Annotated in this window: 49 protein-coding genes; 27 read left to right on the top strand and 22 right to left on the bottom strand. The window is 69.8% G+C overall.

Going from position 1 to position 57,385, the window contains the following annotated elements; all coding sequences use genetic code 11:
* The 4 genes from VHR41_16155 to VHR41_16140 form a co-directional block, all read left to right on the top strand.
* Window positions 1–1,066, top strand: a 1,066-nt coding sequence (locus tag VHR41_16155; protein HEX3235732.1) for a cbb3-type cytochrome c oxidase subunit I, incomplete at its 5' end; no start/stop codon positions are given.
* Between the two features lie 15 nt (window positions 1,067–1,081).
* On the top strand, window positions 1,082–1,702 hold the full coding sequence (locus VHR41_16150; protein HEX3235731.1) for a cytochrome c oxidase subunit 3: 621 nt from the start codon (window positions 1,082–1,084) through the stop codon (window positions 1,700–1,702).
* 11 nt (window positions 1,703–1,713) lie between these two features.
* Complete coding sequence (locus VHR41_16145; GenBank protein ID HEX3235730.1) at window positions 1,714–2,079, top strand: cytochrome C oxidase subunit IV family protein; 366 nt, start codon at window positions 1,714–1,716, stop codon at window positions 2,077–2,079.
* A complete protein-coding gene (locus VHR41_16140) occupies window positions 2,076–2,900 on the top strand; it encodes a cytochrome c oxidase assembly protein (protein ID HEX3235729.1) in 825 nt (274 codons plus the stop codon). Before VHR41_16145 ends, VHR41_16140 begins: the two co-directional genes overlap by 4 nt.
* Here the strand turns inward: VHR41_16140 and VHR41_16135 are convergent.
* Window positions 2,875–3,537: a YkgJ family cysteine cluster protein gene (locus tag VHR41_16135; GenBank protein HEX3235728.1), complete on the bottom strand. Its 663-nt coding sequence runs from the start codon at window positions 3,535–3,537 to the stop codon at window positions 2,875–2,877. The two genes, VHR41_16140 and VHR41_16135, sit on opposite strands and share 26 nt — an antisense overlap.
* Before the next feature lie 32 nt (window positions 3,538–3,569).
* Complete coding sequence (locus VHR41_16130) at window positions 3,570–4,577, bottom strand: alcohol dehydrogenase (GenBank protein HEX3235727.1); 1,008 nt, start codon at window positions 4,575–4,577, stop codon at window positions 3,570–3,572.
* Between the two features lie 173 nt (window positions 4,578–4,750).
* On the opposite strand from VHR41_16130, the gene VHR41_16125 reads away from it, so the two are divergent.
* Complete coding sequence (locus VHR41_16125; protein HEX3235726.1) at window positions 4,751–7,195, top strand: ABC transporter permease; 2,445 nt, start codon at window positions 4,751–4,753, stop codon at window positions 7,193–7,195.
* 116 nt (window positions 7,196–7,311) lie between these two features.
* On the top strand, window positions 7,312–9,486 hold the full coding sequence (locus VHR41_16120) for a penicillin acylase family protein (GenBank protein HEX3235725.1): 2,175 nt from the start codon (window positions 7,312–7,314) through the stop codon (window positions 9,484–9,486).
* A gap of 4 nt (window positions 9,487–9,490) precedes the next feature.
* Here VHR41_16120 and VHR41_16115 read toward each other — a convergent pair whose 3' ends face one another.
* Complete coding sequence (locus VHR41_16115; protein HEX3235724.1) at window positions 9,491–11,920, bottom strand: protein kinase; 2,430 nt, start codon at window positions 11,918–11,920, stop codon at window positions 9,491–9,493.
* Window positions 11,921–12,106: 186 nt separating this feature from the next.
* Between VHR41_16115 and VHR41_16110 the strand changes: the two genes are divergently transcribed.
* The 3 genes from VHR41_16110 to VHR41_16100 all read left to right on the top strand — a co-directional run bounded on the left by VHR41_16110 (window position 12,107) and on the right by VHR41_16100 (window position 14,679).
* Entirely contained in the window at window positions 12,107–13,063 is a 957-nt protein-coding gene (locus tag VHR41_16110; protein ID HEX3235723.1) for an AraC family transcriptional regulator, read from the top strand.
* Between the two features lie 184 nt (window positions 13,064–13,247).
* Window positions 13,248–14,111, top strand: a complete 864-nt coding sequence (locus tag VHR41_16105; protein ID HEX3235722.1) for a methyltransferase domain-containing protein — start codon at window positions 13,248–13,250, stop codon at window positions 14,109–14,111.
* Between the two features lie 61 nt (window positions 14,112–14,172).
* Window positions 14,173–14,679, top strand: a complete 507-nt coding sequence (locus tag VHR41_16100) for a DinB family protein (protein ID HEX3235721.1) — start codon at window positions 14,173–14,175, stop codon at window positions 14,677–14,679.
* Between the two features lie 143 nt (window positions 14,680–14,822).
* Here VHR41_16100 and VHR41_16095 read toward each other — a convergent pair whose 3' ends face one another.
* The 7 genes from VHR41_16095 to VHR41_16065 all read right to left on the bottom strand — a co-directional run bounded on the left by VHR41_16095 (window position 14,823) and on the right by VHR41_16065 (window position 21,722).
* On the bottom strand, window positions 14,823–15,188 hold the full coding sequence (locus tag VHR41_16095; GenBank protein ID HEX3235720.1) for a DUF423 domain-containing protein: 366 nt from the start codon (window positions 15,186–15,188) through the stop codon (window positions 14,823–14,825).
* A 4-nt stretch (window positions 15,189–15,192) separates the two neighbouring features.
* Window positions 15,193–15,888: a hypothetical protein gene (locus VHR41_16090; GenBank protein HEX3235719.1), complete on the bottom strand. Its 696-nt coding sequence runs from the start codon at window positions 15,886–15,888 to the stop codon at window positions 15,193–15,195.
* A gap of 5 nt (window positions 15,889–15,893) precedes the next feature.
* Window positions 15,894–16,712, bottom strand: coding sequence for an SDR family oxidoreductase (locus tag VHR41_16085; protein HEX3235718.1), 819 nt, complete (start codon window positions 16,710–16,712; stop codon window positions 15,894–15,896).
* Window positions 16,709–17,497 (bottom strand): enoyl-CoA hydratase/isomerase family protein, encoded by a 789-nt coding sequence (locus tag VHR41_16080; protein HEX3235717.1) that lies wholly within the window; start codon window positions 17,495–17,497, stop codon window positions 16,709–16,711. The genes VHR41_16085 and VHR41_16080 overlap by 4 nt, the downstream gene beginning before the upstream one ends.
* Before the next feature lie 3 nt (window positions 17,498–17,500).
* Window positions 17,501–18,400: an enoyl-[acyl-carrier-protein] reductase gene (locus VHR41_16075; protein ID HEX3235716.1), complete on the bottom strand. Its 900-nt coding sequence runs from the start codon at window positions 18,398–18,400 to the stop codon at window positions 17,501–17,503.
* Between the two features lie 113 nt (window positions 18,401–18,513).
* A complete protein-coding gene (locus tag VHR41_16070) occupies window positions 18,514–21,057 on the bottom strand; it encodes an FtsX-like permease family protein (protein ID HEX3235715.1) in 2,544 nt (847 codons plus the stop codon).
* The gene (locus VHR41_16065) at window positions 21,054–21,722 is read right to left on the bottom strand and encodes an ABC transporter ATP-binding protein (GenBank protein HEX3235714.1); all 669 of its coding nucleotides are present in this window, start codon (window positions 21,720–21,722) and stop codon (window positions 21,054–21,056) included. The genes VHR41_16070 and VHR41_16065 overlap by 4 nt, the downstream gene beginning before the upstream one ends.
* A gap of 7 nt (window positions 21,723–21,729) precedes the next feature.
* Between VHR41_16065 and VHR41_16060 the strand changes: the two genes are divergently transcribed.
* The gene (locus VHR41_16060; GenBank protein ID HEX3235713.1) at window positions 21,730–22,401 is read left to right on the top strand and encodes an arylesterase; all 672 of its coding nucleotides are present in this window, start codon (window positions 21,730–21,732) and stop codon (window positions 22,399–22,401) included.
* Here the strand turns inward: VHR41_16060 and VHR41_16055 are convergent.
* Window positions 22,384–23,598, bottom strand: coding sequence for an aminotransferase class V-fold PLP-dependent enzyme (locus tag VHR41_16055; protein ID HEX3235712.1), 1,215 nt, complete (start codon window positions 23,596–23,598; stop codon window positions 22,384–22,386). The two genes, VHR41_16060 and VHR41_16055, sit on opposite strands and share 18 nt — an antisense overlap.
* On the bottom strand, window positions 23,595–24,254 hold the full coding sequence (locus VHR41_16050) for a GntR family transcriptional regulator (GenBank protein ID HEX3235711.1): 660 nt from the start codon (window positions 24,252–24,254) through the stop codon (window positions 23,595–23,597). The genes VHR41_16055 and VHR41_16050 overlap by 4 nt, the downstream gene beginning before the upstream one ends.
* 52 nt (window positions 24,255–24,306) lie before the next feature.
* Between VHR41_16050 and VHR41_16045 the strand changes: the two genes are divergently transcribed.
* A complete protein-coding gene (locus VHR41_16045) occupies window positions 24,307–25,206 on the top strand; it encodes a hypothetical protein (protein HEX3235710.1) in 900 nt (299 codons plus the stop codon).
* Window positions 25,207–25,217: 11 nt separating this feature from the next.
* The gene (locus tag VHR41_16040) at window positions 25,218–25,781 is read left to right on the top strand and encodes an NAD(P)H-dependent oxidoreductase (GenBank protein HEX3235709.1); all 564 of its coding nucleotides are present in this window, start codon (window positions 25,218–25,220) and stop codon (window positions 25,779–25,781) included.
* On the opposite strand, the gene VHR41_16035 is transcribed toward VHR41_16040, so the two are convergent.
* The 9 genes from VHR41_16035 to VHR41_15995 all read right to left on the bottom strand — a co-directional run bounded on the left by VHR41_16035 (window position 25,693) and on the right by VHR41_15995 (window position 35,069).
* On the bottom strand, window positions 25,693–26,787 hold the full coding sequence (locus VHR41_16035; protein HEX3235708.1) for a metal-dependent hydrolase: 1,095 nt from the start codon (window positions 26,785–26,787) through the stop codon (window positions 25,693–25,695). The genes VHR41_16040 and VHR41_16035 overlap by 89 nt on opposite strands.
* Window positions 26,724–27,152 carry an OsmC family peroxiredoxin gene (locus VHR41_16030; protein HEX3235707.1) on the bottom strand — a complete coding sequence of 143 codons (429 nt, stop codon included), beginning with the start codon at window positions 27,150–27,152 and terminating at the stop codon, window positions 26,724–26,726. The genes VHR41_16035 and VHR41_16030 overlap by 64 nt, the downstream gene beginning before the upstream one ends.
* A gap of 21 nt (window positions 27,153–27,173) precedes the next feature.
* A complete protein-coding gene (locus VHR41_16025; GenBank protein ID HEX3235706.1) occupies window positions 27,174–27,662 on the bottom strand; it encodes a hypothetical protein in 489 nt (162 codons plus the stop codon).
* A gap of 51 nt (window positions 27,663–27,713) precedes the next feature.
* Window positions 27,714–30,431 carry a pitrilysin family protein gene (locus VHR41_16020; GenBank protein ID HEX3235705.1) on the bottom strand — a complete coding sequence of 906 codons (2,718 nt, stop codon included), beginning with the start codon at window positions 30,429–30,431 and terminating at the stop codon, window positions 27,714–27,716.
* 28 nt (window positions 30,432–30,459) lie between these two features.
* Window positions 30,460–30,915, bottom strand: a complete 456-nt coding sequence (locus VHR41_16015; GenBank protein ID HEX3235704.1) for a response regulator — start codon at window positions 30,913–30,915, stop codon at window positions 30,460–30,462.
* Window positions 30,915–33,524 (bottom strand): PAS domain S-box protein, encoded by a 2,610-nt coding sequence (locus tag VHR41_16010; GenBank protein ID HEX3235703.1) that lies wholly within the window; start codon window positions 33,522–33,524, stop codon window positions 30,915–30,917. Before VHR41_16010 ends, VHR41_16015 begins: the two co-directional genes overlap by 1 nt.
* 83 nt (window positions 33,525–33,607) lie before the next feature.
* On the bottom strand, window positions 33,608–33,739 hold the full coding sequence (locus VHR41_16005; protein HEX3235702.1) for a hypothetical protein: 132 nt from the start codon (window positions 33,737–33,739) through the stop codon (window positions 33,608–33,610).
* Entirely contained in the window at window positions 33,736–33,876 is a 141-nt protein-coding gene (locus VHR41_16000) for a hypothetical protein (GenBank protein ID HEX3235701.1), read from the bottom strand. The genes VHR41_16005 and VHR41_16000 overlap by 4 nt, the downstream gene beginning before the upstream one ends.
* Window positions 33,873–35,069, bottom strand: a complete 1,197-nt coding sequence (locus tag VHR41_15995) for a response regulator (protein ID HEX3235700.1) — start codon at window positions 35,067–35,069, stop codon at window positions 33,873–33,875. The genes VHR41_16000 and VHR41_15995 overlap by 4 nt, the downstream gene beginning before the upstream one ends.
* A 135-nt stretch (window positions 35,070–35,204) precedes the next feature.
* Between VHR41_15995 and VHR41_15990 the strand changes: the two genes are divergently transcribed.
* The 15 genes from VHR41_15990 to VHR41_15920 all read left to right on the top strand — a co-directional run bounded on the left by VHR41_15990 (window position 35,205) and on the right by VHR41_15920 (window position 56,769).
* Window positions 35,205–36,251 (top strand): AI-2E family transporter, encoded by a 1,047-nt coding sequence (locus tag VHR41_15990; protein HEX3235699.1) that lies wholly within the window; start codon window positions 35,205–35,207, stop codon window positions 36,249–36,251.
* Window positions 36,252–36,324: 73 nt separating this feature from the next.
* The gene (locus VHR41_15985) at window positions 36,325–42,111 is read left to right on the top strand and encodes an alpha-2-macroglobulin family protein (protein ID HEX3235698.1); all 5,787 of its coding nucleotides are present in this window, start codon (window positions 36,325–36,327) and stop codon (window positions 42,109–42,111) included.
* Window positions 42,108–44,372, top strand: coding sequence for a penicillin-binding protein 1C (pbpC, locus tag VHR41_15980; protein ID HEX3235697.1), 2,265 nt, complete (start codon window positions 42,108–42,110; stop codon window positions 44,370–44,372). The genes VHR41_15985 and pbpC overlap by 4 nt, the downstream gene beginning before the upstream one ends.
* A 200-nt stretch (window positions 44,373–44,572) precedes the next feature.
* Window positions 44,573–44,899, top strand: a complete 327-nt coding sequence (locus VHR41_15975; GenBank protein ID HEX3235696.1) for a hypothetical protein — start codon at window positions 44,573–44,575, stop codon at window positions 44,897–44,899.
* Between the two features lie 196 nt (window positions 44,900–45,095).
* Window positions 45,096–46,241 (top strand): right-handed parallel beta-helix repeat-containing protein, encoded by a 1,146-nt coding sequence (locus VHR41_15970; GenBank protein ID HEX3235695.1) that lies wholly within the window; start codon window positions 45,096–45,098, stop codon window positions 46,239–46,241.
* A 34-nt stretch (window positions 46,242–46,275) separates the two neighbouring features.
* Window positions 46,276–47,262: a hypothetical protein gene (locus VHR41_15965; GenBank protein ID HEX3235694.1), complete on the top strand. Its 987-nt coding sequence runs from the start codon at window positions 46,276–46,278 to the stop codon at window positions 47,260–47,262.
* A 121-nt stretch (window positions 47,263–47,383) separates the two neighbouring features.
* A complete protein-coding gene (locus VHR41_15960) occupies window positions 47,384–48,577 on the top strand; it encodes an argininosuccinate synthase domain-containing protein (GenBank protein ID HEX3235693.1) in 1,194 nt (397 codons plus the stop codon).
* 26 nt (window positions 48,578–48,603) lie between these two features.
* Window positions 48,604–49,716, top strand: coding sequence for a hypothetical protein (locus VHR41_15955; protein ID HEX3235692.1), 1,113 nt, complete (start codon window positions 48,604–48,606; stop codon window positions 49,714–49,716).
* Complete coding sequence (argC, locus tag VHR41_15950) at window positions 49,713–50,762, top strand: N-acetyl-gamma-glutamyl-phosphate reductase (protein HEX3235691.1); 1,050 nt, start codon at window positions 49,713–49,715, stop codon at window positions 50,760–50,762. Before VHR41_15955 ends, argC begins: the two co-directional genes overlap by 4 nt.
* Entirely contained in the window at window positions 50,756–51,925 is a 1,170-nt protein-coding gene (locus tag VHR41_15945; protein HEX3235690.1) for an aminotransferase class III-fold pyridoxal phosphate-dependent enzyme, read from the top strand. The genes argC and VHR41_15945 overlap by 7 nt, the downstream gene beginning before the upstream one ends.
* Window positions 51,922–52,944 carry an N-acetylornithine carbamoyltransferase gene (locus tag VHR41_15940; protein ID HEX3235689.1) on the top strand — a complete coding sequence of 341 codons (1,023 nt, stop codon included), beginning with the start codon at window positions 51,922–51,924 and terminating at the stop codon, window positions 52,942–52,944. The genes VHR41_15945 and VHR41_15940 overlap by 4 nt, the downstream gene beginning before the upstream one ends.
* The gene (gene argB / locus VHR41_15935; GenBank protein ID HEX3235688.1) at window positions 52,941–53,876 is read left to right on the top strand and encodes an acetylglutamate kinase; all 936 of its coding nucleotides are present in this window, start codon (window positions 52,941–52,943) and stop codon (window positions 53,874–53,876) included. Before VHR41_15940 ends, argB begins: the two co-directional genes overlap by 4 nt.
* Window positions 53,866–54,936 (top strand): M20/M25/M40 family metallo-hydrolase, encoded by a 1,071-nt coding sequence (locus tag VHR41_15930; protein HEX3235687.1) that lies wholly within the window; start codon window positions 53,866–53,868, stop codon window positions 54,934–54,936. Before argB ends, VHR41_15930 begins: the two co-directional genes overlap by 11 nt.
* A 4-nt stretch (window positions 54,937–54,940) precedes the next feature.
* A complete protein-coding gene (locus tag VHR41_15925; protein HEX3235686.1) occupies window positions 54,941–56,326 on the top strand; it encodes a lyase family protein in 1,386 nt (461 codons plus the stop codon).
* Window positions 56,323–56,769, top strand: coding sequence for a hypothetical protein (locus VHR41_15920; protein ID HEX3235685.1), 447 nt, complete (start codon window positions 56,323–56,325; stop codon window positions 56,767–56,769). Before VHR41_15925 ends, VHR41_15920 begins: the two co-directional genes overlap by 4 nt.
* Before the next feature lie 89 nt (window positions 56,770–56,858).
* On the opposite strand, the gene VHR41_15915 is transcribed toward VHR41_15920, so the two are convergent.
* The coding region (locus tag VHR41_15915; GenBank protein HEX3235684.1) for a hypothetical protein at window positions 56,859–57,385 on the bottom strand (527 nt) is incomplete at its 5' end.

Below are 57,385 nucleotides of genomic sequence, written 5' to 3'. Positions count from 1 at the left end.
TCCCGAGGTCTACATCCTGGTGCTCCCCGCGTTCGGGATCATCTCCGAGGTGCTGCCGGTCTTCTCCCGCAAGCCGCTCTTCGGCTACGCGGCGATGGTGTTCTCCGGGGCGTTCATCGCCTTCCTCGGCTTCGGGGTATGGAGCCATCACATGTTCACGACCGGCATGGGCCCGATCGCGGACACCTTCTTCTCCCTCGCCACCATGCTGATCGCCATCCCGACGGGGGTGAAGATATTCAACTGGCTGGGGACGATGTGGGGCGGCTCTCTGCAGTTCAGGACGCCGATGTACTTCGCGGTCGGGTTCATCGCCATGTTCATCATCGGCGGGCTCTCCGGCGTGATGCACGCGTCCCCCCCGGCCGATACCCAGCAGAACGACACCTACTTCATCGTGGCGCACTTCCACTACGTGCTGTTCGGCGGCAGCATCTTCGGCCTTACCGCGGGGGCGTACTACTGGTGGCCCAAGATGTCCGGCCGGGTGCTGGACGAGACGCTCGGGAAGCTGCACTTCTGGCTCATGCTCATCGGGTTCAACGTGACCTTCTTCCCGATGCACATCCTGGGGCTCAACGGCATGCCGCGCCGGGTCTACACCTATCCCGAGGGCCTGGGCTTCGAGCAGCTGAACCAGTTGGAGACAGTGGGCGCGTTCATCCTGGCGCTCTCCTTCGCGGTCTTCCTGGTGAACATCTTCAAGACCTCCCGCGGTCCCCGAAACGCGCCGGCCGACCCCTGGAACGGCGCCACGCTGGAATGGTCGATTCCGTCGCCCCCGCAGGAGTGGAACTTCGCCGAGGTGCCGACGGTGCGCGGGCGAGATCCGGTGTGGGAGGCCAAGCGTGAGCGCGGCGGGACCCTGCCGGAGCCGGCACGGGTGAGCGGCGCGGGGATCCACCTGCCCAATCCATCGTACTGGCCACTGATCGCGGCCGTGGGGCTGGTCGGCATGATGACCGGGGTGCTGCTGATCCAGCATCTGGGTCCCTGGGGCATCATCGCCGGGGCAGCGATCCTGTTCTTCGGGGTGTACAACTGGGCCTTCGAGCCCGCGGGCTGAACCAGGAGAACGATCTTGTCCGACGCGCACGCGCTCCACCTGGAGACCTCCACCGGGCTCGACAGCCGGAAGCTGGCGATCTGGACCTTCATCGGGTCCGAGTGCCTGTTCTTCGCGACGCTGATCTCGAATTACCTGGTGAACAAGAGCCGGAACCTGATTCCGCCGTTCCCCCACAACGTGACGCTCCCCGACGGGAAGGTCATCGAGGGTGTCATCGAGATCCCGCTGGTCACCTTCGGCACCGCGCTGCTGCTGTTCAGCTCGCTCTTCATCGTGCTGGCGCTGGCGGGTGCCCAGCGAGGCAACCGCCGGGCGCTGCTGGGCTGGCTCTCCGCCACGATCGTCTGCGGGCTCTTCTTCGTGGGCATGCAGGTGTACGAGTTCACCCATTTCGTGCACAAGGGACTCACGCTCAAGGTCAACCTGTTCGGGGCCAGCTTCTTTACCCTGACCGGATTTCACGGCACCCACGTGACGCTGGGGGTGATCTGGCTCATCACGCTCTGGATCGAGGCGTTCCGCGGCCGGATTCCGCCCGCCAAGTCGCTCAATCTGGAGATCGCCGCGCTCTACTGGCACTTCGTGGACGTGGTCTGGGTGGTGATCTTCCCCGTCGTCTACCTGATCAAGTGAGGGCCGAAGGCATGGACGCGCACGCCTCCACACCCGCTCCCGCCGAGGAGCACTCGCACCCATCGGCGGGGGTCTACCTCAAGATCGGCATCATCCTCTTCATCCTGACCGCCCTGGAAGTGGGGCTCTACGAGTTCACCTACGGCGAGCACTCGGGCACGATGGGCGCCCAGATCCAGCCGTTCTTCGTCCCACTGCTGCTCCTTCTCTCCGCGGCCAAGTTCGCGCTGGTGGCGATGTTCTACATGCACCTCAAGCAGGACAGCCGGCTCTTTGCCGGCGTGTTCGTCTTCCCGCTCATCATTGCGGCCATCATCGTGTTCGCGCTCATGGCGCTCATGGCATACCACTTCGCCTACGCGCGGTCGGGCGGTTGACGCTCCTGCCACTGGCGGCGCTGCTGGACGAACGATCGCGTCCCAGCGGCCCCTACCAATGGAGCTGGGCGCTCCACCCCAGCGTTCTCATAGGCACCGGGCTTCTCGGTGCCTTCTACTTTTACGCCATCGGGCCCCTCCGCCGGCGGCGGAACCTGGGACCCCCCGTGCCCCGCTGGCAGCTCGCCTGCTTCGTGGCGGCCCTCCTGGTGCTGCTCGGCGCGCTCAACGGGCCGATGCACGACCTGAGCGACTATTACCTGTTCAGCGTGCACATGGTGCAGCACCTGCTGCTTACCCTGGTGTTCGCGCCGCTGCTGATTGCCGGGATCCCGGGCTGGCTGTGGCAGCTCCTGGCACGTCCGCCCGCGGTCCAGCGGGTGGCGCGGGTGCTCACCCATCCGGTGGTGGCCGCGGTCATCTTCACGGTGACGATCGCCGTGTGGCACCTGGCCCCGTTCTACGACCTCATGATGCGGGACCATGACATGCACATCGTCACCCACCTGATGTTCATGGTGACGGCCACGCTGCTCTGGTGGCCGGTGATGAGCCCCATCGCCGAGCTACCGCGGCTGCCCTATGGGCTGGGGATGCTGTACCTCTTTCTGGTGGGGATACCGATGCAGCTGGTGGCTGCGCTCATCACCCTGAGCGACACCGTGCTCTATCCCTGGTACTCGGTGACGCCGGGGACGTGGGGGCTCTCACCACTGGACGACCAGCGGCTGGGCGGGCTCATCATGTGGGTGCCAGGCAATCTCTACCTCTTCCTGGCGATCGGGGTCCTCTTCTTCAAGTGGGCCAAAGAGAGCGAGTAGCGGGGAGATCGGCGATCAGCGCCGCGATGGTGGTCTCCTGCTCCCAGCGGTCCGGCGCCCCCAGGCGGCGCCCGGCGGCCTGCACCAGGCAGGCGCGCTCCACCTCCTCGAACGACTCGAGATCGAAGCGAACGGGCGGAAGCTCGGCGTAGCCGGGAAACCGGTCCTGGATCGGGCAGGCGTTTTCGATGGTGCCGCCCGCCGGCGTGCGCATGCCAAGCCCGATGAGCCGGCAGACAACGGGACGGTGGTGATAGATCCGGCATCGGCCGGCCGGGTCCAGCAGCGGGCACGGCTCGGCCGCGAGGGATTCGGCCAGCCGGTCGAAGCGGGCCTCACCCAGGTCGGCGACGGCGTGGGGGGCGCCCCAGCCAGGTTCCAGCGCCTCCATCCGCCCGACCAGCTCCTCGGCTCGACGCCTCACCTCCAGCCATTCGCCCTCGGGCAAGTCGCGAAGACCGGCTTGGATCAGCTCCGCGTCGGCCACGGAGATGTCGAACGGACCGTGACAGCAGGCGCTGCAGCCCTCGTGGCAGGGGATGACGCCGGGGTGCTCGCGGCGGGCCTGGTCGAACCAGGAGGTGAGCTGGTCCAGGAGGACGCGATAGGAGGCGAGAGTGCCCGCGCGGGCGTTCATGTGGGCTCGATGCCGGTCTTACCTGCCCACGGCTAACGGCCGACCGCCAGCACGACCCGGAAGCGCGCTTTCCCACTCATCATGCGGTCGTACGCTTCGGACGTGCGCTCGAGCGGAAATGTCTCATTCATCGACCGGACGCCGCTACGCGCACTGAAGGCGAGCGTGTCCTCGGAGTCGATCGCCGTCCCGGAATACCAGCCCTTGATCGACCGACGACCCCGCAGCAACGACAAGGGCGAGACCTGCATCGTGGGGGCCGCCCCGAGGATCAGCAGCGTGCCGTTGACGGCGAGACCGCCTTGCACGGCGGCCATCGCCTCGCCGCTGGTGACCGTCGCCAGAATGACCTTGGCGCCGCCCAGACGAAGCAGCTCCGCCGACGGGTCCTGCGCCTGGCTGTCGATGTACACCGCCGCCCCAAGCTGGCGGGCCAGCGGCTCCTTGTCCTTGCCACGCGCGATGCCGACCGTGTGAAATCCCATCTTCGCGGCATACTGGACCGCCAGGTGACCGAGCCCGCCCAAGCCGAGCACGGCAACGACGTCACCGGGGCGGGCGCCGGAGTTCCGGAGGGCGTTGAAGGTGGTGATGCCGGCACACATGAGGGGGGCGGCCTCGACCGGCGAGAGCTCGGCCGGCATTCGCGCGACCGCGCTGGCCGGCGCGATCAGGTACTCCGCGTAGCCGCCATCCGAGGTGATGCCGGTGATCTTGCCAGTCACACAGGCGAAGAGGTCGCCTCGGCGGCAGGGCTCGCAGTGTCCGCAATATCCGCCATTCCACCCTACGCCCACCCGCTGCCCCGGCTGCCAATCGGGAGTGCCGGCTCCGACCGAGTCGATCACTCCCGCGACCTCGTGGCCGGGCACCCGCGGGTAGTGAATCCCCGGATAGGCTCCTTCCTTGGTGAGCGTATCGCTGTGGCAGATGCCGCACGCCTGCACCCGAATCCGCACCGATCCAAGGTCCGGCTCGGGTATGGGCCGCTCTACGATCTCGAAGGGGCCGTTCGGGCGGGAAACCTGTACTACACGCATCGTCGGCATAAGACTCCACTGTCGTATCGCCGCGCGTCGGGTGTCGGCTGCTGCTCAAGACTAAGCAGACCGGGAACCCGATCAAACCGGTGGGACGAGCCAGCGCTGCCCGATGCAAGACTTGGCGGTATATTGGCGAGGCCTGCCCGTCACCGCGTTCCAGGAGTACTTCGATGGCGAACGACCTGAGCCACGCGTGCCGCACACTGAGCCGCGCTCCCGCCTACAGCCTCACCGTTATCCTCACCCTGGCGCTGGGCATCGGCGGCGCTACGGCGGTGTATAGCGTCCTTCGCTCAGTCATCCTCAGCCCGCTGCCCTACGCTCCGACCGACCGGGTGATGATGGTGGCCGAGCGGGACTCGGCGGACAACATTCGGCCCGCGTCCTACCCGACGTTTCAGGACTGGCGCAACAGCACCAACGCGATCGAGTCGATGGCCTTCACCCGAGGACGCCAAGCGACGCTCAAGACCGGTGACGGCGCCGAGCGACTGGTGGCTGCCTTCGTATCCGACGAGTTCTTCCGGGTGCTGCCGGAGACGGCCGCAGCCGGCCGCACGCTCGAGGCAGCCGACGCCGGGCCGGGCGCGCCACCCGCCGTGGTGCTGTCCTGGCGCCTCTGGCAGCGCCGCTTCGGCGGCGACCGGGCCATCGTGGGCCGGAGCGTCACGCTCGACGACCAGGCCTATACCGTGGTCGGGGTGATGCCCACCGAGTTCGTCTATCCTACCTGGGCCGACCTCTGGGCGCCCCTCAGCACTATCCTCGCCACCGATTCGGCGCTCGGGCAACGCGGTCTGCACGTGGACAGCCGGGTGGTCGCGCGGCTCCGGCCCGGGGTGGACTCAGCCGCTGGACGGCGGGCGCTTTCCGCGGTCGCGGCGCATCTCGCCGAGACATACCCCGCGGAGAGCGGCGGCTGGCGCAGCGTCGCCTTTCAGCCGGTGGCCAGCGAGATCCTGGGCGACTCCGGTCCCCAGCTGCGTTTGCTCACGGCAGCGGCAGTGCTGGTGCTCCTCATCGCCTGCGTGAACGTGGCGGGCCTGGCTCTCGCGCGGGCCGGCGCGCGCTCGCGCGAGCTGGCCATCCGCACCGCACTCGGCGGCGGGCGCGCCGCCTTGCTCCGGCTGCTGGCGGCCGAGTGCGTCGTGCTCGGCGCGGTGGCGGGAGCGGTGGGGCTGGTGCTGGCGTACGTCGTGGTGCGCTGGATCCGGTTTGCGGGCGGGGATCTCCTGCCGCGCACGGACGAGGTCGTGGTGCATCCGGGCGTTCTCCTGTGGGCGGTGGGGCTCGCCATCGTCATCGTCGTGGCTCTCGGCCTCCTGCCAGCCATGCGCCAGTCCGGCCCGCTCACGGCCGCGCTTCGGGAAGGGGCGGGCGCGGGCCGGGGCCCGGCGCGACGCCGGCTCCGCGCGTCGCTGGTGGTGGGCGAGATCGCGCTCGCGCTCGTGCTCCTCACCGGTGCGGGCCTGCTGCTCCGGAGCTTCGTGCGGCTGCAGCGCGTGCCCACCGGATTCGACGCCGACCGGCTGCTCGCCGTGCCGATCGGGCCGCCATCGCCCCGTTACGACGCGCCGGAGCGGGCGCTCCAGCTCTACCGGGATGTCGCGGCGGCAGTGGCGGCGGTGCCCGGCGTCCAGTCCGTCGCACTCACCAACCACGTCCCGCTGAGCGGCGCATCCATCAACACCGCCATCGAGGTGGAGGGATCGGCGTTGGGAGGTGACGATACCGACGAGGCGATGTTCCGCGAGGTGGACTCGGCCTACTTCCGGACGGCGGGGATCCCGATCCTGCGCGGGCGCGACTTCACGGCCGAGGAGGTGGCACACCCGGGCGATGCCGTGCTGGTGAACCAGGCGCTGGCCGCGCGCTATTGGCCCGGGGGCGATCCGATCGGGAAGCGGCTCACCGTCTACAAATCGGCCCAGGGCCGGCCCGACTTCGGGGAGCCGGTGCGCGCCAGAGTCATCGGCGTCGCCGGCAACGTGCGCCACTTCTCGCTCGACACTGACTTCATGCCCGAGGTCTACCTGCCGTACACCCTCACGGTCTGGCCTCGGATGGCGCTCATGGTGCGGACTGCCGGGGAGCCGGAGCGGTTTGTCGAGGCGGTGAGACGCGCCGTTCACGGGGTGGATCGCGATATCCCGCTGGAGGGCGCCCGGCTGGGGAACCGGGTGTACCAGCTGACCGCATCGCTTCGCGAGACGCTGGATTATAGGCGTTTCATCACCGGCCTCCTCGCCGCCTTTGCCGTGCCCGCTCTGCTGCTCGCGGGGCTTGGCATCTACGGCCTGGTGGCGTACCTGGTGGCGCAGCGGAGCCGCGAGATGGGCATTCGCATGGCACTCGGGGCCCAGCGGAGCAACGTGCTCGCGCTGGTGCTCGGGGAGGGAATGCGCCTGGCGGCCATCGGGGTGGCGATCGGCGCGGTGGGTGCGGCGGTCGCGACCCGCTGGCTCCGGGCGCAGCTCTTTGAGGTGAGCGCCACCGATCCGGTCACGTTTCTGGTAGCGGCGCTGGTGCTGGCCGCGGTGGCCGCCGTGGCGACGCTGGTCCCCGCACGCCGCGCGACGACGGTCGATCCGGCCCGGGCCATCAGAGTGGAGTGAGCGGCCGGTCACGGTGTACCTGGTGCCCTGGCCGTGAGCGGCGAGGGTCGCCCGTGCACCGGCAGAGCAGGCACCGCTAGATTTCTGCCCGCCCGCGATCCCCCTGACGAGAGCCCATGTACCTCCTCCTGCTGTCCCTGTCCGCCGCCACCCTCCAGCTTCCCGCCCAACGCCCCCGCGAGAGCGACGTCGCCCGCTGGGAGCGCGAGGCGCGCCAGGTCACCATCGTGCGGGACGACTGGGGGATCCCGCACATCCACGGGAAGACCGACGCTGACGCCGTCTTCGGGATGATCTACGCCCAGGCAGAGGACGACTTTAACCGGGTCGAGACCAATTACCTGAACGCGATGGGGCGGCTGGCCGAGGCGGAGGGGGAGAGTGCCATCTGGCAGGACCTTCGGATGAAGCTGTTCATCGATCCGTACAGCATGAAGGCACGCTACGCCGCGAGCCCGGCCTGGCTTCGGCGGCTGACGAGCGCCTGGGCAGACGGCCTCAACTATTACCTCTACACCCATCCGAAGGTGCAGCCGCGGGTCATCACGCGGTTCGAGGCATGGATGCCGCTCACCTTCAGCGAGGGCAGCATCGGCGGCGACATCGAGAGCGTGTCCCTCGACGGCCTCCGGGCGTTCTATGGCGACAGCGCGAGCCGGCCCGCTCCGGCGGAGGCGAGCGTGGGCGCGACGGAGCCCACCGGATCGAACGCCTTCGCGATCGCCCCAGCGAACACGGTCAACCATCGGGCGTTGCTGCTCATCAACCCGCACACCTCGTTCTTCTTCCGGGCCGAGCTGCAGATGAGGAGCGACGAGGGTCTCGACGCGTATGGCGCGGCGACCTGGGGACAGCTCTTCATCTACCAGGGATTCAACGATCGGCTCGGCTGGATGCACAGCTCGACCGGCGCGGACGTGATCGACGAGTATGCCGAGCGCGTCGTGCGGAAGCATGGCCGGCTCGACGCCAGGTACGGGCGGGAGGAGCACCCCATGCTGGTCGCCCGCATCACGGTACCCTACCGCACGGCGAGCGGCATGGCGGCGAAGACGTTCACGGTGTACCGGACCCGACACGGGCCGATCGTGCGCGCAGCGGAGGGGAAGTGGATCAGCATCCGCCTCATGGAGAAGCCGGTCGAGGCGCTGAGCCAGTCGTTTCTCCGCACTAAGGCGCGGTCCCTCGCGGCGTACCGCAAGGTCATGGAGCTGCACGCCAACTCGTCGAACAACACGGTCTACGCAGACGCGGACGGGCACATCGCCTACTTCCACCCGCAGTTCATTCCCAGACGGGACGACCGGTTCGACTGGACGCAGCCGGTGGATGGCAGCGATCCGGCCACCGAATGGCATGGCTTGCACGGCGTCGAGGACAGTCCGCACGTAGTCGATCCGCCGAACGGCTGGATCCAGAATACCAACGACTGGCCCTACTCGGCGGCCGGGCCGTACAGCCCCAAGCGGGAGGACTTTCCCGCGTATATGGATCATGCCGGCGAGAGCCCGCGCGGGCTCCACGCGATCATGGTGCTGGAGCATCGGAAGGACTTCACGCTCGATCGGCTACGCGACGCGGCATTCGACAGCTATCTCACGGCGTTCGCGCGGCTGGTGCCGCCGCTGCTGGCGGCGTACGACGCGGCCTCAGACGCCGACTCGCTCAAGCGCCGGGTCGCCGAGCCGATCGCGGTCCTCCGCCAGTGGGATTTCCGCTGGTCGGCCAGCTCGGTGCCGACGGCGCTGGCCGTATACTGGGGAGACACGCTCGCGGCGATGGTGCGGGGAAACGCCGGCCGCGCGGGAATGTCGGCCTACGACTACATGGCCACGCGGGCGACACCCGCTGAGCGCCTGAGTGCGCTCGCCGCGGCAGTCGAGCGGCTCACCCGGGATTTCGGGACCTGGAAGATGCCCTGGGGTGAGATCAACCGCTTCCAGCGGCTCACTGGAGATATCGTGCAGCCGTTCTCCGACTCGGGCGCAAGCGTGCCGGTGCCGTTCACCTCGGCACGGTGGGGGTCGCTCGCGTCGTTCGGGGCGCAGACCTATCCGGGCACTCGGCGGATGTACGGAACCTACGGCAACAGCTTCGTCGCGGTCGTAGAGTTCGGAAAGGACAGCGTGCGGGCGAAGGCGGTGACGGCGGGCGGGGAGAGCGGCGATCCGCGGTCTCGGCACTTCGACGACCAGGCAGAGCGGTATGCGGCGGGGAATCTGCGCCAGGTGTACTTCTATCCGGCACAGCTCGAGGGGCATACCGAGCGCGAATACCATCCCGGCAAGTGAGGGGTCATCGCCCCGCCGACGGCGCGCTCGACGAATCCTCCGACGAAGGCGCCAGATCCATCCGCGCCAACGCCCGAGCGAACCTGGGGTCCTTCCGCAGTGGGTCCAGTAGCGGCTCCGAGAAATTCTCCGGGAGATAGGCGTCCTTGGTGTCGATGCCTCGGTTGAGCCACGCGATGCCCTGCGTCACGTCGCCCAGGCCGGCATACGCGACAGCCATGGAATAGGGAGGCACGAGCTCCGTCGCGGCGCGGCGCTTGAGCTCGTCCAGGGTTCGAGCTGCCGCGACGCGATCCCCGGACCTGGCGTACGCAACCGTGAGCGGACTCGCGCTATAGGCATAAAACCCGCCCAGGTCGATGGAGCGCTTGAGTAAGGCGATCGCCTCATCGTAGCGCCGCTGCTGGATCCGGACCATGCCGAGTCGAGCGTGGGCCTGAGAATAGTTCGGATCGAGCGTGAGAGTCTGGCTGATCTGCGCGGCCGCCTCGTCGTTCCGGTGCATCAGGTAGAGCACCCATCCCAGCTCGACTCCGATCTGCCGCGACAAGGGATCCAACTGGTGCGCGCGGTTCATCTCCGCGAGGCTCTCGGTCAGCCGGTGCCGGCCGGCCAGGAAGTCGCCGTACCAGTGATGGCCCGTGGCGTAGTTGGGATCCGCGGCGATGGCCCGCCGGAAATTCTGCTCCGCCGCCTGCCAGTTCCACGCGAAGAGCATGTTGCCATAGCCGAGCGTGGTGTACGCCTCGGCCGAGGTGGGGTCGAGCGCCAGCGCCTTCTTCGCGGCGCCCTGAGCCTTCCGCCAAGTGTCCGCCACCGAGCCACCGCCGCCATAGTTGTAGGCGAGGATGTAGGCATCGGCCAGCGCCGCCCAGGCGCGGGCGAAGGTCGAGTCTAGCGCCACGGCCTGTTCCAGGTATTGCACCGCGTCCCGCAGGGCAGGACCGGTTCGCTGGTTCCAGGCAAACCGTCCCTTGAGGTATAGATCGTAGGCCTGGAGATCGCCGGTGGGGCGCAGGGCCAGAGTCGAATCACGGGCCGGCGCGAGCCGCACCCGAAGAGCGGCGACGATGGACCGCGCCACATCCTCCTGCACGGCGAACACATCGGCCAGATCTCGATCGTAGGACTCGGACCAGAGCTGGTACCCATCCTTCACATTGATGAGCTGGGCGCTGACCCTGAGCCGATTGCCGCTCCTCCGCACGCTCCCCTCCAGCACGGCGCCGACATCGAGCCTCCGGCCGACCTCGTGCAGGTCGACGCTCTGTCCCTTGAACTGAAACGAGGAGGTCCGGGCCGCAACCCGGAGGCCGGGCACCTGACTGAGCGTGGTGATCAACTCCTCGGTGAGTCCGTCGCTGAAGTACTCCCGATCCCTCTCGGGGCTCAGATCGACGAAGGGAAGGACCGCGGCAGAAGCCGCCGGGGCCGCTCCTGCCGGCCTGATCCACCGGAGCGCGGCGTAGGCGCCGAGCACCAGCAGCAGCAGCGTCGCCCCGAGCACGATCGGTCGAGCCACCCTCCGGCCCGGGCGCTGCGTTGCCGTGGTGTCCCTGGTGCCGGCGCCATCCGCCGCCGGGTCGGTCTGCAGCGCGGCCGCAAACTCGCCCGCGGTGGGGAAGCGATCTGCAGGCGATCGGGCCAGCGCCCTGGTCACCGCGCGCTCCAGGGCCGGAGGCACCTCACGAGTCGTGCGCACGTGCGGGACCGGCTCGGTGAGCCGCTTGGCCAGGATCGCCTGGGGCGTCGGCCCGGTGTAGGGCGGCTCAGCGGTGAGCATTTCGTAGAGGACGCAGCCCAAAGCGTAAATGTCGGTCCGCTGATCGACGTCCCGCTGCGCCAGCGCCTGCTCGGGGCTCATGTAGTGGGGCGTGCCCAGGCTGAGTCCGGTCTCGGTCAACCGCTCGCCCGGCTCGGCCGCGACCGCTCGTGCGATCCCGAAGTCCGCGACGAGGGCGTGGAATTCCCCCGTTGTGCCCTGGTCGAGCGAGAGGTTGCCGGTGAGCAGAATGTTCTCGGGCTTGATGTCCCGATGGATCACGCCGTGCTGGTGCGCGTAGTGCAGCGCGTCGGCCACCTGGCGGGCGATGCGCAGCGCGTCACCCACCGGGAGCTGCTTCTCCCGCAGCAGCCGGCTCCGCAAGGTCTCTCCCTCGACGTACGGCATGGTGAACCAGAGCTGTCCGTCGGCGCCGCCGGAGTCGTGCACGGCCAGAATATGCGGATGCTGCAGGCGGGCGCAGAGCCGGATCTCGCGGAGGAATCGCTCCGGGCCCAGCAACTGAGCCAGGCCGGGATGGAGAACCTTGAGCGCGACGGGCCGGTCATGCCGGAGGTCGTGAGCCAGAAAGACCGTGGCCATGCCGCCCCGTCCCAGCTCGCGCTCGATCCGGTAGCGGTCTGCCAGAGACGCCTGGAGATGATGCAGCATATCGGGCAAGCTGGTCTTTCCGGCGAGGGGTAACCGTAACGGCCTAACGGTACACTCTGACCGGGTAGCGGGCCAGAGCAATGCGGGAGGCCCTGCATCATCGGCCAATGAGCGGGGGCTGCGTCAGGGAACGGCTCACCCAGCGTGAGCGGCGGCAGGCCAATCAGAGTTAGTATTCCCCCGGCCATGGACCCCCTCTCAGACCTGCTGCGCGTCGTCCGCCTCGATGGCGCGTACTTCTACGCGGTCGAGGCGGCGGAGCCGTGGAGCGTGGAGACAGTGGCCGCCCAGGAGCTCTCGCCCCGCATCATGCCGGACGCGGAGCACCTCATCTCCTACCATGTCCTGACCCAAGGCCGCTGCTTTGGCGGCCTGGACGGCGAGGACCAGGTCGAGCTCGCCCCGGGCGACGTCCTGGTCTTCCCCCACGGCGACGCGCACCTGATGTCGAGCGGGCGAGGCCTTCGCACCGGTCCCGAAGTCAATAGTAGCGCGCCCGCCCGTTACCCCCACACTGTCCTGCTCGGCGATCACGGGCCCCGGGTCACCTCGTTCGTCTGCGGATTTCTGGCCTGTGACCGCCGGCCGTTCAACCCCCTGCTGGCGGCACTCCCACGCCGGATGCACATGCGGGGCATGTCGAACGCCTGGCACGGCAACTTCACTCGGCAGCTCATCGAAGAGTCCCGCCTGGGCCGGGCCGGCGCCGACACGGTCCTCACCCGGCTGGCGGAGCTGATGTTCATCGAGGTGGTGCGCCGGTACCTGGAGGATTTGCCGCAGGGGCAGACCGGCTGGCTCGCCGGCATCCGCGATGATGTGGTGGGGCGGGTACTGGCGCTGCTCCACAGTCGGCCAGCGCATCCGTGGACGCTCGACGAGCTCGCTCGAGCCGCGGCCTCTTCCCGGTCCAACGTGGCCAAGCGGTTCGCCCTGCTGGTGGGCCAGCCGCCGATGCAGTACCTCGCGCAATGGCGGATGCAGATCGCGGCCAACCTGCTCGCCCAGAGCGGCGCGAAGGTCGCGACCATCGGAGCGGAGGTGGGATACGACTCCGAGGCCGCCTTCAGCCGGGCATTCAAGAAGGCCACCGGCCTCGCTCCCGGTGCGTGGCGCGAGGCTCGCCGCACCACTCGCCAGTAGCTCTTCCACTCCGCTCAATCGAGACGATCGCGCAACTCCGTTGGACTCCCGCGCAGGAACTGCTGGTCCGGGTACGCCCGAGCAGGAAGTCGGGACGGGCAGTCATAGGGCAAATCGTGCCGCCTCGCCACTATGCGTCTCGCGCGCCACGAGGGCGCGCCGACCCATTCACCGAGAGGCTGGCATGTCATCCGACAACATCCTCCGCGCCGACGCTCCCGCCGTCCGCGCCGAGGTCCCCGCCTGGTCCGAAGATGCCCTCACCGCCCGGGCACGGAAGGTGTGGACGGCGGGCGATTTCCTGCCGATCGCGCGCAGCTTCGCGCCCGGCGCCGAGGAGTTCATCACCCGGCTGGCGCTGCGCCCTGGGGAATCGGTACTTGACGTCGCGTGTGGTACCGGCAACCTCGCCATCCCGGCGGCACGGGCCGGCGCTCGGGTGAGCGGCATCGACATCGCGCCGAACCTGATCGCGGAGGCCCGGCTCGAGGCCCGGACCGCCGGTCAGGCCATCACGTTCGAGGTGGGCGATGCGGAGGCGCTGCCCTACGTCGACGATCAGTTCGATACCACCGTGACGATGTTCGGCGCGATGTTCGCCTACCGGCCGGAGCGGGCCGCGGCGGAGCTGCTGCGGGTCACCCGCCCGGGAGGCCGGGTAGCGATGGCGAATTGGACGCCGGAGGGCTTCATCGGGAAGGTGTTGCGGGCTCACGTCGGCGTGGTGCCGCCCCCGCCGGGTGTACCGAGCTCGCTGGAGTGGGGCAAGGAGGAAACGGTTCGTGCCCGCTTCGGGGGAGGGGTGACCTCGTTGACCTGCACCCGCCGGACCCTGGAGCTTCGCTTCCCGTTTCCACCGGCAGCGGTCACCGAGCTGTTCGCCGCCAATTACGGGCCGACGGTCACGACGCTCCGCGCGACCGATCCCCAAGGCGCGAGCCGGCTGCGCGACGAGCTCACCAGTCTGTTCCAGCAGCACAACCTCGCGACCGACGGGACCACGGCCGTGGCGGGGGAATATCTCGACGTGCAAGCGCGGGTCGCCTGAGTCGCAGGCCTGTCTCAGCGATGGACTGAAATGCCCAAGTCATTCAACCGGAGATGAACCAATGAGCCAACGTGCCAACGCTCTCGCCAATCGCCTGGAACAGGGTGCCCTTGCCCTCGACGCCCTCGCGGGCGCGCTCACCGAGTCGGAGTGGCAGACCCGGATTCCCAAGGACGGGCGCACGATCGGCGTTGTCGTGCATCATGTCGCCACCATGTACCCGCTGGAGATCCAACTGGCGCAGAAGCTGGCCGGAGGGGAGCCGGTGGCGGGGGTGACGTGGGATGACGTCCACGCGCTGAATGCCGCGCACGCCAAGGAGTACGACGCGGTGACGAAGGACGCGGCGCTGGATCTGCTTCGGCGCAACAGCGCCGCGGCCGCCGCGGCGATCCGCGCGCTGGGCGACGAGGAGCTCGACCGGGCCGCTCCGGTCTCGCTCAACGCGGATGCCCCGCTCACCTGTCAGTTCATGCTGGAGGATCACGCGGTCCGGCACAGCTATCATCACCTGGCTGCCGTACGCGGAGCGTTGAAAGCGCGGGTGGCTGCGGCGCGGGTGGCCTAAGCGTCTCGGGCTGGGATCGGCAACAGCAACAATTCTCCCTGGTGAATTGTTGCTGTTGCCGTGGCTATTGCTTTGGTGGTGGCCGTGGCTGTGGCTGCCGTTCGGTGTTCGCCTCCGAGGTGGCCGCAGGCGCTCGTCTATTCCTACCCCCGCGCCGACAGCGCCAGACAGACCCATCCCGCCAGAAACGCAACCCCGCCCAGCGGCGTGATCGCCCCCAGCCAGCGGACTCCCGTGAGCGCCAACCCATAGAGGCTGCCGGAGAAGAGCAGCGTCCCGCCCACGAACAGCCACCCGGCCCAGTGGCTCAGCGCCCCGGGCCACCGCACCACCGCCCACGCCGCGGCGATCAACCCGAACGCATGGTACATCTGGTACCGCGCGGCCGTCTCGAAGACGCCGAGCAGCTCCGGGGTCAGCCGTCCGCGGAGAGCGTGCGCCCCGAACGCCCCCGCCGCCACGGCGAGGAAAGCCGAGATCGCTCCGAGCACGAAAAAGAGTCGCTGCACGTCATCACCTCGGCGCGCGCGCCGCCGCGAGCTCCGCGGGCGAGGGCTGGCGGTCGGCCCAGGCGGCGAGTGCCCCCACCCCCAGGATGAGCGCGATGTCGCTCACCGCCACTATCGTCATTCCGGGCGGCGGCGGCGAGATGAGTGCCGCGGCGTACATGCCCACCAGCAGCAGGACCACGACGGCCAGCCGCCCCACCCGGATCGGGTGCCGCCGGGACTGAAACCGGATGTAGACGGCGAGTCCGATCGCCAGCGTCAGCAGCTCCACCGCGATGCTGATGCCGAAGTGGTTCCACAATCCGAGGCCGATCTTGAGAGAATCGTCCCCCGCCAGCGGCAGATCCTTGAGGTGCACCAGCACGTCCAGCGGATAGTGCGAGGCGACCGCCGCGCCGACCAGCACCGACGCCTGCCAGTGCCGGCTGGTGTCGCGGGTGGGCCAGGAGTAGTAGGCCGCCGCCCCGACGATGCCCCAGGCGAGCGCCGCCACAAGGCTGTGGGAGATCGGATAGTCGAGGAACTCGAAATTGAGCAGCGGATTGGGATCCGGAACGACGCGCGCGTGCTCCCATCCGAGCAGGAGGAAGCAGCCCCAGAGTAGGTCCGCCAGCTGGCACGCCACGAAGAGCGTGCCGAGCGAGATCTTGGGCTCGACTCGCTTGAGCGCGAACGCCACACCGTAGTGCCCGAGGAACATGGGTGTCAGGGCCTCCCGCCCGCGAGCCAAGAGCCGCCGTCGACCACGAAGATGGCCCCGGTGATCCACTCACCGGCGGGGCTCGCCAGAAAGGTGACCATCTGGCCCACGTCCTCGGGCGTGCCCCATCGGCCGAGTGGGATGGCGTCGGCCACGTACCGATCCATCCGGAAGAGGTCCGGTGCAGCCTCGTTGGGCGGGGTGAACGCCTTCCTGACTCCCTCGGTCGGTATCGGCCCGGGCGCCACGGCATTGACCGTGATCCGGTCCGGCGCCCATTCCAGGGCCAGCGTCCGCGTGAGTGCGTCGACGCCGGCCTTGGCGGCGGTGGCGTGGGCCATCTGAGGCCAGCCGCGGTAATGCAGGGTCATGGAGATCGAGACGATGCGGCCGCCGCCCTGGGCCTTCATCACCGGGTACACGGCCTGTGCGCACAGGAAGGTCCCGGAGAGATCGGTCTCCAGCACCGCACGCCAGCCGTTGGGCGAGAGCGTGGCAGACGGCGCGTAGAAGTTGCCGGCGGCGTTGTTCACCAGGATGTCGATGCGGCCGTGCTCACGGGACACTCGCTCGACCATGCGGCCCACCGACTCGGGCTCGCGCACGTTGGTCTCCACAGTGGTGACACGCGCCCCCTCGGCCCGAAGGCTCTCAGCGGCGTGCTCGAGGTGCTCCGGTTTCCGGCTGGCGAGGACCACCGCGGCGCCGGCGGACGCGAGGCACCCGGCGATGCCCAGGCCGATACCGGTGCCCCCGCCCGTCACCACCGCGAGCTGACCGCTGAGGAGATCGGGACGGAAGGGGCTTCGATCCGGTTGGCTCATGCCTTGTCGGTCCGGGCCGCGCCCCGCGCCGTGAAGCTCTCCAGCCGCCGGCGAAACTCGGCTCCCTGGAGCGCCTGGATCTGGGCCGCGCCCTCCGTGGAGAGCGCCTGTTCCAGCACCCCGATCTCCGGCGCCCGCACCAGCCGCTTGATGGTACGGACGCTGGACGGTGCGTTGGCGGAGAGCTGCTCGGTCAGCCGGCGGACCTCGGCCTCCAGCGCGGCGTCGTCCACCACGGCGTCAACCAGCCCGATGGCATGGGCCCGCGCGGCATCCAGCGTCTCACCGGCCAGGAGCAGGCGAAGCGCCGGACCGACTCCGACCAGCCGGGGCAAGGTGAAGGTCGAGCCGCCGTCCGGCACAAGCCCCATACGGGCAAAGGCGGAGGTGAAGCTGGCCCCGGCGCCGGCGACCCGGAAATCACAGGCGAGGGCGAGGTCGAGTCCGTACCCGGCCGCGGTCCCCGCCACCACCGCGATGACCGGCACCGGGCAGCGCACGATGGCCAGCACCGCCGCCTGGAAATCGCTCAGGCCGTGCTGCAGCTCGGCCACGGTGGCACTGGCACCCAGGGAGCGCAGCCAGTGCAGGTCGAGCCCGGCACAGAAGTGCCCGCCGGCGCCGCCGAGCACCACCGATTCCGCCTGCGCCGCCTCCTCGATGGTCTCGAGCACCAGCGCGAGCTCCCGCGCGAGAGCGGGCGTGAGCGCGTTGCGTCGTGCGGGCCGATTGAGCGTCAGCCGGTGCACCGGGCCTTCGACCGAGTACAACAGCTCGTCCGACATGGCTCAGCGCCCGCCCTCGGCCACCGCCATTCCCATGGCGTGGAAACCGTTGTCCACGTAGACCACGCTGCCGGTGACGGCCGCCGCGAGCGGGCTGCAGAGGAAGGCAGCCGTGTGTCCCACATCGGTGGCCTGAATAGGATGAGGCAGCGGAGAGTTGGCGGCCGAATAGGCGATCATGGTGTCGATGAATCCGATCGCCGACGCGGCGCGGGAAGCCCAGGGGCCGGCGGAAATCGCATTGATCCGTACGCCCCATCTGCGGCCGGCCTCGAAGGCGAGCGTGCGGGTGTCCGCCTCGAGCGCCGCCTTGGCCGACGACATGCCGCCGCCATAGCCGGGGATGACCCGTTCGCCCGCCAGATATGTGAGGGAAAGGAAGCTGCCGGCCGGTCGCATCAGCGGCGCGAGGTGCCGCACCAGGGACACGTTGCTGTAGGCGCTGACGCTGACCGCCGCGAGATACCCCTGCCGGCTGGTGTCGACCAGCGGCGAGCGGACCTCCGGCCCGTTGGCCAGGCTGTGCACCACGATGTCGAGGGCGGACTCGCCGAAGTCCGCGCGAATCCGGCCCGCCATGCCCTGGATGGTAAAGTCGCCCTGCTCCTTGTAGCGCTTGTTCTCCCGGACCTCATCGGGAACCTCGGCCAGCGTGTCGAAGCCGGCGTCCAGCGGATAGATCCGCTCGAACTCCAGCTTGCCGCCATCGGAGAGCCGAAGCGAGTCCTCCATCTTCCCGCGCTCGAGCAGCTTGGTGAAGATCCCCAGGGCCGGCGGCCAGCTTCCGAGGCAGATCGTGGCCCCCGCCTCGGCGAGTGCCTTGGCGATGGCGAAACCGAAGCCGCCATCGTCCGAGACGCCGGCGACGAGAGCACGTTTTCCGGTGAGGTCGATCGCGAGCATCCGGAGGAATCCTCGGGAAGGGTCGCGGGAATATAGTGGGACGGGTGGAGGACGGTGCAGAGCCGCGCGGGGCGATCAGGTCGCGGGAGCGCTCCCGGGCCAAGCCGGTATGATCACTCGGCCCGGAGCACCTCCAGCGGCGGCAGCCGGAGGACCACCCGGCTGTTGGCCAGGCCCACGACGACGGTGAGAGTCACGACTGCGGCGGCGAGCAGCGACAAGGGCACGACCGGAAGGGTGAAGCTCCCCTCGAACAGGAAGCGTGCCAGCGCCCAACCAGCCACCGAGGCGAGGACCACCGCCACCAGCGATGCGATCAGCCCGAGGGAGACGTACTCGGCGATCACGATGCGGAAGAGCTGTCCCCGAGTCGCGCCGAGGGTGCGGAGCAGGGCTCCCTCGCGCGCCCGCTGGAACCGGCTGGTGGCAAGCGCCCCGACCAGCACGAGCGTGCCGGTGCCCAGGGTAAAGAGCGCCATGAAGCGGATCGCGAGCAGCACCCGCGCGATCAGCCGCTCGAGAGTCTCCTGGACCGAGGAGAGATCCAGGATGGTGACGTTGGGGAGTCGTTCCGTCAGCCGGCGCTGGAAGGTGCCGCGATCCGAAGGCCGCGCGATCCGGGTGAGCGTCACCAGCGACTGTGGCGCGCCCTCCAGCGCCCCCGGCGCGAACACCACGAAGAAGTTGGGCTCGAACCGGGCCCACTCCACCTCTCTGAGGCTGGCCACCCGGGTGGTGACCGGCACTCCCTGCACGTCCCAGACGATCTCGTCTCCCACCCGGACGCCCAGCTCGCGCGCCAGGTCCGTCTCGACCGAGATCTCCGGCGTTCTCGCTCCTGGCGTCCACCAGCGGCCGGCCACGAGCCGCTCCGAACCCACCAGGGTGTCGCGGTAGGTCGACCGGTACTCCCGCCGAAACGCCCAGGCATTGCTCGGCCCGTCCCGGCCGGCTGAGGTATCGGCCAGCGTCATGCTCACCGGCTTGCCCTTGACCGACTCGATCCGCATCGGCACGATCGGCACCGGCCCGAACGACGGCAGCCGGGCCTCTGCCAGCGCCCGCTGGACAATGGGCTGCTGGTCGGGCTGAATGTCGAAGAGCACCAGGTTGGGCCGGCTGGGGCCGCCGGTGATCCGGAGCTGCCGCAGCAGGTTGAACTGGACCAGGAAGAGCGTACCCAGCAGAAACCCGCCGAAGCCGATGGCCAGCACTACCGTGGTCGTCTGGTTGAAGGGGCGGTGCAGGTTGGCCACGCCCTGGCGCCACACGTAGGGCCATGCCGGCGGTAGCCAGCGCCGCGCCACCCGGATGAGCGCCCACGAGGCACCCCACAGGATCAGCAAGGCCGCGGCCACGCCGGCTGAAAAGATCGCGGCCCGTCGCCAGCTCCCGACCTGGATGGCGGCGAGCGCCACCGTGCTGGCAGCCAGCGCCGCGAGACTGAGCCAGCGCCACGGATCGCGGCTCCGCCGGACCTCGGGGTCCACGTCGCGCCGGAGTGCGGCCAGCGGAGGCACTCGGCGCACCGCGAGGAGTGGGGAGAGCGCGAAGATCAGCGCCACCCAGAGTCCCATCCCCAGCCCAAGCGCGACGGCGCGGAGCGACAGCTCCGGGCGCACGGTCACCGGGAGCAGCCCGGCCAGGAGCTCCGGGAGAACCTGCTGCGCGCCGAGGCCGAGCAGCGCACCGAGGATGCTGCCCACGAGTCCCATCGCGGCGGCTTCGGCGAGGTAGATCGCCAGTACGCGACCGGCGCTCGCGCCCAGGCAGCGGAGCACGGCGATGCTGTCGAGCCGCTGGCGGATGAACACCACCACAGCGCTCGCCACCCCGATCCCGCCGAGCAGCAGGGCGATGAGCGCCACCAGTCCCAGATACCCCGCCAGCCGGACGAGCGCGTCGTTCAGGTTCTGCTGGTCCTCCGCCACGGTCCGCACCCGGGCGCGCTCGACCTGCAGCCGGGTGCGGTAGCGGTCGGCGATGGCCGCCGGCGAGGTCCCCGGCGGGAGGCTCAGGAACGCCTCGTATTCCGCGCGTGCGCCAAACCCCAGCAAGCGTGTGTCCTGGAGAAAACGGCCCGGGATGAAAATCCGCGGTCCGAACGCGGCCCGGATACCAACGTTGCCCGGCGCGCTCACGATCGAGCCGGTGATGACGAAGCGAGCCTCGCCCAACGCGAGCGTGTCGCCCAGCCTGGCACCGAGCGCGCTCAGCAGCGAGGGATCGACCACGACGAATCGCCCGGACTGCAATTCGCGCCAGGCGGGCGCCGGCTGGGTGCGGATCTCGCCATAGAATGGGTAGGCCCCGTCGACCGCTGCCACCTGCACCAGCCGGGTACCCGAGGTGCGGGGCACGTAGGCCATGCCAGAGAAGCTGGTGAGCCGCGCAAGCCGCGCCCCGCCGGAGACCAGGGTGTCGACGACCGCCTCCGCCTTGGGCGTGAGCGGCCGCCGGCTGGAGAACGCCAGGTCGGCTCCGAGCAGCGCCTGCGATTGGGCGCGCACCGAGTCGCGCAGATTGTCGGTGAAGGAGCCGATCGCCACCAGCGCGGCCACGCCAACGGCGATCGAGGCCGTCAGAAGGAGCAGCCGTCGAGGCGCCGCCCGGATCTCCCGCGCGGCCATGCGGAGCACGAATCCGGCTGTGGTCACGCCGCGCTGTCGGCGACGATCCGGCCGTCGGCCAGGCGGATGGTGCGCCGGGCCCGGGACGCCAGGTCGAGATCGTGGGTGACCAGCACCAGCGTGGTGCCGAGATCCCGGTTCAGCTCCATCATGAGGTCGATGATGGTGGCGCCCGTGCTGGCGTCGAGGTTGCCGGTGGGCTCATCCGCGAAGAGGACCCGGGGACGGGTGCTGAAGGCACGCGCCAGCGCGACCCGTTGCTGCTCGCCACCCGAAAGCTGGGCCGGATAATGATGCGCCCGCTCGGTGAGCCCCACGCGGGCCAGGAGCTCGTCCGCCCGGGCGCGTCCCTCCTCGCCCCGCAGCTCGAGCGGCACCTGGATATTCTCCCTTGCCGTGAGCGTGGGGATCAGCTGGAAGGACTGAAACACGAATCCGATCTTCTCGCCGCGAAGCCGCGCGCGCTGGTCTTCATCCAGCTGGCCCAGCTCGGCGCCATCGAGGTGCACCGTCCCGGCCGTGGGCCGGTCGAGCCCCGCGAGCAGGCCCAGCAGCGTCGTCTTGCCGCTGCCCGACGGGCCGACGATCGCCACGAAGCCGCCCGGCTCCACGGCGAAGGTGATATCCTTCAACACGGTGAGCTCGCGGTCACCGGACGCATAGCTCTTGGTCAACGAGGCACAGCGCAGCATGAGGTCAATGATACTCCGGTCCGTCGTGTGCGGGCTGATGCTCAGCCTGGGCGCCGGATGCGACGCGGGCGAGCGCGCTCCGGCCGGAGACCCGCCACCGCCGCCATCCGATGGCCAGCGCGGTCGCATCGTCTTCCTCGGCACCAGCCTCACCGCCGGACTCGGCCTCGATCCCGACCAGGCGTACCCCGCGCTGCTCCAGCAGAAGATCGATTCGGCCGGCCTTCCGTTCCTGACCGTCAACGCCGGCGTGAGCGGAGAGACTTCGGCCGGGGCCAGGCGGCGGATCGATTGGCTGTTCCGCCAGCCGGTGGCCGTTCTGGTGATCGAGACCGGCGCCAACGACGGGCTCCGCGGACAGGACGTGGATTCCCTGGCGGCCAATATCCAGGCGATCATCGACCGCGCCAAGCGCCAGCAGCCGCCTCCCGGCATCGTGCTCGCGGGGATGCAGGCGCCGCCCAACTACGGTCTGGCCTACACCCGGCGATTTCGTGCGGCGTACCCCCAGCTCGCGCAGCGCAACCATCTGCCGCTGATTCCGTTTCTGCTCGAAGGGGTGGCCGGGGTGGACTCACTCAACCAGGCGGACCTGACGCATCCCACCGTGGCGGGACAGCGGCGGCTGGCGGAGACGGTGTGGCGGGTGCTGGAGCCGGTGCTACGAGGGCACGCCTGACCCCAGCAGCTCCTCGAGCGCGGCGGCGGCGGTGTCGATCTCGTCGGTGGTGTTGTAGTAGTGCGGGGAAATCCGGAGCGCGGAGGTCACCCCCTTCTCGTCCATGTCGATGACGGCATCCTCCCGCTCGGGTGAGCTGGTGTTGATCCCGCGCGCCCGCAGCGCCAGCTTCAGCTCGGCGCCGTCGCGGGCGGCCGGCTGAATGGTGACGATGGCAGAGAGTGCCGGGCCGCGGTCCAGTACCCGCACGCCGGGCACCCGGGCCAGCCGCTCGCGGGCATGGCGAGCCAGCGCCCACGCGCGCTCCTGAGCCGTCGGGATGCCGACCTCCAGTGCGTAGCGCACGGCGGCCCCCAGTCCGAGCACCAGTCCGAAGGGCATCTCCCAGGTCTCGAAGCGTCGGGCGTCGGGCGTCAGCTCGAAGGCGTCGGGATCGCTCCAGGAGGCCCCGTGCATGTCGACCAGCAGGGGATGGGCGCCGGCGGCAAGCGCGCGGTCCGACACATAGAGAAATCCGATGCCGCGGGGGCCGCGCAGGAACTTCCTGGAGGTCCCCGCCAGATAGTCGCAGTACAGGGCGCCTACGTCGACCGGCATCTGGCCCACCGCCTGGCAGGCGTCGACCAGGTAGGGCACCTCCGCGGCGCGGCAGATCTCGCCGACCGCCTCGACCGGCTGAACCAGTCCCGAGTTGGTCGGCACCCAGGTGAGCGCCACCAGCGTGGGGCGCCTCCGTCCCACCAGCCGCCGCACCTCGGCGGGATCGATGCCGCCTTCAGGGGCGTCCGGCGCGCGAACGATCTCGACTCCTCGCCGGCGGGCGAGCGAGAGATACATGATCTGGTTGGAGGCGTAGTCCGCGCGGCTGGTGAGAATGGTGTCGCCCGGGGCGAAGTCGAATGTCTCGAGCGCCTGCGCGAAGGCCGTGGTGGAGCTCTGGGCCAGTGCCATGTTCCGCGCTCCGGCGCCGAGCAGATGGCCCAGGTCCTGGTACACCTGGCGCAGCGCGTCCCTCCGGGCCTCCGCCGCCTCATAGCCACCGAGCTCGTCCTCCAGCCTGAGGTGCGCGGTGACGGCCTGGTGCACCGGTCGAGGCGTCAGGGCCGCCCCGGCGTTGTTCAGATGCACCCGGCGGGTACAGCCCGGAGTGTCGGCCCGCCAGCGGCCGAGCTCCGGCGGGTTGGCGGCGGCGCTCACGCGACCCACGCCTCCAGCTCCGCGATCCCGCGGCGCCACTGCCGCTGAAAGACCTGGAGTGCGGCGACACGATCCCCCTGCCGGAATGCGTGGAGCACCTTGCCGTGGGGAGCGGTGGAGAGCGCGAGTCGGCCGGCGGCCCGCATGTAGGCTGAGAGATATCGGCGGGGCACCTGGCGGAGGCTCGTGATCAGCTCCAGCAGTCTCCGGTTGGGACAGCCGGCGAGCAGCACCCGGTGCCACTCGTCTTCCAGGTCGAGGCATGCCGCCAGGTCGCCGCGGGCCTGCTCCAGCGCTCGATCCAGCTCGGCGAGGTGCGCCAGGCGCTCCTCCGGGAAATCGGGCGAGAGCTCGAAGGCGAGGGCCTCCAGCGCTCCCAGGATGGCGCCGACCTCCCGGATCTCAGTGCGGTCGAGGGGGCGCAGCCGAAAGCCCCGCCCCATGTCTGCCTGGAGCACGCCGTCGCGGGTGAGGCGGAGCAGGGCCTCCCGGACGGGAGTCCGGCTGACACCGAGTTCGGCGGCGAGAGCAGTGTCGCGGACCCGGAGGCCGGGGGTAAGCTCGCCGCGGTGAATGCGATCGAGGATATGGCGATAGACCTCGTCGCGGAGGGGCATTCGGGGGATGGTGGTGCCTGCCTGAGACTTTGAATTCATATACAGTATACAGTATTCTGTGTTCCGACACGAGTCAAGCCCTGGAGGACCCATGCGCACTGCTCCCGTCATCGCTCTGCCTTTCGCCCTCTGCCTCCTCGCCCCACCGCTCCACGCCCAGTCCGAGCCCGAGCTCAAGGAGCGATTCGAAGGACGCCACGTCGTCCTCAGGCTGGCGATGCCCGGCACCGAAGACGGCGTGGACGTCTACCCCGGCACCGAGAAACCGCTCGACTACCCCCGATACGCCAGTCGGCTCAAGAAGTTCGGGACGGCTCTCCCGTCCGGCCAATCAGCCATCGTCACCAAGATCAAGGTGAAATCGGACCTCATCGAGTTCCAGCTCGATGGCGGCGGCTACGGCACCATGGGCGACGAGACCTCCTCCAACGTCAACGTGGGATCGACCCCCAAGACCAAGCGGGAGCAGAATCTCGAGGGCGAGCTCCGGCGCGAAGGCGATCCCGCAAGGAAGCGCGCCATCAAGGAGGAGTTGGACGACCTCCGCAGAGAACGGGAGCGGGAGGACGCCCGCAACCGCGCCCAGGTGGCGGACGCGGAGGAGCACAAGAAGGAGAACATCCGTCAGCGCCGGCTCGACGGCGGCTCGCGCTTCAACCTGCGGTACCGACACGGGGTCCCCCAGTCGGCGTTGACGGCCGAGTCGATGATGCAGGCCCTGGCGGAGTACGTCGACTTCGGGGAGACTGCGGTCGCCTCGGCGGCGCCCTCGTGTCCCGAGCCGCCTCCCCCGCCTCCGCCGTCTCGGATCCCTCGGAAAGGCATGCTCCTGGAAGAAGCCGACGCGCTGCTCGGGGCGGCCAGCACCACATCCCAGCGACGCGAAGGAAAGCTCAACGTGGTCACCCGCACCTACGCGATGGACACCGGACGGGTCAGGGCCGATTTCGTGGAGGGCGTCCTCATCCGGTACACTATGAGCTCGGACTGACCGGCCGCGGCATGAAACTGCTGGCTTTCGCCGCTTCCCTGCGACGCGCGTCGTGGAACCGGAAGTTGATCGCACTCGCCGCCGGCCTCGCCCGGGAGAGGGCGGTCGAGGTCGACCTGGCGGATTTCCACGAGTTCGACATGCCGCTCTACGACCGGGACGTTCAGGACGGCACGGGATTCCCGCCCGGTGCCCGCGAGTTGCAGCGGCGCGTCCTGGCGGCGGATGGGCTGTTGATCGCCTCGCCGGAGTATAACTACTCGCTTCCCGGCACCCTCAAGAATGCCATCGACTGGGTTTCCCGCATGAGCCCGATGCCGTTCCGTGGCAAGACCGGAATGCTCCTTTCCGCCTCCACGGCGCAGGCCGGCGGCATTCGTGGTCTCTGGCAGCTCAGGATTCCGCTCGAAGGTGTGGGGGTCCTCCTCTACCCCGACATGTACCCCTTGCCCTGGGCGGACAAGGTCTTCGACGAGGCAGGCCAGTTCAGGGAGAAGGAGCGACGGGAGCGGCTGACGGCGATGCTGGAGGGATACCTGACGATGGCGCGGAAGCTGGCGGCCGAGCCACGCTGATCGTGGCCGTTCCGAAGCCGGCGCCAGGGTGCTCTGCATACCTCAAATCGACGATGTGTACCAGCGTCGCCGGCCCGATGGACTCCACCGAGAACACCGGAAACCGCGCCCAGCCGAGGAAGCGCCGGCCAACCAGTGTCGCCACCGCGGCGGCCACCGCGGGTGTATCCGGCCGGCCGCGGGGATAGCTTCGAACCGACGCCCGATCCAGATGGGGCCGCCGAAGCCAGCGAAACGTCGCAATGCGATAGCTGTCCCCCTGCGAGGCCACCACATGCCGCACCATCGGGTTGACTGCCAGCGGCCCGACCATGAGGGCTTCCACCGGTGTGCCCGTCAGGGCGACCAGCTCCCGGGTCGCGATCATCCTTGCTCCGGCCCCTGAAAGCGCCATCGCGACCACATACGCCGCCGTCGCGCCCAGCGCCACCCGCGCCGGCCGCCCCTGCATCCCGAAGTGCCCCCGCGTGCCGCGCCGCCGGCTCAGCATGACGCCGGTTCCCAGGGCGAGCCACACCCACGGATCGACGATGAACAGCGTGTCTCCGTAGAACCAGTGTCCGCTGAACGGCATGAGCCAGCGGACACCGTAGGTGTTGAGCGAGTCGAGGATCGGATGGCTGAGTATCGAGAGGAACGAGAGGAGCAGGATCTGTCGGGGCACGACGCCAGACGGAAGGTTCGACCGGCTCGCCCGGCGACTGGCGCTGTCCAGGAGCAGCACCCCGCCCGTCAGCAGGAACGGGAGCACCGCCATCGCCAGCAGGCCGTGGGTCCAGCCACGCCGGAAGGAGAGATCGGCGGCCGGACCATCGAGGAAAGCCAGCACGTCCAGGTCAGGCAGGTTGGCGCCGATGAGCAGCGTCGCGGTGCCGAGGGCGGTGCGTCTCCCCAGGCCGCCCCGCGCCAGAGCGGCGCCTACCAGTGTGTGGCAGACCGGATCTATACCAGCCTCGCGTCCAACTCGATCTGCACGTTGCCCTTGAGCGCGCCCGACACGGGGCATCCGTCCCTGGCCGCTTCGGCGGCCTTCTTGAACGCGGCCTGGTCGATGCCGGGCACCTCCCCGCGCACCTCCAGCCGCATGCGGGTGATCTTGAAGCCGGCCGCCACCTTCTCGACGGTGCAGGCGGCCGTGGTGCTGATCCGGGTGGGCGGCGTACCTGCCCCCTCCAGTCCGGCGGACAGGGCCATGCTGAGGCACGCCGCGTGGGCGGCGGCGATGAGCTCTTCGGGATTGGTGCCCTTGGCGTCTTCGAACCTGGTGGCGAAGGTGTAGTCGCCCTGGATGTGCCCCGACGTCCCCGCGAAATGCCCGCGGCCGCTCTTGAGACCACCTTCCCATGTCGCGCTGGCGTTGCTTGTTCTCATGACTCTCCCCCAGTGTGCGTCCTACAGCACGCGGCTGAAACCGACCGCCAGTCGGAAGGGGCTGGTCTCGTCGAGGAAGGTCCAGCGAAACTCGACGAACGGCTTGGTCCGGGCCAGCGGCGGCGCGGTACTGAGACCAAAGAAGAGATTGTAACCGGTTTCTGTCCCCCTGTCGCCCAGGTGAACGAAGGCGATGCCGCCGCCGGCGTAGAGGCCGCCGCCCTGGCCCAGGCGGAGCGCCGCGTCGCCGTTGGCCTGCCAGCCCGTGGATCCATGCTTGGGAAAGAAGAGATCGGCGCTGGGCCGAAGCTCCACGTTCTTCCGCACCGGGATGCGAAGCTGCCCGCCCAGGCTCCAGGCGTGGTTCTCGAAGTCGCGTCCGGTTCTGAGTCCGGCCTCGATGGGGCCCTGGAGCAGCCCGGACCCTCTCCCGCGAAACTGCGCGGCCGCCCGAGCCGGCACCACACCCATGAGCGCCAGCAGAACCGCCACAGCGTAGCGAGCCCCCATCCGACCTCCGTGTCGATAAATTGTCTCAGCTGAGTGCTTCGGTATGACGCCTCAGGACGCCTGCACCGGATTGCCATCGGGATCGATCAGGTGGATCTCGCCGAGGTTGAGCTCCCGGAGACCTTGCTCGATCTTGGCCCGGTCGCCCACGATGACCCAGACCAGATGATCGGGGGCCACGGTGCGCTGGGCCGCCGCGGTGATCGTAGCCACGGTTTCCCCCCGGACTGCCTGGGCATAGGTATCGTAGTAGCGGTCGTCGAGCCCGAAGGAGACGATCTCGCTGATGGTGCCCGCCAGCGCGGCCATGGTCTCCCATGACCCCGGCAGCGTCAGGGTGAGCGACGCCTTGGCCCGCTCCAGCTCGTCCGGCAGGATGGGCCGCTCGCCCAGGATGCCGCGCAGCTCCTTCTGGACCTCGACGATCGCCTCCTTGGTCTTGTCGGTCTGGACCGGTGCGTAGGCGATGAATGGCCGCTGGCCCCGCGCGTCTCGCAGGAAGCTGAAGGCGCCGTAGGACCAGTGCTTGTCCTCCCGCAGGTTCATGTTGAGCCGGGAGCCGAAGTCGCTCCCCAGCACGGCACCCATCACCTCGATGGCGGGCTCGTCCGGATTGGCCTTGGGCGGCGCCACGTCGCCCGCGATGATGACCGACTGCAGCGATCCCGGCCGGTCGAGCAGGTAAACCGCGGGCTTCGGCTGCTCCACAGCGCCGATATTCTTGCGGGGCACCTCACCCGGCGCCCATCCCGCGAACAGCCGCTCGAGCCTGGGCCGGACCTCGGCCATCGTCGTGGCCCCGACCACCACGAGGGTGGCGTGGTTGGGCTTGAACCAGGTCTGGTGGAATCTGACCAGATCGTCCCGGGTGATCCGGGCGGCGGACGCCTCGGTGCCGGAGCCGCTCCACGGGTTGGCATAGGCGTGTCCCTGCCCGTAGACCAGCCGAGGGAAGACCCGGAGCGCCATGCCGACCGGATCGGCTTTCTCCCGCTGAATCTGGGCCAGACGCTGCTTCTTGAGCCGGTCGAGGTCGCGCTGCCGGAAGGCGGGATGAAGGATAACGTCGGCATAGAGCTCCAGCGACGGCTCCAGCTGGTCCCGAAGCGCCTCCAGCGACACGCTGGAGACATCCAGGCGTGACGCCGCGCCCAGATTGGCGCCCAGCTCCTCCAGCCGATCGCTGATCTCCAGCGCCGAGTGGGTCTGGGTGCCTTCATCCAGCATCGTCATTGCCAGGCTGGCGGTGCCGGGCAAGGCGAACTGGTCGGAGGCGGAGCCGGCGTCGAGCAGCAGGTCGAACCGTACCTGCGGGATCGAGCGCCGCTCGGCCAACACCACCTTGAGACCATTCGAGAGCGTCGTCCGCTCGAGCGCGGGGAATGCCGCCTCGCGCGGCGTGCCCGGCTGGGGCAGCCTGGAGCGATCGACGCCGCCGGCCGCCGTGGCATAGTCGGGGAAGGGCAGCACCTCCAGCGTGTAATCGCCGTCCGAGAGCCACCGCGTGGCCACTCCCCGGAGCTGCTGCGCGGTAGCGCCGGCCACCCGCCTGAGCCGCACCTGGTAGAAGTCGGCCCGCCCGGCGAACACCTCGCCTTGCGCCAGCACGTCCGACTTGCCGCCTAGCCCGCCGATCCGCTCGATCCCGCGGATGAAGCCGGCGCGGAACTGGGTCTTGGCCCGCTGCAGCTCGGCTGGCGTCGGGCCGCCGGCCAGGAAGCGCGCCAACTCCTGGTTGACCGCCCGCTCCACCCGCGAGAGCTCCACCCCGGGGCGGGCAGTGGCCTGGATGGTGAACAATCCACCGATCTCCCGCAGATCGAGCGACGCGTCGACGTCGGTGGCGAGCTGTTCCTCGTACACCAGCCGTTTGTACAGCCGGGAGGACTTGCCATCGCTCAGCACCGAGGCCGCGAGATTCAGATAGTCCGCGTCGGCCGAGCTCCAGGAAGGCACGTTCCACACCTTGTAGAGTCGCGCCTGTGGCACCCGGTCCTGCATCCGTCCGCGCTGGCTGCCGGTCCGCTTGGCGATCCATTCGTCCTGCCGCGCCACCGGCGGCCCGGCGGGGATGTCGCCGAAGTAGCGCTCCACCTTCTCCCGGGCCGTCTTGAGGTCGATGTCGCCGGCGATCGCCACGACGGCGTTGGCCGCCCCGTAGTAGGTCTGGAACCAGCCCTTCACGTCGTCCAGCTTGGCGGCGTCGAGGTCCTCCATCGAGCCGATCGTGGTCCAGGAGTAGGGGTGGTTCGCCGGATAGAGCTTGGGGATGAGGAAGTCCCAGACCTTGCCGTAGGGGGCGTTCTCGCCCTCCCGCTTCTCGTTCTGCACCACGCCGCGCTGCTCGTCCAGCTTGGCCTGGCTGATGGCCCCCACCAGGTGTCCCATCCGGTCCGACTCGAGCCAGAGCGCCAGGTCCAGGGCGGAGGTGGGCACGTTCTCGAAGTAGTTGGTCCGGTCCTCGTTGGTGGTGCCGTTGAGATCGGTGGCGCCGGCCCGCTCCAGCGGTCCCTGGAATTCCTTGTCGTAGTGCTCGCTCCCGTTGAACATGAGGTGCTCGAACAGGTGGGCGAACCCGGTATGTCCTGGGCGCTCGTTCTTGGAACCGACGTGATACCACACGTTCACCGCCACGATCGGCGCCTTGTGGTCTTCATGGACCAGCACGGTGAGGCCGTTGGGGAGCACGAAGCGCTGGTAGGGGATCTCCAGAGACGACTGGGCGCGGAGTGGGGCAAGCGGAAGCAGCAGCAGAGAGGTGGCCAGCATCCAATCGGATCGGGCGATCAACGGGACCTCACACGAAGAGTTGGGAGTCGGCGGTCTGGTTGAGCCGCAGCCAGTAGCCGCCCAAGGCCTGCATGGTCTCGGCGAAGGCGCGGAACTCCACCGGCTTCTCGATGCAGCTGTTGGCGCCGAGCTGGTAGCACTGGGCCACCTCGCGCGACTCCGCCGACGACGTGAGCATGACCACCGGGGTGGTGCTGGTGCGGGGGCTGGCCCGGAGCGCTCGGAGCACCTCGGCGCCATCGATCTTGGGCAGTTTCAGCTCGAGCAGGATCACGCGGGGCAGCGGCGCGCCCAGCCGGTGGCGGAAGCGGCCGCGCGCGAGCAGGAAATCGAGTGCCTCCTCACCGTCGCGGGCCACACCCATCCGGCAGGACGGGTCCACCCCCTTGAGCGCGCGCAGGATCAGCTCCGCCTCCGAAGGATCGTCCTCGACCAGGAGCACATCGAGCTCATCGGGCAGCATCAGACGCGAGGACCGCCGAAGCTCAGATAGAACGTGGCGCCCCGGTCGGGCTCGCCCTCGGCCCAGACCCGCCCGCCGTGCTTGTGCGCGATCCGCTGCACCAGCGCCAGTCCCGCGCCGTTGCCTTCGAACTCTCCCGTCCGGTGGAGTCGCTGGAACACGCCGAACAGCTTGCCGGCGTGCGCCGTGTTGAACCCTACGCCATTGTCCTGTACCGCCACGCCGGTCTGACCATCGGTCTCGAAGGCGCGGACCTGGATGACGACCCCGTCCCGGCCGCGGGTAAACTTGACCGCGTTGGAGAGGAGCTCACCCAGCGCGATCCGGGCGAGCGCGGCATCGCAATCCACTGTGGGTAGCGGATCGATTCGCCACTCGATCGAGCGGTCGCTGTCCTCCGCCTGGAGCTGACTCACCAGGTCCTCGACCAGGAATCCCAGGTCCACCGGGCGCCGCATCAGGTCCTGGCGTCCGACCCGGGACAGGTTGACCAGGTCGTCCACCAGGCCGGCCATCCGCCGGGCCGCCTCTCCGACCCGCTCGGCGTAGTGCCTGGAGGCCGGGTCGAGCGCGGACCCTCCGTCATCCAGCAACAGCTGGGTGAACCCGCAGATGTGCCGGAGTGGATCGCGGACGTCATGGGAGACCGAGTACAACAGCGTCTCCAGCTCCACCGTGGCCGCGCGGAGCTCCACGCCCCGCTCGGCCACCCGCCGCTCCAGGTCCCCCGCTTGCCGCCCGAGCTCCTCGCGCAGCCGGGCCTGCTGGATGGCGATGGCCAGCGGCGTGGCGATCTCCTGCGCGATATCGCGGTGTTCGGGATCGAAGCCCTGCGGCGTGGTCGAGGCGAGGTTGACCTCGCCGATCGCTTCGCCGTCCACCAGGAGCGGTACCGAGAGCACGCTCCGCATCCCCTCGTCGTACAGGTCCTGCAGGATCGGCGGCCGGGTCTCCACCGCGGCGAGGTCCTCCAGGTACCGCGAGGAGCCGTGCCGGAGCACGTCCGCTGGGGAGAACGTCTCCAGCGGGAGCGGCGCGGTCTTGAGCGGTACGCCGTCGGCGTAGCCCGCGAGCATCTGCGCCTCACCCCGCTGGAAATCGAACAGCACCACGCTGCAGCGCTGACAGGTGACCATCCGGCGCATCCGGCCCAGCGCGACGCGGCCGATCTCGGCGGGAGAGCGGGCCGCCAGGATGGCCTGATCCATGTCGTGCAGTATGGCCAGCCGTTCCGCCGAGCGGCGCAGGCGGTCCTCGGCGCGCTTCCGGGCGGTAATGTCCGTGACCATGCCGACGCTGCCGATCGTCCCGCCGTCCCGGCCCACGATCGGGCTGGCCGAGACCAGTCCCCAGAGCTCGGTGCCATCGCGCCGGCGGAAGCGGAGATCCTGGTTCTCGCCCTGGGTACCCGAGGGCCGGGACAGGACCCGCTGCGCGTTCGACCGGGAGCCGGCGTCGACGAACTCGTAGACCGGCCGCCCCAGCATCGCGCCGTTCTGGTAGCCGAGCAGCTCGGCCATCCGCTGGTTGACGTAGGTGATGATGCCGCGGTCGTCCGCCACCCAGATGCCCTCCTGGGCCACATCGACCAGTTGCTTGAACCGCTGCTCGCTCTCCTGCAGCGCCTGAGTCCGTTCTTCCAGCCGAGTCTGCCGGCCCTCAAAGGCGGCCGCGTGGCCCAGCGAGGCACCCGCCAGTCCGGCCAGGAGCCGGAGGGCCTTGGCATCGCGGTCGCTGAAGGACTGGGGCTCGGTCGAGATCACCTTGAGGATGCCCAGGATGCGCTGCTCGTCCTTGAGCGGCACCACCATCATCGAGCGGATGTTGCGCTCGCGGTAGGCGGTGTGTCCGATCCGCGGGTCGGCGAAGGTGTCGGCGCTGCGCTGCAGCTCACCGGTCCTCACGCTGAGCCCCGAGAGGCTCCCGTCCAGCTTGAGACGGGGCGGGTCGGTGCCCAGGTGCACCTTGGGCACCAGCTCGTCGCCCTCGATCACTTCGATGCACGCGCCGGTGGCCCCGGTGAGCCGCTGGCTGCGCTCGACGATGACCCGCATCACCGTGGCCGAGTCGAGACCCGCGGCCGCCACGGCCTGCTGCACCTCGATCACCGCCTGGAGCAGGTCGGTGTCGCTCTGCATGGCGTCTTCGGCCAGCTTCCGCTCGGTGATATCGAAGCCGGTGCCCAGGACACCGATCTGCCGGCCGGTCTCGTCGCGCAGCGGCTCCCAATCGCCGGCGCACCAGCGGATGGCGCCGGTGCGGGTCATCACCCGGTACTCCTGATCCCGGAGACCCTCACCCTGGGCCAGCCGCTCCCACTCCCCCAGCAATGCGGGGCGGTCGTCCGGGTGGATGTACTGCAGAAAGTCCTGGTCCCGCAGGTCCTCTTCGGGAAAACCGGTCAACCGCTCGAACGCCGAGTTGACGTACAGTAGGCGCAGGTCGGTATCGTACGCGATCACCCCTTCCCGCATGGTGGCCGTGACCGTCCTCAGCTCAACCCTCGCTGCGGTGGCGGTGCGTTCCGCCCGCCGTCTGGCCCGCAGCTGGAGCAGGAACAGCACGATCAGGGCGATGCCCGTCAGGGCGGCGCCGGCGGCCAGCAGCATGGGTGGGGCCAGGAGACGGGACAAATCGGAGATGGTTGGAACCACAGGGGCGACCCGTGAAATGTGCCCCGAAGATATACCCGTCAGGAGGTCCGGTCGAGGATCTGACGGATCTTGGCGGTGAGGACGCCGGGGGTGAACGGCTTGGGCCGGAGCTCCGCCCCCTCGGTGAGCCGCCCCTGGCGGGCGATCGCCTCCTGGGAATACCCGGTCACCTAGAGCAGCCGCATGGCTGGTCCAGCGGACGCGAGTGGTCCACCAGCTCGTGCCCGCTCATCCGGGCCATGACCAGGTCGGTGACCATGAGATCGATCGCACCGTCCTGCTGCCGGACGGGAGCCGGCGCACTCACCGCCGGCACACTCCATCGCTTGTGCGCAGCACCTGGCGCACCGTGTGGAGCAGGCGGTCGAGCGAGAACGGCTTCTCCAGCAACTCGGTCCCCGGCTGGAGCAGCCGGTGCCGCGCGATCGCCTCGTCGCTGCTGCCTGAGATGTAGAGCACCTTGACGGCGGGCCGGTGAATGGAGAGCCGAGCGGCCAGCTCCCGGCCGCTCGCGCTCGGCAGCATCATGTCGGTGAGCAGCAGGTGGATATGCCCGGCATGCCGATCCGCCAGCGCGCCGGCAGCCTCGGCGTCACCCGCGGCGAGCACGGTATAGCCCGCCCGCTCGAGTACTCGGTGGGTGAGCTCGCGGACCTGCGCTTCGTCCTCCACCAGCAGGATGGTCTCGTGCGGCCCGCCCGACTCGGCGCTCTGCTCCGAGGGCGCGGCGTGCGACCCGCTTCCCGATTCTCCCTCGATGACGCCGTAGCCGCCGCTCTGCCCCCTGAGGGGAAGGAGCTGGCGGACCAGGGTCGCCGCGCGCTCGCTGGCGCGCTGAATCTGGCCCACGTCCTCGCGGCCCCGCGGGGAGAGCCCGGCCTCTTCCAGCAGCAGCGCAGCATGCCCGAGGATGGTGGTCAACAGGTTGTTGAACTCGTGGGTGATTCCTCCCGCCAGCCGCCCCATGACCCGGGCGCGCTCCAGCTCCGCCCCCGCGGCCATCCGCAGGTCATGGTCCTCCGTCGCCTGGGCTGCGAGCTCCTGGAGGACGCCGAGATCGTCCGGTGTCCAGCGCCTCTGACCCGGCTGCAGAACCCAGAGGCCGCCACGGATCAGGCCATCGGAAGCGAGCAGGGGTACGCTGGCGAACGAGCCGACCCCGAGCCGCCTGAGCCGTGGGTGAGTGGCCCAGTCGCTCGATGCCCGGACGTCTTCCACCACAATGCCGGCAGGGCCTGGTGCCACCAAATCGCGGAAGGAGAGGTCGAGCGGCGGCTCGGCGACACCGGCGGCCGGGAGCCCATGTTGACCCTTGAGAGCCTCGCGATCGCCATCCCGCAGCACTACGAGCGCGAGCGGAGCGCCCAGCAGCGTGCAGGCCAGCCGGGCCAGCCGATCGTACGCCGGCTCCCGGCCCTCTTCCGTCGGGTCGGCTGCACGCTTCGCCTGGACGCGCACCGGAGGCCGGGGCACGGCCGATGGATCCTTCCCCTGGCTCACGTCCGCGACTCCGATGGGGTTTCCGACTGGTGGGCAAGTACCGCGTAATGTCGCGTTGCGGTACGCCCCTCGGCAAGCCCATGCAAATACAGGCACCTGCTGGCGAGTCTGGTGGTGGAGGCGTACTCTTGTGCCATGGCTTTCCTCGATACCAAGCAGTACCGGGCCGCTTCCCTGATCCTCTTGCTGGGCATCGGCTTAGTCTATGCGCTCTGGCCGTTCATCACCGGGTTGGTCGGGGCCCCCGTCCTGTTCGTCATTTTCCGGCCAGTGCACCGGTGGCTCACGCGCTGGCTCTCGCCCGGAAAAGCGGCGGCGGTCGTCCTGGTTCTGGCCATCGTGCTGGTGGTGGGGCCGGGGATCTCGTTCGTCGGGCTGATCGCCAACGAGGCGCAGGACATGGCCACCCGGGTGATTCGGAGCCCGGTCCTGGCCCGGCTGCGGGAGCTCAGGGTCGGGCCCTACGATATCGGAGCGCAGATCGAGGCCCTCGGCGCCCAGGTGGTCTCTTGGATCGGCAGCAGTGCACTGAGCGCGATCGGCACCGCCACCCGGCTGGGCATTCAGCTCACCATCACGTTCTTCGGTCTGTTTTATCTGCTGGTGGCGCCGAGGGGTGCCTGGAGCGGAGTGCGTCCCTTCATTCCCTTTTCGTCCCGCAACGCCGAGATCCTGCGGCAGCGGTTCCACGACGTGACCATCTCGACGCTGGTGGGCACCGGACTCACCGCGATGGTGCAGGGAGTCCTGGTGGGACTCGCCTTCTGGGTGACCGGACTCTCCAATGCCCTCTTCTGGGGAGTGGTGACGGTGATCTTCGCCATCCTGCCGGTGGTCGGCAGCGGGCTGGTGTGGGGCCCGGGCGCCGCGGCGCTGGCCCTGGATCATCACTACGGGCTCGCGATCGGGCTGGTGCTCTGGGGGATCCTGGTTGTGGCCAACGTCGACAACGTCATCCGGCCCGTGGTGTTCCGCCGGTGGGCTCAGATCCATCCCTTCATCACGGTGATCGGCGCCCTGGCGGGAATCAACTGGTTCGGCCTGCTCGGCCTGCTCATCGGTCCCTTGGCGATCTCCTATTTCTTCGAGCTCATCCGGATGTACCGGGCGGAGTATCTCGAGGGCAAGGGCGATGATCCCGAGGCCCTCGATCCGGCGCTGGCGGGTACCAGCCCGAGCTGAGTCGCCGGTCAGGCCGCTACGAAAGTGCCGCGGGCGGACAAGGCAGATGGGGGGTAGCCCGCTATCTTAGGAAATGCTCCCGGTCCAATCGACGTCGGTTCGCCTCTTCGCGCTGGCGGGCGCGACGCTGTTGGCCGACCCCGCCCCCGCGCTCCGAGTTCTCCGGACCACCCCGACCGCTGAAGCCGCGCCGACCACTGCCGTGACGATCACATTCGATCGTCCGGTGGCAGGCTCGCTCGACCGCACGGTGGATCCCGGCGCGATCTTCCGGATCGCGCCCGCCACGCCGGGTAAGACGGACTGGCGCGACCCGGTCACCCTGCGCTTCCGGCCGGCGGCGCCGCTGACGCCCAACACGGTGTACCAGGTCACCGTCGACAACCGCTTCGAGGCGATGGACGGCAGCCGGCTCGCCCAGCCCTACGCCTTCTCCTTCCGGGTGCGGGGACCGAGGGTGATCGCCGGTTGGCCGGTGGGCCCCGGCGACCGGGCGCGCTATCTCGGCGCCGACGCGAGGTTCGACCTGGTGGTCGACGCCCCGCTGGACTCGGCCGCAGTGGAGGGCGCTGCCTATCTCGAGTTCGATCGATTCTGCTCCGCGCCCGGCGTGATCCGCTTGAGGCTCGAATCCGAGCGACCCATCGCGACCGATGACCGCCCGGAGTTCCGTGAGGCCGGCGGCTGGGATCGTGATCGAGCGGCCGATCCGCTCCGACGCGTGGTCCGCCTCGTCCCCCGACAGCCGCTGCCGCGCGGCTGCGCCGGCCGGCTCACCGTCCCTTCCTCCTTCGATGAGACCGGCCGGGGTGATCTCCGACGCTGGGAGTTCTCCACCTACGGCGACTTCCGCCTGGTTCGGGCGGGATGCGGGTGGAACTACGCCTTCTGTCCCAGCGGCCCGCTCATCGTGGTCTTCTCCACTCCGGTACGGGGAGCCGAGCTGTTGCGACACCTGGCGTTGCGTCCGGCCCTGCCGTTTCAGGTGAGCGATACGTCAGGGTCGCGCGCCGAGTGGGCGCTCGACGCTACGCTCACCCCGCATACCGCCTATGCCCTGGTGGCTGACACGGCGCTGGCCGACGATTTCGGACAGCGCCTGACCGGCAACCCGGTTGCCACGGTGGTCACGACCGGTTTCGCCCCGGCGGTGAACTACCAGTCCGGGCGCGCGACCGTGGAACGGAAGGGCGCGCGGACGTTCGGGCTCACCCTCGTGAACGTGGATACCCTGGAGGTGCTGCTCGCGCCCGTGCCCGACTCGCTCGAGCCCGAGTTCCTGGCCCGGAGCGAGTGGGCCTGGAACGACCTCTGGCCCGCGCTCCTTCCCCATGCGTCGCGGCAGCGGCTCCCGGTGCGCGCCCAGCGCGACCGGGTGCGGGTGTACGGCGTTCCGCTCTCCACGCCGGTCTATACCCGTCAGGGGACCCCGACCTTGATGGCGCTGCAGGTGACCAGCTCCCGCCTCGACAGCGCCAGCCGGTCGCGGCGACCCATCGCGCTGGTGCAGGTCACCGATCTCGGCGTGCACGCCCGGGTGGGGGCGGATGAGGGCGTGGTGTGGGTCACCGGCGCGGGTGACGGCCGGCCCCGCGCCGGCGCGGCCGTGGCGCTGCACGACGCAACGGGGAAGATCGTTGCCCGGGCCACGACCGATTCCGCGGGGCTCGCGAGGCTCACGGGCTTTCGAGCTCGGGCGGCGGAGACCGACGCGGAGGAGGAAGACGAGTCCGGCCGGTCGAGCTTTCAAGGCTACGTGAGTGTGGTGCTGGGAACCGACCGCGCGCTGGTAGGGATCAGCGACTACGACCCCGACCTGAGTCCGTGGCGGTTCAACGTCAGTGCGGCCTGGGGCGCCGAGCGGCTGTCGGTGGCGGCAGGGGTCTTTACCGAGCGGGGCATCTATCGGCCCGGCGAGCCGCTCTACGCCAAGGCGATCGTCCGTACCGGCCCGCTCGGCACCCTGGTCCGTCCTCCCGCGGGTGACTCCCTCCGCTGGCTGTTCAAGGCCCGCGCGGACGAGGCCGGCGAGGCGGGCACCCTGCGCGACACTACGGTCGCGCTATCCCCCTTCGGCACGGCCGACCAGCGTTTCCTCGTGCCGACGGACGCACGTCTCGGCGAATACGCGTTGATCGTCCACCTTCGCCGGCAGGGGCGATGGACCGAGGTGGCCTCGTCCGCGTATCGGGTGGCCGAGTACCGGCCGCCTGAATTCCTGGTGAGCGTGGCGACCGACAGCGGCCCGCGGCATCCGGAGGATTCGGTGACCGCCGGGGTCGAGGCGCGGTACCTGTTCGGTGCGCCCATGGGCCGGGCGGCGGTGCGCTGGACCCTGCGGCAACAGCCGGTCTTCCCCGAGGAGATCCAGATCCCGGGCACCGAAGGGTTCCACGTCAGCGAGGGTGGCTGGTGGTACGAGGAGCCGGCGGATCAGTCGTCGCCGGTGCAGGTGGCAGGCAGCGGCATCGACACGCTGGACCCGGCCGGCCACCTGCGTCTCCGCCTCAAGCTAGGCGCCACGGCGCGCGGCCGGCCGTCCAGGGCCACGGTGGAGGCAACCGTCACCGATGTGAACCGGCAGACGGTGTCCGCCTCCGCGTCGCTGCTGGTGCATCCCGCCGATTTCTATCTCGGTGCCCGGCCGGACGGGAAGAGCTACTTCTGGACCGCCGGGGTACCGGTGAGCGTCGGCGTGATCGCGGTGCGGCCCGACGGTGGCAGGGTGCCCGAGGTCAAGGTGTCGGGCGCCGTGGTCCGGCGAGAGTGGCATCAGGTCCGCCGCGAGCGTGCCGGGTATCCGGAGCTGGTCGGGGAGTGGGTCGCCGACACCGTGGCCCGGTGCGACCTGGTCACCGCCTCCGACCCTGCGCCCTGTCGGTTCACTCCGCCCGCCGGCGGGACCTACATCGTGAGCTTCCGCGCGGCGGACCCGGCTGGCCGGGAAGTCGTGACCAGCTTCTACCGGTGGGTCATCGGCAAGGACTGGGTACCGTGGAACGACGAGAGTCAGTTCAAGATGGACGTGATCCCGGACAAGCCACGGTACGCCATCGGCGACACCGCCACGGTGCTGTTCGCCTCGCCGTTCACCGGAGCGGAGGCGTGGGTGACCGTGGAGCGCGAAGGGCTGATCCAGCAGCGGCGCCTCCGGATTCAGAGCGGCACCACCACATTCAAGCTTCCCATCACCGAGGCGCTCGCGCCCAATGTCTTCGTGTCCATCGTGGTGGCGCGCGGACGGAGCGCGCCGCCCGGTCCGCTCGACGATCCGGGCAGGCCTACCATCCGCGTCGGCTATGCCGAGCTGCGAGTCACGCCCGAGCGGAAGCGGCTGACGGTCGAGCTGACGCCGGAGGCATCGGAGTACCGTCCCGGCGACACCGCCCGGGTGAGCCTGCGCGTGCACGACGCCGCCGGCGCAGGCCAGAGGAGCGAGGTCACGCTCTGGGCGGTGGATGAGGGCGTGCTGGCGCTCACCGGATACCGCACGCCCGATCCGCTCGACCTGCTCTACCAGCCTCGCGGGCTCGGGATGCGGCTCGCGAGCACCCTCACCACGGTGGCGCCGCAGGTGGCCGAAGGTGAGAAGGGGAAGCGCGCGCCGGGAGGAGGGGGAGGACTCGACGCCGCGGACGTGCTGCGCTCCCGGTTTCAGACGACTGCCTTCTTTCTCGGGTCGGTGATCACCGACGGCGCGGGCCGGGGCACGGCGTCCGCGCGGCTGCCGGATAATCTGACCACCTTCCGCCTGATGGCCGTAGCCGTCACGGCCGGCGACCGCTACGGCAGCGGCCAGTCCTCGCTGCTGGTCACCCGGCCCCTGGTGGCCCGGCCGGCATTGCCCCGATTTCTCCGCGCAGGCGATCGCTTCGCCGCCGGCGTGGTGGTGAACTCCCGCGGTGGCGGGACCCCCGAGGTCAAGGTCGACGCGGAGAGCCGAGGCGCCGAGCTCAAGGGCAAGCGCAGCCAGACTACCACGCTCGAGACTGGGCGCGGCCGGGAGGTCCGCTTCGAGTTCCGGGCCCGCGCGGAGGACAGCGCCGCCTTCCGATTTCGGGCGGCAAGCGGCACCGACGCCGATGCCGTGGCGCTCAGCTTGCCAGTCCAGCCGGTCTACCATCCGCGCGCCTACACCGTGGCCGGCGTGCTGCATGACACTGCCTCGGCGGAGCTCCTGCTGCCGGAGGACATCGAGCCCGAGCGCTCCAGGCTGCAGCTCACCCTCGGTACGTCTCCGCTGGCGATGATCCGCGGGGCGTACCGCTGGTTCCGAGTCTATCCCTACTGGTGCACCGAGCAGGTGACCAGCGCGGCGGAGCCACTCCTCGCGCTGTATCGCGCGGCATCCGAGCTCGGGGCCGACTCGCTGCTGGGTCGGTCGGCGCATGCCGATCTGGTGCGGGCGGTAACCACGCTGAGCCGCCGCCAGCGCACCGACGGGGGCATCGGTCTCTGGAGCGCCACCGACTGGACCACGCCGTGGCTCAGTGCCTATGCCGGGGCCGTGCTGCTCGATGCCAGGGCCGCCGGCATCGTGGTGGATGACTCCGTGCTCGCGCGCCTCGGGGCATACCTGCATAAGTCGCTGACCGAGACATCGCCGCTGCTCACCCCGGTGGCGCACTGGTACGAGGCTCAGGATGTGCGGCTGAGCGACCGGGTGATGGCGGTGGATTACCTCAGCCGCGCCGGTCTCCGCGATCCCGCGGCGGAGAACGAGCTGCTGCGGCTTCAGGCGCAGCTTGCCTGGGAAGATCGGGTGCGGCTCGCCCTGGTACTCGCCCGAAATGGGGACCGGACCACCGCCCGGCGCCTGCTCGAGCCCGCCTGGGCCTCGGTGGTCGTGGAAGGCCGCACGGCCACGCTCCCGCCGGCGTCCCGCCGCGCGTTCTACTTCTTCTCGCCGATGCGCCCCGCGGCGTATCTGCTGAGCGCCACGCTCGCGGTGCAACCCGATCATCCGCTGGTCGGCCCGCTGGTGGAGACCCTGGTGGCGCAGGGGAGGGGAGATCAGTGGCTGTGGAACACCCAGGACTATGGCACGGCCGTGAGCGCCTTGCTCGAGTTCGAGAAGCACCAGCGAGTTGCCGGGGCGCGCGGCCTCCGGGTCACGGCCGGCAATCGGGTCGTCCTGGAGATCGGCGCCCTCGGCGCCAGTCGCGACTCCACCGTCAGCCTTCGTGGCCTGCTCGCGAATGGGAAGGCTGGCAAGCTGCTGCGCCTCGCGCTCGGGCCGGGCGGCACCGGCGCCCCCAGCGGCACCGGCGCCCCCAGTGGTGTGCCGCTGTTCTACTATCTGACCGTCACTGCGGTGCCGCGGGAGGCGCCGGTGCGGCCGGACGACCGCGGTCTTCAGGTAGAGCGCTGGTACGAGCGCTACTCCGATGGCAAGCCGATCACCGAGGCCGTCGAGGGAGAGCTGGTGCGGGTGAGGCTCCGGGTCACCGCCCCGAGCGAGCGCCACTTCGTGGTGCTGGATGATCCGCTGCCGGCCGGCCTCGAAGCGGTCGACCTGAGCCTCCTCACTGCGGGCGGCATCCCGGGCCCGGGAGCCCCGGATACCACGGCGTCCGAGCCTTCCGGCGATGATGCGGACGAGGCGCGTTGGAGCTACGGAAGCTGGGACGGGGGCTGGTGGTCGCCGTTCGATTACAAGGAGATCCGGGACGAGAAAGTGGTGTACGTGGCCTCCCAGCTCTGGAAGGGCAGCTACACCGCAGGCTACGTGGCGCGTGCCACCACGCCGGGCACCTTCATTCGCCCGCCGGCGCATGCCGAGGAGATGTACAACCAGGCGGTGTTCGGAGAGAGTGATGGCGGCGTGTTCACAGTGACGCCGAAGAGTGGCGGCAGATGAGCCGCCCTGTCTGGAGCCTCGGTCTTGCCGGGGCCGCCTTATCGGTCGCCGGGATTGTCTCCTGGATGATGGCGCCGCTTCCCGGCGGGCTCCTCACCAGCGCGCCCGGGCCCGGCCTCGTGCTGGAGGACCGCGCCGGTCTCCCGCTGCGGAGTACGCGGTCGTCCGATGGAAGTGTCCGGCGATGGCTACCACTGGAGGAGATGGATCCGGACGTCATCGCGGCGTTTCTTGCCGTGGAAGACCAGCGGTTCTACGGCCACCCGGGCGTCGATGCTCGCGCGGTGGCTCGCGCTCTCCGCTCGAACCTGCGCGCCGGCCGTGTGGTGTCCGGCGGCTCGACCATCACTATGCAGCTTGCCCGGGCGCTCCACCCGACCGCCCGCAGCTGGAGCGGCAAGCTGCGCCAGGCGCTCTGGGCGCTGCGACTCGAGCGACATCTCTCCAAGCAGGCCATCCTCGAGCAGTACCTCAACCGCGTGCCTCTCGGCCAGGGCGCTGTGGGAGTCGAGGCCGCTGCGGCGCTCTATTTCGGTGCGTCTGCCAGCGACCTGAGCCTGGGGCAAGCCGCCCTGCTGGCGGGGCTGGCCCGGGCACCGTCGAGCGACAACCCCCTCGTTTCGCCGCGGCGGGCCGAGCGGCGGCGTGCCTTCGCGCTCGGACGCCTCGTGGTTCGCGGCTATGCGACTCCGCCCACCATCGGTCGCGCGGCGGGCGAGCCGCTCCTCGGCCGCGACCGATCGCGACCGTTCCTCGCCCCGCACTTTACCACCCGAGTGGTGCAGTGGGCGGAACGGGAGGGATCGATAGCGGTGGGCACCTGGCGCACCTCGTTGGATCTCTCGCTCCAGTCGGATCTGGAGGCGGAAGTCCGTCACACGGTCGAGACGTTGGCTGATCAGGGTGTCGGTCAGGCAGCGGCTGTGGTGCTCGACAACGCCAGCGGCGAGATCCTGGCCTGGGTCGGATCGCCCGACTTCTGGGGCGACACGACGGGGCAGGTGGATATGGTCGTCTCGCCGCGCCAGCCGGGCTCCGCTCTCAAGCCGCTGCTCTACGCGCTCGCCTTCGACCGCGGCTACACCCCGGCCTCGCTGCTGGCCGACGTGGCCCACCTGTATCAGACATCGACCGGTCCCTACAGCCCGCGGAACTACGACCGGCGCTTCCACGGGCCGGTGCTCGCGCGTGAGGCCCTGGCGAGCTCGTTCAACCTCCCCGCGGTCGAGCTCGCCAGCCGGCTCGGGGTCGGGAGCCTGCTCCACGTGTTGCACGAGGCGGGGTTCGCCTCGCTTGGCCGGAGCGCCGAATTCTACGGCCTGGGGCTCGCGCTGGGGAACGGTGACGTCACCCTGCTCGAGCTGGCCAACGCCTATCGCGGTCTGGCCAACGGTGGGGTGTGGCGTCCTTACCGCTGGCGGGTGGCGGCCGCCTCCGAGGGCGCCAGTCCCGGAGAGCGGTTCGTGACCGCGCGTTCCGCGGCGCTGGTGCTCGACATCCTCGCGGATCCGGTGGCGCGGATCCCGGGATTTGGTCTCGACAGTCCGCTCGATTTCCCCTTTCCCGTCGCGGCCAAGACCGGAACGAGCCGGCACTTCACCGACAACTGGGCGGTGGCCACCACGGGACGCTTCACCGTGGCGGTCTGGGCCGGCAACTTCAACGGCCGACCTATGAACGGGGTGAGTGGTGTGAGCGGGGCGGGTCCGCTGCTGCACCGCGCCGTACTGGCTACCGCGCGACGCTACCCGCCCGGGTCGCTCACCACCCCTCGCATGGCTGGGGCCGTGCCGGTCAGGATCTGCCGGCTCTCGGGGCTTCGAGCCACCGCCTCGTGCCCGGGGGCGGTGGAGTGGTTCGCACCGGGGAGCGAGCCCATCAAGGACTGCGATTGGCACCGGGACGACGGCACGATTGCACTCCCCAGTCAATTCGCGGAATGGGCGGAGCGGAGCGGGGCACTCGCACTGGATACCGGACCGCCGCGGCATCCGGCGGGGAGCGCCAGCGCGGAGGCCGTCGGATTCCGCATCCTCTCGCCCCAGGACGGGGACGTGTACCGCATTCCTCCCGGCGTAGAGCGGCGATTTGCGACCGTGGCCCTGCGATCGGCGGCCGTTCCGGCGGGGTCGCGAGTGCACTGGTTCGTGGACGATCGCCCCTATGCAGGCCGGCGTTGGCCGCTGGCGCCGGGCACTCACCGGATTCGGGCGCTCTCGACATCAGGGCAGGCCGCAGAGGCGGTCGTGCGGGTGGAGTGACGTGGTCATTTAATCCCGAGCCCATTCAGTCGCAACGGTCACGGTCGTTCGGTCTTTCTTCTCTTTCGCGGTCCGTGACCACAGCGCATTGGTAAGATGGTTGTCGAGTACGCGTGTTTCCCCGGGCGTCTGGCGCCGCCCAATCCTCCCCGCCGGCCGGGCGCCAGACAGGCCGGCACGACGAGTAGAGGGAGTATGTGATGCTTCCTGCCGACCTGGAACAGGAGCGCTTGCTCATGGCCGAGCGTCTCCTGACCGAAATCGAACGCCGTCACGCACTGCCACCTTCGAACCACCGCGACCTTCTCCCCGTCATCACCGACCGTTTTCTCGCCGCCTATCTGCCCGAAACCCGCGAAGGCGAGCCGGCGCCGCGCGCGCTGGAATACGCCTTTGCCCGAACCCTCACCGAGGCGCTGGAACTCCTCCGGGACGTCGTCAGTGAATCTCCCGATGGCAGCGGCGCCGCCCTCTACGTCCACGATCTGGACGTGGGCATGACGGCAGACATGCGGCAGCTGCACTGATCCCATCTCGAATGGCGCGAGGGCGCCAGGCGTCCTCGCGCCGATCTTGTCGATCGTATCGTTGCTTCCGCCGTTGGCGGCCTGCCCTGTGCCTGCCCACCGCTCGATCCTCAGGTGGAAACCTGATCCCCGCGGATACCGTCGTTGGTAAGGCGCCTCGGCTCGGCGTCCGCCACGCTCACCAATCGGAGGAGTGATGCCGTTCCGTGCCACCTGGCTGCTGCTGGGGAGTCTGCTGGCCATGGCCGGTCCACCGGCGGGCCGAATCCGGCACGTGCCGGGCGAGTATCGAACCATCCAGGCGGCCATCGACAGCTCGGCAGCGGGCGATACCGTGCTGGTGGCCCCGGGACGCTATCTGGAGAACATCCGGTTCGGGGGCAAGGGAATCCTCGTGGCCAGCGAGTACCTGCTGAGGCACGACCCGGCGATCATCTCCCGCACCATCATCGACGGAAGCCACCCGCGACACCCCGACACCGCCAGTGTGGTGCTGTTCGTCGACGAGGAGGACTCGACCGCGGTTCTGAGCGGGTTCACCCTTACGGGCGGCAAGGGCACCATCTGGACCGATGCCGCCCAGAAGGCGCCGTATCGCGAGGGCGGGGGCGTGCTCTGCGAGCTCTCCTCTCCCGTCATCCAGCACAACGTGATCGAGGACAATCAGGCGGTCGATGTGGCAGCCGCGGCCGGCGTGTTGAGCGCGGGTGGCGGCGGGATCCGTTGCGGGTATGCGGAGCCGATCATCCGGAACAACGTGATCCGGCGAAACCAGGGTCACTACGGCGCGGGCATCGTGCTCTTCCACTCGGCCGGCACGGTCCGAAACAATCTCATCGTGGGGAACCGCGGCGGGGCCGGATTCGGCGGCTCGGGGCTCTGGGTGGTGGGCAGGCTCAGTTACCGGCTGGCCAACCTGATCGAGCAGAACACCATCACGGGCAATGTCGCGGTGCTGCCCGACACCACCCCGGGAGGGCTGGCGGGGAAAGGTGGCGGACTCACCATCTACGCGCCCGCCGTGCTGCGCAATAATATCGTGTGGGGCAATCAGCAGGCGGTCGGCGGCCAGATCGACAAATCGAAGCGCCGTTCTCCGACGGGCGATTACGATCTGGTCGAAGGCGGCTTCCCCGGCACCGGGAATCTCGACGCCGATCCGCGCTTCGCCGACAGCCTCCACTACTACCTGGCCCCGGGCTCACCGGCGATCGACTCCGGCGACCCCTCCGTGGCTCCTGACCCCGGCTCCGGAGGCGCCGCGCGCCGGCCGGCGATGGGCCGCCGGCGCGCCGACCTCGGCGCCTATGGCGGTGCGGGGAGCGCGGTGCTGCTCCCATGACTCGTCGACAACCAATCTTCGGATGAGGCCGCACATGCAGATGATCAACTCGTTCCGCTCGTTCCGCCTCGCCGCGGTCGCGGGACTCCTCCTGGCGGCTGCGCCGGCGCCACCCACCATCGTCGAATACGTGATTCCCCGTCCCGGCAACTTCCCGCACGATCCTGCCGTCGCCCGCGACGGGAGCGTCTGGTACACCGACCAGAAGAACAGCTTCATCGGCCGGCTCGACCCCGCGACTGGGAAAGTCGTCGACTATCCCACGCCGACCGCCCGCTCCGGGCCGCACGGTCTCACGGTGGCGCCGGACGGGCACGTCTGGTACACCGGGCAGGGCGCCGGCGTCATCGGCCGGGTAGATCCCAAGACCGGGCACATCACCGAATTCGCGCTGCCCCCGGAAGTGCGTAATCCCCACACGCCCATCTTCCACCAAGGTCGGATCTGGTTTACCGACGCGAACAACGCGAGCTACGGCAGTCTCGACCCCGAGAGCGGTGCGGTGAAGGTGTACCACACTCCGACTCCCGAGTCGGTCCCCTACGGCATCGTGGCCGCGCCCGACGGGTCGATCTGGATCGCGATGCTGGGTACCAACAAGCTGGGTCGAGTCGATCCCGCGACCGGCAGCATGCGTGAGTTCGTGCTGCCCGCCGCCGAAGCGCGGCCGCGGCGCCTGCAGGTGGGTGGAGACGGCACCGTCTGGTATACCGACTTCGGGCGCGGCTACCTCGGGGCGCTCGATCCCAAGACAGGGAAGGTGCGAGACTGGCCGTCGCCATCGGGCAAGGGGTCCGGCCCGTATGGCATCGCTATCGGCACGGACGGACGGGTCTGGTACTGCGAGTCGGGGGCCGGCAAGATGGTCGCCTTCGATCCCAAGACCGAGAAGATGGAGACGATCGCCTTCCCCACGCCCGGCGCGATCGTGCGGCACATGGAGACGGACAGCACACGCGGCAGGCTCTGGCTGGCGCTGAGTGGAACCGGGCGGTTGGGGAAGATCGAGCTCGGCAAATAGCTTCGGGCCTCCGCCGCTTCGGCTTCCGCCGCGTCGGCTGAGGCAGCGTCGCTAAGGCCCCGACGAAGGGGTCGATCCCTCCGGCTTGTGTTCTGCCGGTGCCAGTGCATACTTATGCAATATGCACTCACCCGGCGCCCCCCTCGCCCTCGCCTTCTCCGGCGGGCTCGACACCTCCTACTGCGTTCCCCGCCTGGCCGAGGACGGCTGGGCCGTGCACACCGTGTACGTGGACACCGGCGGCGCCACCGCCCAGGAGCGCGCCGCCATCCGGCAACAGGCGGAGCGGGTCGGCGCCGTCGAGCACCACGAAATCGACGCGCGCGACCAGGTCTACCTGCGCTTCGTCCGGTTCCTCATCCAGGGCAACGTGCTCCGGGGAGAGGTCTACCCCCTGAGCGTGGCGGCGGAGCGGACCCAGCAGGCACTCTCGGTGGTGGAGACCGCCCGGCGCATGGGCGCCCGCGCCGTCGCCCACGGCTCCACCGGCGCCGGCAACGACCAGATCCGGTTCGATGTCGCACTGCGGGTCCTCGCCCCCGATCTTCAGATCGTCACCCCGATCCGCGACCACGGCGTGAAGCGCGAGCAGTCGATCGCCTACCTCGAGCGACTCGGCCTTCCGGTGCCCGCCAAGGCCGGCGCCTACTCCATCAACCGCGGCCTCTGGGGCACCACCTGGGGCGGCGGTTGGACCCACGATACCTGGGCGGGACCGCCGCCGGAGCTGCTCGACCCACCAGCCACAGCGCCCGCGGTCCGCGAAATCGTGCTGGCATGGGAGCGCGGGCTTCCCGTCGCCCTCGACGGCGCCGCCTTGGTGGGTCCCGCGCTGGTCGCTCGCCTGGGTGAGCTCTCGGAGGCATACGGTCTCGGCCGCAACATCCACGTGGGTGAGACCGCCCTGGGTATCAAGGGCCGGATCGGTTTCGAGGCCGGCGCCGCGCTGCTGCTGATCGGCGCGCACCGCGAGCTGGAGAAGCTGGTGCTCACCAGGTGGCAGACGTTCTGGAAGGACCAGCTCGGCCGCTTCTACGGCGACCGGCTGCACGAGGGCCAGTACTTCGACCCGTCGCTGCGCGACATCGAGGCGCTGATCACCAGCTCGCAGGTGCGGGTCACCGGCGAGACCCGGGTCCGTCTCGCGCCTGGCCGCTTTCAGGTGGTGGGCACCCGCAGTCCGCACTCCATGATGGATGCTTCGGTCGCCACCTACGGCGAGGAAAATCTCCTCTGGACCGGGGACGAGGCCCGTGCGTTCGCCCGGGTGTCTGCCGTGCCCTCGCTGCTCGCCGCGCGCGCGGCGCCGAAGTAAAGCCTTTCTCCCGCATGAGGTCATCGATGGTCGTCACCAGTCGGGTCCGGCTCGACCGGATCAGCAGCTCCACCAGAAACGCCGCGCTCTCCCCCGAGGTGATCGTGGGCGACGAGATCGTCGCGGCCGAGGGGTACGTGCTTGCCGTGCGCGTCCTGGAGGACAAGGCCGACTACAACACGGTCGAGGACGTCACCGGACGAATGCTCGCGCTTCGTGCCGGCGATGTGCTCGCCGGCACTCTCGGCACTCGCCGCGCGCTCCGGGGCTACGCCGGTGTGGTGCCGGGGCGCATCGCCGTCGGCGACACGATCGAGGTCCTCAATCTCGGCGGCATTCTGGGCCGCTGCACCTCGGTCAACCCGGAGATCGGGCCGCCGTTCAAGGCCGAGGTATTGGGCGCCGTCCTCGCGTTCCCCGAGCTGGGCGACCGGGTCGGCCGGCCGGCCCACATCCGCGACCGCGCCGTTCCGCCGGCGGACGCGCTGGAGACCAAGGTCCCCGTCGTCTACGTCGCCGGCACCTGCATGAACTCCGGCAAGACGGTGGCGGCGACGGAGCTGGTGCGCGGGCTCACTCGCGGCGGCCTCCGGGTGGCCGCGGCCAAGCTCACCGGGGTCTCGCTCATGCGCGACGCGCTCTCCATGCTCGACGCGGGTGCGGTGGCCGCGCTCACCTTCAACGACGTCGGTATCGCCAGCACGCATGCGGGAGTGACGGTGACGACCGCCAAGGGGATCTTCAACCGTCTCGCCGGCACCAGGCCCGACGTGATCGTCGCCGAGCTGGGCGATGGCATCCTGGGCGAGTACGGCGTACAGGACATTCTGCACGACCGGGAGCTGACCCGGGTCGGCGCGGCCTACGTCATGGCGGCGCCCGACCCGGTGGCCTGCTGGGGCGCCGTCGAGCTGATGCGGCGGGAGTTCGAGCTGCCGGTCACCGTCATCACCGGACCGGCCACCGACAACGAAGTCGGCCAGGTGTACGTCACGACCGGTCTGGGCCTCCCGGCACACAACGCCCGGCGGGACACGGCGGGCCTGCTCGCGGTGGTGCGCGCCGCGATCGAGGCCTACGTGCCTCCAGGGGCGGACCTCGCGCGTCTTCGAGCCACCGTGGTGGCCGCCGGCGCATGAAGATCGCCGTTGTCGGCGCCGCGGGGTACGCCGGAGGCGAGCTGCTCCGCTTACTGCTCCAGCATCCCCATGTCACGGAGTGCGTGGCGACCAGCCGGAGTCAGGCCGGCAAGCCGATCGCCGACGTGCACCCGGCGCTCGCCGCCGTGTCGGACGCGCGCTTCGCGGGGGCCACACCGGGAGAGGTCGCGCGGGGCCGTGACGTGGTTTTCCTCTGCCTCGAGCATGGCGAGTCTTCGCGGATCGCCGGGGAGGTCTTCGAGGCGGGGCCTGGTCTGGTCATCGATCTCGCCGCGGATTTCCGGGTGCAGGATCTCGATCTGTACGAGCGGTTCTACGGGCCGCATGCCGCGCCTGATCTGGTGCGCCGATTCGCCTACGGGCTGGCCGACGTGCGCGGGTGCGAGCTTCGGGGCGCGACCGCCATCGCGGCCCCCGGCTGCTTCGCCACCGCGGCGCAGCTGGCGCTCTATCCTCTCGCCCGGGCCGGGCTGGACGTCTCGCCCTCGCTTTTCGCGGTCACTGGCTCGAGCGGAGCCGGCGTACAGCCCCGGCCCACCACCCACCATCCGATGCGGGCCAACAACCTCTTCGCCTACTCGGTGCTCGGCCATCGTCACGAGGCCGAAGTGCTGCAAGGCTGGCGGGAATGGGTCGGGCGGCCCGATGCGACGGCACGTCTACTGACCCATTCCGGCCCGTTCGTGCGGGGGATCTACCTCACCCTGCACGCTTATCTCGACACCGACCTGGCCATCACCGAGGGAGATCCCGGCAGCGTCGCGGCCGACTGGTATCGGGACGCCTATCGTGACCGGCCGTTCGTCCGAGTGCTCGATACCCCGCCCGAGCTCACCCATGCGGTGGGCACCAACTACGCTCTGATCCACGCGGTCGAGAGCACCGACGGCCGGGAGGTGCAGGTCACCGTGGCCATCGACAACCTGGTGAAAGGCGCCGGGGGCCAGGCCGTCCAGGCGATGAATCTCGCGCTGGGTATCGACGAGCGGGCCGGACTCGCCATCGCGGGGGCATATCCGTGCTGAGTCAGAGCGTGGCCTCGGCGGTCGGCGCCCGGCCCGCGCTCCTCCCGGTCTACGCCTCGATGCCGGTGCGCCCGGTCCGTGGCTTCGGGTCCTGGCTCATCGACGAGAACGGGGATCGGTGGCTCGACGCCTACGGCGGCCACGCCGTCGCCTCCACCGGCCACAGCCATCCCGATGTGGTCCGGGCCATCGCGGAGCAGGCGGAACGGCTGCTGTTCTACTCCACCGCGGTACCGCTTCCCCAACGGGAGGAGCTGGCGGAGAAGCTGGCGGCGCTCTGTCCCGATCCGCTGGGTCAGGTCTTCTTCTGCAACTCCGGCGCGGAGGCCAACGAGAACGCGTTGCATCTGGCGCGCCGGGCTACCGGGCGGCAGACCATCGTCACCATCCGGGGCGGCTGGCATGGGAGGACAGCGGCGACGCTTGCCTGCACCGACGGGCCGGGGTATGAGGAGGCGGCCCGCCGCGCCGGCGTGCCGCTGTCGGTCAAGGTGCCGTTCGACGATATCGCCGCTCTCGACGCCGCAGTCGACGAGCGCGTAGCGGCGGTGCTGGTCGAGCCGGTCCAGGGGTTCGCCGGTGCCCGCGACTGCTCGCCCGATTTCCTGCACGCCGCCCGCCGGATCTGCAGCGCGCGGGGCGCGGCCCTGCTCTTCGACGAGGTGCAGTGCGGGGTCGGCCGCTGCGGCGGGTTCAGCGCAGCTGCGGCATTCGGGGTGACGCCGGACGCGCTCACCTTTGCCAAGGGGCTCGCGGGCGGGCTTCCGATCGGCGCCGTGGTGGCCGCGCCCAGCCTCACGGACTCGCTGACTCCCGGCGACCTCGGCAGTACCTTCGGAGGCGGCCCGGTGCCGTGCGCGGCGGCGCTCGCCAATATCGGCGTGATCGAGCGGGACGGTCTCATCGCCAACGCGGTCGAGATCGGGGGTCACCTCGCGCAAGGGGCGCGGGCATTGGGCGTTGCCACCGTCACCGGGCGGGGTCTGCTGCTTGGCCTTCACCTGGGGCGGCCGGCCGTCGAGGTGCAGCGGGCGCTCTTCGACCGCCGGATCCTCACCGGCACCGCCACCGACCCGCGGGTGCTTCGGTTGTTGCCGCCGCTCTCGTTCTCGCTCCGCGAGGCCGATCTCCTGCTCGCAGGGCTCAAGGAGGTGCTGCCGTGAGCAAACGCGACTTCCTGGCGCTGGAGGATTGGACCGCGGACGAGGTCGAGGGCCTGCTGGCGCTCGCGGGGCGGATCAAGCGCGGGGAGATCACCGGGGGCCTCGAGCGGAAGGTGCTGGCCATGGTGTTCATGGATCCGAGTCTTCGGACCCGCACCAGCTTCGAGACCGCGATGTACCTCCACGGCGGACACGCCGTCGTGCTGGAGCCGGGGAAGGGGAGCTGGCCGCTGGAGACCGAGCTGGGCGCCGTGATGGACGGCGACACGGTCGAGCACATCGTGGACGCGGCCCGGGTGCTGGGTCGCTACGCCGATGCGCTGGGACTGCGCAGCTTTCCCCGGGGCAGCGATTGGACCGAGGCGCGGAAAGATCTCATCCTCCGGAATTTCGCCCGCTACTGCGACAAGCCGGTCATCAACCTCGAGTCCGCCCGCCGCCACCCCTGCCAGGCTCTGGCCGACGCCATGACTCTGCGGGAAAAGCTGGGCGACACCGCCGGTAAGCGCTTCGTCCTCACCTGGGCCTGGCATCCCAAGGCGCTCCCCACGGCCGTACCCGCCAGTGCGGCCCTTGCCGCCGCCCGGCTCGGCATGGAGATCGTCATTGGCCGCCCGGAGGGGTACGAGCTCGACCCCGAGGACACCGCGCTGGTCCGCCGGCTGACGCAGGAGACGGGCGGGGAGTTCGTCCACATCATCGACGATCCCGACGACGCGCTGGTCGGCGCGGACGCGGTGTACGTCAAGTCCTGGGGCTCGGTCAAGCTCTACGGCAAGCCTCAGGAAGAGGCGGCGCTCCGGGCAGGCCTCCGAGACTGGCGGCTCACCCCCGCCCGGCTCCGCGGGACCCGGGGCGGCAAGGGGATCGTGATGCATTGTCTCCCGGTCCGGCGCAACGTGGAGATCGACGACGCCGTGCTGGATGGGCCGAACTCGGTCGTGGTGGAGCAGGCGGAGAACCGGCTCCACGCGCAGCGGGCCCTCTTGTTGGAGCTGCTTGGGAGAAGTGCCGCGTGACCATCGACACCAGCAAGGGCATCGCGGGCCTCAAAGGGGCGCTGCGCTATGTGCGAGCGTATCGCGATCAGGTCTTCGTCGTGAAGCTGGGCGGCGACGTGGTGGGAGAGCCGGAGGTGCTCGATCACGTGACCGCCCAGCTCGCGCTGCTCTCCTCCCTCAGCATCCGGCTGGTCGTGGTCCACGGCGGAGGGCCGCAGGCGTCCAACCTGAGCCGCCGGCTCGGCACCGAGCCGCGCATCGTGGCGGGGCGCCGGATCACCGACGACGCGGCACTTGAAGTGGCCAAGATGGTCTACGCCGGCCAGCTCAATGTCGACCTGCTCGCTGCGCTCCGGGAGCACCGGGTGCAGGCGGTGGGACTGAGCGGGGTGGACGCCGACCTCATCACCGCCCACCGCCGCCCGCCCGGCAACGTGGTGGACGACGACGGTGCCACGCTGAAGGTGGACTTCGGCCACGTGGGCGATATCCAGCGGGTCGACCCCCGGATCCTCACCACCCTCATGGAAGCGCGGTTCGTCCCGGTGGTCGCCAGCCTGGCGGGCGGAGAGGATGGGGAGGTGTTCAACGTGAATGCCGACACCGTGGCGGAGTCGCTCGCGGTGGCGCTCCGGGCCCAGAAGCTCATCTTCCTCACCGGCGCCCCCGGCGTGCTCCGCGACCGGAAGGACCCGACCACCCTCGTCACCTTTGCCGACCCCGACGACCTCGCCGGCCTCATGGCCAGTGGCGTCCTGGCAGGTGGAATGCGGCCCAAGGTGGAGGCCTGCATCCGGGCGGCCACCGGCGGGGTCGAGCGCACCCACATCATCGACGGCCGCGCTCCCGACGCGCTGCTGCTGGAGGTCTTCACCGGGGCGGGCTGTGGCACTATGATCGTCGGCCGCAAGGAGAAGGCCACCTACCTCGGAGTCGATCTTGCCGGATGAGGTCCAGCTCCTGCGAGACATCGTGGCAATTCCGTCGGTGAGCGGCGACGAGGCAACCCTGGCCTCCTTCCTCGAGGAGACCGCGCGCGGGTGGGGTCTCGAGGTGACCCGGGACGATGCCGCGGTCCGGGTCGAGCTCCGCGGCCGCGCCCCGGGCGCAACCATCGCTCTGGTCTCCCATCTCGACGTGGTGCCGCCGGGCAGCGGGTGGACCCGCGATCCGTTCACCCCGTTCATCGAGGACGGCCGCCTCTATGGCCGTGGCTCGGGCGATGCCAAGGCCTCGGTGGCTGCCATGCTCTGCGCCGCGAAGGACCTGCTGGATGCCGGCGGCCTCGCGGCGGGGCGCCTGCTGGTATTGCTCGGGTACGGCGAGGAGACCAAGAACACCACGATGGAGCGGGCGGTCGCCCGCGCGGGCGCTATCGAGGCGGCGGTGGTCGGCGAGCCGACCAGTCTCGACGTCGCCGTTGCGCAACGGGGGCTCCTCATGGCCGACCTGATCGCCCAGGGGCACCAGCGTCACGCCGGCTACGCGTCGGCCGATGGGGATTTCACCAACGCCGCGCTGGTCCTCGCACGCGACCTGCTGCGGCTGCAGGACCTTTTCGATTCCCGAGCGCATCCGGTGCTGGGTCAGACCACCGCGACGCCGACGATGCTGGAGGCGGGCATCAGCCGCAACGTGACGCCACCCGTGGCCAAGGCCGTGCTCGACATCCGCAGCACGCCGGACTGGAGCCACGAGGAGATCACCCAGGTGCTGCAGCGCGCGCTCGAGTCGACGGTCGTGGTCACCTCCCGGCGCATGGTCCCCTGCGAGACGCCCCCGGGCTCACCGCTTCTCGCCGCGGCCCGCCGGGTCCGTCCCAAGGCCAGGACCTTCGGGAGTCCGACCTGCTCCGACTGGGTTTTTCTCCGGCACACCGACGCGATCAAGTGCGGCCCCGGCACCAGCCGGCGCTCGCACACGGCCGACGAGTACGTCGATCTGCCCGAGGTCACCGCCGCGCGCGAGTTCTACGCCGGGCTCGTGACCGCGTATCTCGGGGAGCACTAGCGGCGTGGCCAGGCCGACCACCCTCTGGAGCGCCTCGAGCGCCCCCGACCGGGCGGTGCTCGAGTACACCGCTGGTGACGACCGGCCATGGGATTCGCGGCTGCTGCGGTGGGACGTGCTCGGCAGCCTGGGGCACATCGAAGGGCTCCGCGCCGCGGGTCTCCTGAGCGGCGCCGAGTACGGCCGGCTCCGCCGCGGGCTTCGGCAGGCGCTGGCGGCGGTGGATTCGGGGCATCTGGCGGTCGCGCGCCGTCACGAGGACATCCATACCGCGGTCGAGGAATGGCTGACGCGGCGCCTGCCGGGCATCGGCGAGCGGCTCCACACGGGTCGGTCGCGAAACGATCAGGTTGCCTGCGACCTGCGGCTCTTCCTCAAGCACTCCCTCTGGTCGCTGCACCAGGCGGCGCTTGCGCTGGCGGAGGAGCTGGTCTCCTTTGCCTCCCGCCACCGGACGGTGCTCTGGCCCGGCTACACCCATCAGCGCCGAGCCATGCCGTCATCGGTCGGGCTCTGGGCGGGAGCGTACGCGGAAGGCATGCTCGATACGATCGAGGCGCTTCCGGCGCTGTGGACCCAGGTGGATCGCTCGCCGCTGGGAAGCGCGGCGGGGTACGGCGTGCCGCTCCCGCTCGACCGGGCGCTGGTGGCGCGGGCGCTCGGCTTCGGCGGGCTGGACCGGAACGTCGCTACGGTGCAGGGCGGGCGGGGCAAGCTGGAGGCCGCCGCGCTCTTCTGGTGCTCCCAGCTGGGCCACGAGCTGCAGCGGCTCTCGGCGGACGTGATTCTCCTGAGCGCGGAGGAGTTCGGCTACCTGATCCTGCCGGCGGAGCTCGCCACCGGGTCGAGCATCATGCCCCACAAGCGCAATCCCGATCTGTTCGAGCTCACCCGGGCCCGGGCCGCCGCGCTGGAGGGGGACCTCGTCGCCGTGCTGCAGATCAAGGGCAAGCTCGCCGGCGGTTACCATCGGGACTTCCAGCTTCTGAAGGAGCCGCTCATGCGCGGGCTCGACCGCACCGCGGCGATGCTCGGGATGATGGCGAGCGCGGTTCCCCGGCTTGGCGTCGATCGCGCGCGCTGCTCGGCCGCGCTCGCGGGCGGGACGTTGGCGACCGACGAGGTCATGCGCCGGGTCGAGCTGGGTCAGCCGTTCCGCCTGGCGCATCGGGAGGTGGCGGCCGCGCTCACCCGTGGCGAGCGATTCGTTTCTCCAGCCCCCACCCACATCCTGGCCCGGCGGTCGTCCGCCGGGGGGCTCGGTGATCTGGGTCTCCCCCAGGCGCGCGCTCGAATCCGGCGCGCGCGGAGCTGGGCCGCGCGCGAGCGGCGGCGCTTCGACGCCGCGATGCAGCGGCTGGCCGGCCGCACCCGGGCTCGGGCAGGATGACGACCGACCGGCGCAAGCGCCACCTCAAGATCCTCGAGCTGATCAGCACTCGTGCGGTCCGTACCCAGGAGGAGCTGGCGGAGGCGCTGGCCTCCGAGGGATGGGACGTCACCCAGTCATCGGTCAGCCGTGACATCGCGGCACTGCGGCTGGTCAAGGTGGATGGCGCCTACCGGCGGTCCGCCTCGATCCGGCCGCCCGCGGACCCGGACGAGCTTCGCATTTCGGAGGGAGTCCTGAGCATAGAGCCGGCCGGCGAGGCGCTCGTCGTCCTGCACACGCCCCCGGGTGAAGCCAACCGGGTGGCGGTGGCCATCGACCGGCTGGCGTGGTCCGACGTGGTGGGCACGCTGGCCGGCGACGATACCATCTTCCTGGCCGTCAAGGACGCCAGGGCCCAGCGCCGGGTCATCGCCGAGGTGCGGAAGCTTTCGCTTGGCTGAGCGGATTGCGCATCGTTGGTTGACCCGCGAAAAAGAGAGGGCGGCTCTGGCGAGCCGCCCTCTCAAAGCGAAAGCCGTCAGGGTACGCGTTACGGGGCGACGTTGGTCTTGACCATCCCAACACCGGCACCAGTCCGGCCGATCACATTGGCGTTGGCAGTGAGGACCAGACCGCCCGACTTGGTGACGGTAAGGCTGAGGGTTGCCGTCCCGCCCGCTCCGGTCACCGCGGACACCGTGTCGGGTGTTGGCGCGGGCGGAGTGAGGCACGCGGGATCCTTGGGACCCTGCACCCGGGTGGGGGTCCCATTGTTGTTGGAGCCCTTGATGTAGACACAGGTGTTGAGTACGCCCGTGGCAACCGATTGGTCATCCAGAGCGGTGACGGTGACGGTCGCGTTGAACGGCTTCCCGAGCTTCGGCCCCTTGCTGCCCGGAGCGGTGAAGGTCACCGTCAGGGTCGACACCCCATTCGTCTTGAACTTGCTCTTGAAGCCGCTGGTCGTTCCGCTGGAGCCCGTCTTCACCGCGACGGCTGCCTGGAGCGGCTGCGGCGTGAGCAGCTCGGTACTCCAGTGCGCTACCCTGCTGAGGAGTGCGCGGGGGCCCCACCCGG

The organism is Gemmatimonadales bacterium, assembly GCA_036265815.1.
GTDB lineage: Bacteria > Gemmatimonadota > Gemmatimonadetes > Gemmatimonadales > GWC2-71-9 > CAVVWJ01.
This window is presented reverse-complemented; position numbering and strand designations above follow the sequence as displayed.

Bases quoted from the DNA above. Each gene is read 5' to 3' on its own strand.
- VHR41_16145 (HEX3235730.1), top strand. From the start codon at position 1,714: ATGGACGCGCACGCCTCCACACCCGCTCCCGCCGAGGAGCACTCGCAC.
- VHR41_16135 (HEX3235728.1), bottom strand. From the start codon at position 3,537: ATGAACGCCCGCGCGGGCACTCTCGCCTCCTATCGCGTCCTCCTGGAC.
- VHR41_16130 (HEX3235727.1), bottom strand. From the start codon at position 4,577: ATGCGTGTAGTACAGGTTTCCCGCCCGAACGGCCCCTTCGAGATCGTA.
- VHR41_16125 (HEX3235726.1), top strand. From the start codon at position 4,751: ATGGCGAACGACCTGAGCCACGCGTGCCGCACACTGAGCCGCGCTCCC.
- VHR41_16120 (HEX3235725.1), top strand. From the start codon at position 7,312: ATGTACCTCCTCCTGCTGTCCCTGTCCGCCGCCACCCTCCAGCTTCCC.
- VHR41_16115 (HEX3235724.1), bottom strand. From the start codon at position 11,920: ATGCTGCATCATCTCCAGGCGTCTCTGGCAGACCGCTACCGGATCGAG.
- VHR41_16110 (HEX3235723.1), top strand. From the start codon at position 12,107: ATGGACCCCCTCTCAGACCTGCTGCGCGTCGTCCGCCTCGATGGCGCG.
- VHR41_16105 (HEX3235722.1), top strand. From the start codon at position 13,248: ATGTCATCCGACAACATCCTCCGCGCCGACGCTCCCGCCGTCCGCGCC.
- VHR41_16100 (HEX3235721.1), top strand. From the start codon at position 14,173: ATGAGCCAACGTGCCAACGCTCTCGCCAATCGCCTGGAACAGGGTGCC.
- VHR41_16090 (HEX3235719.1), bottom strand. From the start codon at position 15,888: ATGTTCCTCGGGCACTACGGTGTGGCGTTCGCGCTCAAGCGAGTCGAG.
- VHR41_16085 (HEX3235718.1), bottom strand. From the start codon at position 16,712: ATGAGCCAACCGGATCGAAGCCCCTTCCGTCCCGATCTCCTCAGCGGT.
- VHR41_16080 (HEX3235717.1), bottom strand. From the start codon at position 17,497: ATGTCGGACGAGCTGTTGTACTCGGTCGAAGGCCCGGTGCACCGGCTG.
- VHR41_16075 (HEX3235716.1), bottom strand. From the start codon at position 18,400: ATGCTCGCGATCGACCTCACCGGAAAACGTGCTCTCGTCGCCGGCGTC.
- VHR41_16065 (HEX3235714.1), bottom strand. From the start codon at position 21,722: ATGCTGCGCTGTGCCTCGTTGACCAAGAGCTATGCGTCCGGTGACCGC.
- VHR41_16060 (HEX3235713.1), top strand. From the start codon at position 21,730: ATGATACTCCGGTCCGTCGTGTGCGGGCTGATGCTCAGCCTGGGCGCC.
- VHR41_16050 (HEX3235711.1), bottom strand. From the start codon at position 24,254: ATGAATTCAAAGTCTCAGGCAGGCACCACCATCCCCCGAATGCCCCTC.
- VHR41_16045 (HEX3235710.1), top strand. From the start codon at position 24,307: ATGCGCACTGCTCCCGTCATCGCTCTGCCTTTCGCCCTCTGCCTCCTC.
- VHR41_16040 (HEX3235709.1), top strand. From the start codon at position 25,218: ATGAAACTGCTGGCTTTCGCCGCTTCCCTGCGACGCGCGTCGTGGAAC.
- VHR41_16035 (HEX3235708.1), bottom strand. From the start codon at position 26,787: ATGCCCCGTGTCGGGCGCGCTCAAGGGCAACGTGCAGATCGAGTTGGA.
- VHR41_16030 (HEX3235707.1), bottom strand. From the start codon at position 27,152: ATGAGAACAAGCAACGCCAGCGCGACATGGGAAGGTGGTCTCAAGAGC.
- VHR41_16025 (HEX3235706.1), bottom strand. From the start codon at position 27,662: ATGGGGGCTCGCTACGCTGTGGCGGTTCTGCTGGCGCTCATGGGTGTG.
- VHR41_16020 (HEX3235705.1), bottom strand. From the start codon at position 30,431: ATGCTGGCCACCTCTCTGCTGCTGCTTCCGCTTGCCCCACTCCGCGCC.
- VHR41_16015 (HEX3235704.1), bottom strand. From the start codon at position 30,915: ATGCTGCCCGATGAGCTCGATGTGCTCCTGGTCGAGGACGATCCTTCG.
- VHR41_16010 (HEX3235703.1), bottom strand. From the start codon at position 33,524: ATGCTGCTGGCCGCCGGCGCCGCCCTGACGGGCATCGCCCTGATCGTG.
- VHR41_15990 (HEX3235699.1), top strand. From the start codon at position 35,205: ATGGCTTTCCTCGATACCAAGCAGTACCGGGCCGCTTCCCTGATCCTC.
- VHR41_15985 (HEX3235698.1), top strand. From the start codon at position 36,325: ATGCTCCCGGTCCAATCGACGTCGGTTCGCCTCTTCGCGCTGGCGGGC.
- pbpC (HEX3235697.1), top strand. From the start codon at position 42,108: ATGAGCCGCCCTGTCTGGAGCCTCGGTCTTGCCGGGGCCGCCTTATCG.
- VHR41_15975 (HEX3235696.1), top strand. From the start codon at position 44,573: ATGCTTCCTGCCGACCTGGAACAGGAGCGCTTGCTCATGGCCGAGCGT.
- VHR41_15970 (HEX3235695.1), top strand. From the start codon at position 45,096: ATGCCGTTCCGTGCCACCTGGCTGCTGCTGGGGAGTCTGCTGGCCATG.
- VHR41_15965 (HEX3235694.1), top strand. From the start codon at position 46,276: ATGCAGATGATCAACTCGTTCCGCTCGTTCCGCCTCGCCGCGGTCGCG.
- VHR41_15960 (HEX3235693.1), top strand. From the start codon at position 47,384: ATGCACTCACCCGGCGCCCCCCTCGCCCTCGCCTTCTCCGGCGGGCTC.
- VHR41_15955 (HEX3235692.1), top strand. From the start codon at position 48,604: ATGGTCGTCACCAGTCGGGTCCGGCTCGACCGGATCAGCAGCTCCACC.
- argC (HEX3235691.1), top strand. From the start codon at position 49,713: ATGAAGATCGCCGTTGTCGGCGCCGCGGGGTACGCCGGAGGCGAGCTG.
- VHR41_15920 (HEX3235685.1), top strand. From the start codon at position 56,323: ATGACGACCGACCGGCGCAAGCGCCACCTCAAGATCCTCGAGCTGATC.